This is a genomic window from Streptomyces angustmyceticus (genome assembly GCF_040701845.1).
Classification (GTDB): Bacteria; Actinomycetota; Actinomycetes; order Streptomycetales; family Streptomycetaceae; genus Streptomyces; species Streptomyces angustmyceticus_A.
Genome location: NZ_JBFBHQ010000024.1, coordinates 1 through 56,134 on the forward strand (window position 1 = coordinate 1; position 56,134 = coordinate 56,134).

The 56,134-nt window shown below is 71.2% G+C and carries 57 protein-coding genes (1 of these 57 cut by a window edge); 19 read left to right on the top strand and 38 right to left on the bottom strand.

The genetic code is table 11. The annotated features are described in order from the left end of the window. The 3 genes from AB0411_RS30725 to rarD all read left to right on the top strand — a co-directional run. On the top strand, nt 1-735 hold a 735-nt coding region (locus tag AB0411_RS30725; protein ID WP_366420541.1), incomplete at its 5' end, for a thiamine pyrophosphate-dependent enzyme. A 177-nt stretch (nt 736-912) separates the two neighbouring features. Beyond that, nucleotides 913-1,779 carry an SDR family oxidoreductase gene (locus tag AB0411_RS30730; RefSeq protein WP_366420542.1) on the top strand — a complete coding sequence of 289 codons (867 nt, stop codon included), beginning with the start codon at nt 913-915 and terminating at the stop codon, nt 1,777-1,779. 177 nt (nt 1,780-1,956) lie between these two features. Further along, a complete protein-coding gene (gene rarD / locus AB0411_RS30735; RefSeq protein ID WP_366420543.1) occupies nt 1,957-3,009 on the top strand; it encodes an EamA family transporter RarD in 1,053 nt (350 codons plus the stop codon). Nucleotides 3,010-3,054: 45 nt separating this feature from the next. Here the strand turns inward: rarD and AB0411_RS30740 are convergent, their stop codons facing one another. From AB0411_RS30740 to AB0411_RS30765, 6 genes are all read right to left on the bottom strand, one after another. After that, a complete protein-coding gene (locus AB0411_RS30740; RefSeq protein WP_366420544.1) occupies nt 3,055-3,930 on the bottom strand; it encodes an ABC transporter permease in 876 nt (291 codons plus the stop codon). Further along, a complete protein-coding gene (locus tag AB0411_RS30745; RefSeq protein WP_366420545.1) occupies nt 3,917-5,029 on the bottom strand; it encodes an ABC transporter ATP-binding protein in 1,113 nt (370 codons plus the stop codon). The genes AB0411_RS30740 and AB0411_RS30745 overlap by 14 nt, the downstream gene beginning before the upstream one ends. 92 nt (nt 5,030-5,121) lie before the next feature. After that, on the bottom strand, nt 5,122-6,381 hold the full coding sequence (locus AB0411_RS30750; RefSeq protein ID WP_366420546.1) for a LolA family protein: 1,260 nt from the start codon (nt 6,379-6,381) through the stop codon (nt 5,122-5,124). Nucleotides 6,382-6,813: 432 nt separating this feature from the next. Then, a complete protein-coding gene (locus AB0411_RS30755; RefSeq protein ID WP_366420547.1) occupies nt 6,814-7,827 on the bottom strand; it encodes a polyprenyl synthetase family protein in 1,014 nt (337 codons plus the stop codon). A gap of 623 nt (nt 7,828-8,450) precedes the next feature. After that, on the bottom strand, nt 8,451-9,653 hold the full coding sequence (locus AB0411_RS30760; RefSeq protein ID WP_366420548.1) for an FAD-dependent oxidoreductase: 1,203 nt from the start codon (nt 9,651-9,653) through the stop codon (nt 8,451-8,453). After that, the gene (locus AB0411_RS30765; RefSeq protein WP_403152889.1) at nt 9,650-10,930 is read right to left on the bottom strand and encodes a carboxylate--amine ligase; all 1,281 of its coding nucleotides are present in this window, start codon (nt 10,928-10,930) and stop codon (nt 9,650-9,652) included. Before AB0411_RS30765 ends, AB0411_RS30760 begins: the two co-directional genes overlap by 4 nt. A gap of 288 nt (nt 10,931-11,218) precedes the next feature. On the opposite strand from AB0411_RS30765, the gene fahA reads away from it, so the two are divergent. After that, the gene (gene fahA, locus AB0411_RS30770) at nt 11,219-12,421 is read left to right on the top strand and encodes a fumarylacetoacetase (protein ID WP_366420550.1); all 1,203 of its coding nucleotides are present in this window, start codon (nt 11,219-11,221) and stop codon (nt 12,419-12,421) included. Between the two features lie 359 nt (nt 12,422-12,780). Further along, complete coding sequence (locus tag AB0411_RS30775; protein WP_366420551.1) at nt 12,781-13,260, top strand: hypothetical protein; 480 nt, start codon at nt 12,781-12,783, stop codon at nt 13,258-13,260. 85 nt (nt 13,261-13,345) lie between these two features. Here AB0411_RS30775 and nuoN read toward each other — a convergent pair whose 3' ends face one another. The 14 genes from nuoN to AB0411_RS30845 are packed head-to-tail and all read right to left on the bottom strand — an operon-like array spanning nt 13,346 to nt 29,529. Next, a complete protein-coding gene (nuoN, locus tag AB0411_RS30780) occupies nt 13,346-14,998 on the bottom strand; it encodes an NADH-quinone oxidoreductase subunit NuoN (RefSeq protein WP_366420552.1) in 1,653 nt (550 codons plus the stop codon). Then, the gene (locus AB0411_RS30785; RefSeq protein ID WP_366420553.1) at nt 14,995-16,653 is read right to left on the bottom strand and encodes an NADH-quinone oxidoreductase subunit M; all 1,659 of its coding nucleotides are present in this window, start codon (nt 16,651-16,653) and stop codon (nt 14,995-14,997) included. The genes nuoN and AB0411_RS30785 overlap by 4 nt, the downstream gene beginning before the upstream one ends. A gap of 3 nt (nt 16,654-16,656) precedes the next feature. Continuing rightward, nucleotides 16,657-18,540: an NADH-quinone oxidoreductase subunit L gene (nuoL, locus tag AB0411_RS30790; RefSeq protein WP_366420554.1), complete on the bottom strand. Its 1,884-nt coding sequence runs from the start codon at nt 18,538-18,540 to the stop codon at nt 16,657-16,659. Nucleotides 18,541-18,553: 13 nt separating this feature from the next. Beyond that, a complete protein-coding gene (nuoK, locus tag AB0411_RS30795; protein ID WP_018090964.1) occupies nt 18,554-18,853 on the bottom strand; it encodes an NADH-quinone oxidoreductase subunit NuoK in 300 nt (99 codons plus the stop codon). Beyond that, nucleotides 18,850-19,719 (bottom strand): NADH-quinone oxidoreductase subunit J, encoded by an 870-nt coding sequence (locus AB0411_RS30800; protein WP_366420555.1) that lies wholly within the window; start codon nt 19,717-19,719, stop codon nt 18,850-18,852. Before AB0411_RS30800 ends, nuoK begins: the two co-directional genes overlap by 4 nt. Next, the gene (gene nuoI, locus AB0411_RS30805) at nt 19,716-20,306 is read right to left on the bottom strand and encodes an NADH-quinone oxidoreductase subunit NuoI (protein ID WP_366420556.1); all 591 of its coding nucleotides are present in this window, start codon (nt 20,304-20,306) and stop codon (nt 19,716-19,718) included. Before nuoI ends, AB0411_RS30800 begins: the two co-directional genes overlap by 4 nt. Then, a complete protein-coding gene (gene nuoH / locus AB0411_RS30810; protein ID WP_403152898.1) occupies nt 20,299-21,687 on the bottom strand; it encodes an NADH-quinone oxidoreductase subunit NuoH in 1,389 nt (462 codons plus the stop codon). Before nuoH ends, nuoI begins: the two co-directional genes overlap by 8 nt. Beyond that, a complete protein-coding gene (locus AB0411_RS30815) occupies nt 21,684-24,191 on the bottom strand; it encodes an NADH-quinone oxidoreductase subunit G (RefSeq protein WP_366420557.1) in 2,508 nt (835 codons plus the stop codon). The genes nuoH and AB0411_RS30815 overlap by 4 nt, the downstream gene beginning before the upstream one ends. Continuing rightward, a complete protein-coding gene (gene nuoF / locus AB0411_RS30820; protein WP_366420558.1) occupies nt 24,188-25,570 on the bottom strand; it encodes an NADH-quinone oxidoreductase subunit NuoF in 1,383 nt (460 codons plus the stop codon). The genes AB0411_RS30815 and nuoF overlap by 4 nt, the downstream gene beginning before the upstream one ends. Then, nucleotides 25,570-26,433, bottom strand: a complete 864-nt coding sequence (gene nuoE, locus AB0411_RS30825; protein WP_366420627.1) for an NADH-quinone oxidoreductase subunit NuoE — start codon at nt 26,431-26,433, stop codon at nt 25,570-25,572. Before nuoE ends, nuoF begins: the two co-directional genes overlap by 1 nt. A 35-nt stretch (nt 26,434-26,468) precedes the next feature. After that, the gene (locus AB0411_RS30830) at nt 26,469-27,845 is read right to left on the bottom strand and encodes an NADH-quinone oxidoreductase subunit D (RefSeq protein ID WP_366420559.1); all 1,377 of its coding nucleotides are present in this window, start codon (nt 27,843-27,845) and stop codon (nt 26,469-26,471) included. Next, nucleotides 27,845-28,609, bottom strand: coding sequence for an NADH-quinone oxidoreductase subunit C (locus AB0411_RS30835; protein WP_366420560.1), 765 nt, complete (start codon nt 28,607-28,609; stop codon nt 27,845-27,847). The genes AB0411_RS30830 and AB0411_RS30835 overlap by 1 nt, the downstream gene beginning before the upstream one ends. Then, entirely contained in the window at nt 28,606-29,160 is a 555-nt protein-coding gene (locus AB0411_RS30840) for a NuoB/complex I 20 kDa subunit family protein (RefSeq protein WP_030074638.1), read from the bottom strand. The genes AB0411_RS30835 and AB0411_RS30840 overlap by 4 nt, the downstream gene beginning before the upstream one ends. Nucleotides 29,161-29,169: 9 nt before the next feature. After that, nucleotides 29,170-29,529 (bottom strand): NADH-quinone oxidoreductase subunit A, encoded by a 360-nt coding sequence (locus AB0411_RS30845; RefSeq protein ID WP_006604811.1) that lies wholly within the window; start codon nt 29,527-29,529, stop codon nt 29,170-29,172. Nucleotides 29,530-30,255: 726 nt separating this feature from the next. Between AB0411_RS30845 and AB0411_RS30850 the strand changes: the two genes are divergently transcribed. Then, on the top strand, nt 30,256-31,053 hold the full coding sequence (locus AB0411_RS30850; protein ID WP_366420561.1) for a C40 family peptidase: 798 nt from the start codon (nt 30,256-30,258) through the stop codon (nt 31,051-31,053). A gap of 261 nt (nt 31,054-31,314) precedes the next feature. Beyond that, on the top strand, nt 31,315-32,148 hold the full coding sequence (locus AB0411_RS30855; RefSeq protein WP_366420562.1) for an ATP nucleotide 3'-pyrophosphokinase: 834 nt from the start codon (nt 31,315-31,317) through the stop codon (nt 32,146-32,148). 270 nt (nt 32,149-32,418) lie between these two features. Here the strand turns inward: AB0411_RS30855 and AB0411_RS30860 are convergent, their stop codons facing one another. Together AB0411_RS30860 and AB0411_RS30865 are read right to left on the bottom strand one after the other, a co-directional pair. Continuing rightward, nucleotides 32,419-32,874, bottom strand: a complete 456-nt coding sequence (locus AB0411_RS30860; protein WP_366420563.1) for a carboxymuconolactone decarboxylase family protein — start codon at nt 32,872-32,874, stop codon at nt 32,419-32,421. Nucleotides 32,875-33,021: 147 nt separating this feature from the next. Next, entirely contained in the window at nt 33,022-34,530 is a 1,509-nt protein-coding gene (locus AB0411_RS30865; protein WP_366420564.1) for a geranylgeranyl reductase family protein, read from the bottom strand. Between AB0411_RS30865 and AB0411_RS30870 the strand changes: the two genes are divergently transcribed. Beyond that, complete coding sequence (locus AB0411_RS30870) at nt 34,441-34,974, top strand: GNAT family N-acetyltransferase (protein ID WP_366420565.1); 534 nt, start codon at nt 34,441-34,443, stop codon at nt 34,972-34,974. The two genes, AB0411_RS30865 and AB0411_RS30870, sit on opposite strands and share 90 nt — an antisense overlap. A gap of 120 nt (nt 34,975-35,094) precedes the next feature. Here the strand turns inward: AB0411_RS30870 and AB0411_RS30875 are convergent, their stop codons facing one another. From AB0411_RS30875 to mqnC, 3 genes are all read right to left on the bottom strand, one after another. Then, on the bottom strand, nt 35,095-35,796 hold the full coding sequence (locus tag AB0411_RS30875; protein ID WP_366420566.1) for a demethylmenaquinone methyltransferase: 702 nt from the start codon (nt 35,794-35,796) through the stop codon (nt 35,095-35,097). A gap of 64 nt (nt 35,797-35,860) precedes the next feature. Then, nucleotides 35,861-36,427 (bottom strand): imidazolonepropionase-like domain-containing protein, encoded by a 567-nt coding sequence (locus tag AB0411_RS30880; RefSeq protein WP_366420567.1) that lies wholly within the window; start codon nt 36,425-36,427, stop codon nt 35,861-35,863. A gap of 7 nt (nt 36,428-36,434) precedes the next feature. Next, nucleotides 36,435-37,634 carry a cyclic dehypoxanthinyl futalosine synthase gene (mqnC, locus tag AB0411_RS30885; protein ID WP_366420568.1) on the bottom strand — a complete coding sequence of 400 codons (1,200 nt, stop codon included), beginning with the start codon at nt 37,632-37,634 and terminating at the stop codon, nt 36,435-36,437. A 227-nt stretch (nt 37,635-37,861) separates the two neighbouring features. On the opposite strand from mqnC, the gene AB0411_RS30890 reads away from it, so the two are divergent. From AB0411_RS30890 to AB0411_RS30900, 3 genes are read left to right on the top strand one after another with little or no spacing between them, the layout of a single operon-like run. Further along, nucleotides 37,862-38,050 carry a ribbon-helix-helix domain-containing protein gene (locus tag AB0411_RS30890; RefSeq protein WP_366420569.1) on the top strand — a complete coding sequence of 63 codons (189 nt, stop codon included), beginning with the start codon at nt 37,862-37,864 and terminating at the stop codon, nt 38,048-38,050. After that, complete coding sequence (locus AB0411_RS30895) at nt 38,040-38,384, top strand: VOC family protein (RefSeq protein WP_366420570.1); 345 nt, start codon at nt 38,040-38,042, stop codon at nt 38,382-38,384. Before AB0411_RS30890 ends, AB0411_RS30895 begins: the two co-directional genes overlap by 11 nt. Nucleotides 38,385-38,404: 20 nt before the next feature. Continuing rightward, nucleotides 38,405-39,262, top strand: a complete 858-nt coding sequence (locus AB0411_RS30900) for a class I SAM-dependent methyltransferase (RefSeq protein ID WP_366420571.1) — start codon at nt 38,405-38,407, stop codon at nt 39,260-39,262. Nucleotides 39,263-39,400: 138 nt separating this feature from the next. On the opposite strand, the gene AB0411_RS30905 is transcribed toward AB0411_RS30900, so the two are convergent. Continuing rightward, on the bottom strand, nt 39,401-40,300 hold the full coding sequence (locus tag AB0411_RS30905) for a menaquinone biosynthetic enzyme MqnA/MqnD family protein (RefSeq protein ID WP_366420572.1): 900 nt from the start codon (nt 40,298-40,300) through the stop codon (nt 39,401-39,403). A gap of 249 nt (nt 40,301-40,549) precedes the next feature. On the opposite strand from AB0411_RS30905, the gene AB0411_RS30910 reads away from it, so the two are divergent. The 3 genes from AB0411_RS30910 to AB0411_RS30920 all read left to right on the top strand — a co-directional run bounded on the left by AB0411_RS30910 (nt 40,550) and on the right by AB0411_RS30920 (nt 41,602). Beyond that, a complete protein-coding gene (locus tag AB0411_RS30910) occupies nt 40,550-40,753 on the top strand; it encodes a cold-shock protein (protein WP_003984261.1) in 204 nt (67 codons plus the stop codon). Nucleotides 40,754-41,135: 382 nt separating this feature from the next. Beyond that, a complete protein-coding gene (locus AB0411_RS30915; RefSeq protein WP_366420573.1) occupies nt 41,136-41,273 on the top strand; it encodes a hypothetical protein in 138 nt (45 codons plus the stop codon). A gap of 17 nt (nt 41,274-41,290) precedes the next feature. Then, nucleotides 41,291-41,602: a hypothetical protein gene (locus tag AB0411_RS30920; RefSeq protein WP_366420574.1), complete on the top strand. Its 312-nt coding sequence runs from the start codon at nt 41,291-41,293 to the stop codon at nt 41,600-41,602. Between the two features lie 46 nt (nt 41,603-41,648). On the opposite strand, the gene AB0411_RS30925 is transcribed toward AB0411_RS30920, so the two are convergent. After that, on the bottom strand, nt 41,649-41,867 hold the full coding sequence (locus AB0411_RS30925; RefSeq protein ID WP_366420575.1) for a DUF397 domain-containing protein: 219 nt from the start codon (nt 41,865-41,867) through the stop codon (nt 41,649-41,651). Beyond that, nucleotides 41,845-42,699 (bottom strand): helix-turn-helix domain-containing protein, encoded by an 855-nt coding sequence (locus tag AB0411_RS30930; RefSeq protein WP_366420576.1) that lies wholly within the window; start codon nt 42,697-42,699, stop codon nt 41,845-41,847. Before AB0411_RS30930 ends, AB0411_RS30925 begins: the two co-directional genes overlap by 23 nt. Nucleotides 42,700-42,815: 116 nt before the next feature. Here AB0411_RS30930 and AB0411_RS30935 point away from each other — a divergent pair, with 116 nt between their 5' ends. Both AB0411_RS30935 and AB0411_RS30940 read left to right on the top strand, forming a co-directional pair. Continuing rightward, complete coding sequence (locus AB0411_RS30935) at nt 42,816-43,025, top strand: hypothetical protein (protein WP_366420628.1); 210 nt, start codon at nt 42,816-42,818, stop codon at nt 43,023-43,025. Nucleotides 43,026-43,081: 56 nt separating this feature from the next. After that, a complete protein-coding gene (locus AB0411_RS30940; protein ID WP_366420577.1) occupies nt 43,082-43,402 on the top strand; it encodes an ATP-binding protein in 321 nt (106 codons plus the stop codon). Between the two features lie 110 nt (nt 43,403-43,512). Here the strand turns inward: AB0411_RS30940 and AB0411_RS30945 are convergent, their stop codons facing one another. Further along, the gene (locus AB0411_RS30945; RefSeq protein WP_403153030.1) at nt 43,513-45,462 is read right to left on the bottom strand and encodes an AMP-dependent synthetase/ligase; all 1,950 of its coding nucleotides are present in this window, start codon (nt 45,460-45,462) and stop codon (nt 43,513-43,515) included. 838 nt (nt 45,463-46,300) lie between these two features. After that, nucleotides 46,301-47,005 (bottom strand): TetR/AcrR family transcriptional regulator, encoded by a 705-nt coding sequence (locus AB0411_RS30950; protein ID WP_366420578.1) that lies wholly within the window; start codon nt 47,003-47,005, stop codon nt 46,301-46,303. Nucleotides 47,006-47,165: 160 nt separating this feature from the next. Here AB0411_RS30950 and AB0411_RS30955 point away from each other — a divergent pair, with 160 nt between their 5' ends. Then, complete coding sequence (locus AB0411_RS30955; protein ID WP_366420579.1) at nt 47,166-48,044, top strand: alpha/beta fold hydrolase; 879 nt, start codon at nt 47,166-47,168, stop codon at nt 48,042-48,044. A 124-nt stretch (nt 48,045-48,168) separates the two neighbouring features. Here the strand turns inward: AB0411_RS30955 and AB0411_RS30960 are convergent, their stop codons facing one another. The 5 genes from AB0411_RS30960 to AB0411_RS30980 form a co-directional block, all read right to left on the bottom strand. Continuing rightward, entirely contained in the window at nt 48,169-49,533 is a 1,365-nt protein-coding gene (locus tag AB0411_RS30960; protein ID WP_366420580.1) for a dicarboxylate/amino acid:cation symporter, read from the bottom strand. A 433-nt stretch (nt 49,534-49,966) separates the two neighbouring features. Further along, on the bottom strand, nt 49,967-50,257 hold the full coding sequence (locus AB0411_RS30965; RefSeq protein ID WP_366420581.1) for a DUF4229 domain-containing protein: 291 nt from the start codon (nt 50,255-50,257) through the stop codon (nt 49,967-49,969). Nucleotides 50,258-50,391: 134 nt separating this feature from the next. Next, nucleotides 50,392-50,916 (bottom strand): GNAT family N-acetyltransferase, encoded by a 525-nt coding sequence (locus AB0411_RS30970; protein WP_366420582.1) that lies wholly within the window; start codon nt 50,914-50,916, stop codon nt 50,392-50,394. Between the two features lie 44 nt (nt 50,917-50,960). Continuing rightward, entirely contained in the window at nt 50,961-52,124 is a 1,164-nt protein-coding gene (mqnE, locus tag AB0411_RS30975) for an aminofutalosine synthase MqnE (protein ID WP_366420630.1), read from the bottom strand. 159 nt (nt 52,125-52,283) lie between these two features. Next, nucleotides 52,284-52,742: an Lrp/AsnC family transcriptional regulator gene (locus tag AB0411_RS30980; RefSeq protein ID WP_086716013.1), complete on the bottom strand. Its 459-nt coding sequence runs from the start codon at nt 52,740-52,742 to the stop codon at nt 52,284-52,286. Nucleotides 52,743-52,863: 121 nt separating this feature from the next. Here AB0411_RS30980 and AB0411_RS30985 point away from each other — a divergent pair, with 121 nt between their 5' ends. Continuing rightward, the gene (locus AB0411_RS30985; protein WP_260639410.1) at nt 52,864-52,998 is read left to right on the top strand and encodes a hypothetical protein; all 135 of its coding nucleotides are present in this window, start codon (nt 52,864-52,866) and stop codon (nt 52,996-52,998) included. Here AB0411_RS30985 and AB0411_RS30990 read toward each other — a convergent pair. Further along, nucleotides 52,995-53,723 carry a UbiX family flavin prenyltransferase gene (locus AB0411_RS30990; RefSeq protein ID WP_366420583.1) on the bottom strand — a complete coding sequence of 243 codons (729 nt, stop codon included), beginning with the start codon at nt 53,721-53,723 and terminating at the stop codon, nt 52,995-52,997. The genes AB0411_RS30985 and AB0411_RS30990 overlap by 4 nt on opposite strands. Nucleotides 53,724-53,839: 116 nt before the next feature. On the opposite strand from AB0411_RS30990, the gene AB0411_RS30995 reads away from it, so the two are divergent. Then, nucleotides 53,840-54,436: a rhomboid family intramembrane serine protease gene (locus AB0411_RS30995; protein WP_366420584.1), complete on the top strand. Its 597-nt coding sequence runs from the start codon at nt 53,840-53,842 to the stop codon at nt 54,434-54,436. 31 nt (nt 54,437-54,467) lie between these two features. Here AB0411_RS30995 and mqnP read toward each other — a convergent pair whose 3' ends face one another. Both mqnP and AB0411_RS31005 read right to left on the bottom strand, forming a co-directional pair. Then, entirely contained in the window at nt 54,468-55,370 is a 903-nt protein-coding gene (mqnP, locus tag AB0411_RS31000) for a menaquinone biosynthesis prenyltransferase MqnP (protein WP_366420585.1), read from the bottom strand. Then, nucleotides 55,367-56,134: the 3' portion of a menaquinone biosynthesis decarboxylase gene (locus AB0411_RS31005; RefSeq protein WP_366420586.1), read on the bottom strand. 687 nt of this gene lie beyond the right edge of the window; 768 of the gene's 1,455 nt are visible here — the last part of the coding sequence; the start codon falls outside the window, past its right edge; it ends in the stop codon at nt 55,367-55,369. Before AB0411_RS31005 ends, mqnP begins: the two co-directional genes overlap by 4 nt.

Sequence of the window (56,134 nt, forward strand, 5' to 3'; positions counted from 1 at the left end):
ATCGGCGGCAACCACCTCATCCACGCCCTGCGACGCAACGTCAACCTCAAGATCCTGCTGTTCAACAACCGGATCTACGGCCTGACCAAGGGCCAGTACAGCCCCACCTCCGAGGTCGGCAAGATCACCAAGTCCACCCCCATGGGCTCACTGGACGCCCCCTTCAACCCCGTCTCCCTCGCGCTGGGCGCCGAGGCGTCCTTCGTCGCCCGCACCGTCGACTCCGACCGCAAACACCTCACCTCGGTCCTGCGCGAGGCCGCCGCCCACCCCGGCACCGCCCTGGTCGAGATCTACCAGAACTGCAACATCTTCAACGACGGCGCCTTCGAAGTCCTCAAGGACAAGGACCAGGCCGAGGAAGCCGTCATCCGCCTGGAACACGGACAGCCGATCCGCTTCGGCGCCCTGGCCCCCGACGGCTTCGGCTCCAAGGGCGTCGTCCGCGACCCGGCCACCGGCGACCTCAAGGTCATCGACGTACGGGAGGAGGGCACGGGCGGTGTGCTGGTGCACGACGCGCACAATCCCTCGCCCACCACGGCCTTCGCCCTCTCCCGGCTCGCCGACGCCGACACCCTGCACCACACCCCCATCGGCGTCCTGCGCAACGTCGACCGGCCCGTCTACGACACCCTCATGTCCGACCAACTCGACGACGCCATCCAGCAGAAGGGCAAGGGCGACCTCGCCTCCCTCCTGACCGGCAACGACACCTGGACCGTCGTCGGCTGACCGGTCCGGTCCGGCCCCGCGGGTGCCCCTGGGAGCGTCTTACGGCGCTCGCGGGGGCACCCGTTCGCGTGGGCCACGAGCGCGTCACGATGTTCCATACGAATGTCATAGACGACCGTTTAATACAGGCGTACAGTCGGGTCCCGTCAGCCAGCGGACGTTCACAGGGGGTCACTCATGAGCATCGTCGTCACCGGCGCCACCGGGGCACTCGGCCGGCTCGTCGTCGAGGAACTGCTGAAGCGCACCGCACCCGGCGAGATCGTCGCGGTCGCCCGGGACCGGGCCAAGGCCGCCGGCCTCGCGGCCCGCGGCGTCGAGATCAAGATCGCGGACTACAGCAGGCCGGAGTCGCTCCAGGGCGTGTTCCGGGCCGGTGACCGGGCGCTGCTCATCTCCGGGAACGAGGCCGGACAGCGCCTCGACCAGCACCGCGCCGTCATCGACGCCGCACGGGAGGCGGGCGTCGCGCTGCTGGCGTACACGAGCGTGCTGGGCGGGCCGTCCGCCACGTTCTCCCTCGCCGAGGAGCACCTCGCCACCGAGCAGGCACTGCTCGCCTCCGGAGTGCCGTACTGCCTGCTGCGCAACGGCTGGTACCACGAGAACTACACAGGGGCGCTCGCCGGCGCCCTGCGGACCGGTGCCGTCGTCGGCAGCGCCGGCGGGGGCCGGGTGGCCACCGCCGCGCGCCGGGACTACGCGGAGGCCGCCGCCGTCGTCCTCACCACCGGCGGCCAGGAGAACACGGTGTACGAGCTGAGCGGCGACACCGCCTGGACGATGGCCGAGTACGCGGCCGAGGTGTCCCGGCAGACCGGCCGGGAGATCCCGTACCGCGACCTGCCGCAGGAGCAGTACGTGGCGCTGATGACCGAGGCGGGGGTGCCGGCGCTGGGCGCGCGGATGGTCGCCGAGGCGGACGCCGGGATCGCCCGGGGCGAGCTCGCCGCGACGCCCGGCGAGCTGTCCCGGCTGATCGGCCGCCCGACCACGCCGATCGCCGAGGCCATCACGGAGGCGCTGAAGGAGCTGCCGGTCTGACGGGGCCGCCGGGACCTGGCAGCCCCGCCCCTCCACCGCTCCCGCCCCGGGCCGGCCCGGGTCCGCCGGTGCAGCATTTCACCGGCATGTCATGACCGTATTCCGATACAGGCATGACAGAAGGGCTCGGCGCCGTTACTTTCGCAGTGGCGGCGAAGCATCCTCAGGAGGTCCCCCTTGCAGCCTCGAAGCGATCAGCGTGTCGGTCTCGCCTACGGCGTTGCCGCCTACACCATGTGGGGCCTGCTGCCGCTCTATTGGCATCTGCTGGGCGCCGCCTCCGCGTCCGAGATCCTGGCCCATCGCATGGCGTGGTCGCTGCCCGTCGCCGTCATCATCCTGGCCGCGCTGCGCCGCTGGTCGTGGATCGGCCCGTTGCTGCGGCAGCCCAAGAGGCTCGGGCTGATCCTGATCTGCGCCGTGGTCATCTCGACGAACTGGTTTCTGTACATCTGGGCGGTCAACGCCGGACACGTCCTGGAGGCCTCGCTCGGCTACTTCATCAACCCGCTGGTCAGCATCGCCTTCGGCGTGCTGTTCCTGCGCGAGCGGCTGCGGCCGCTGCAGTGGGTCGCGGTGGGGATCGGCGTCCTGGCCGTGGTCGTGATGACCGCCGCCTACGGCAAGGTGCCCTGGATCGCGCTCGTGCTGGCCTTCTCGTTCGCGACGTACGGGCTGGTCAAGAAGAGCGTCAAGCTCGACGGGATCGAGGGCTTCAGCGCCGAGACGGCCATGCAGGTGCTGCCCGCTGTGGGGTTCCTGGTGTTCCTCGCGCTGCGCGGCGAGTGCAGCTTCACCACCGACGGGGTGGGCCAGGCGCTGCTGCTGTCGGGCTGCGGTGTCGCGACGGCGGTGCCGCTGATCTGTTTCGGCGCCTCGGCCATGCGACTGCCGCTGACGATGATCGGGATGCTGCAGTATCTGGCGCCGAGCTTCCAGTTCGTGCTGGGGCTCACCGTCTTCCACGAGCAGATGCCGGCGGAGCGCTGGGCCGGGTTCGCGCTGGTGTGGGCGGCCCTGTCGGTACTGACCTGGGACGCGCTGCGGAACGCCCGGCGGGGGCGGGTGGCACTGGCCGCCGCCGCGGCCCAGGCGGGCGAGGCGGCCGCGGCGGGAGCGGTGCAGGCGGCCGCGGCGGACCGGGCGACCTCAGCGGCAACGGCGCCGGCGGCGGCGCAGCTCACCGACGCACCGGCCGAGACCTCGCAGCCTCCTCGCTCCACCCCGTGACGCCGAGGCCCCCGGGTCTCCCCCGCCGGCACCGCGGCCCCGGTCTCACGCGGTGACGTCCCTGGTCGTGAAGCGCGCCCAGGCCGCCGAGCCGAAGACCAGGGCGTACAGCGCCTGCAGGCCGACGTTCTTCTGCAACTGGTCCCAGTAGACGGGGTCGCGGAGCAGGTCCGCGAACGACAGCCAGTAGTGCGAGAAGAGGTAGGGCTGGAGGGCGTGCAACTGCGGGAGGTTGTCCAGGATCTGCACGGTGATCAGCAGGCCGACCGTGGTCGCCATGGCCGCGATTCCGCTGGTGGTGAGCGCGGAGACGAACAGGCCGACGGCGGCCACCCCGACGAGGGACAGCGCCACCGCGACCGCGATGGCCAGCGCCCGCAGCAGTCCCTCGGCGAAGGTGACGGAGGTGCCCGAGAGCAGGGTGACCTCGCCCACCGGGAAGAGCAGGGCGCCGGTCAGCAAGGCGGAGAGCGCCACGACCAGGGTGCCCACCAGGCAGAACGTCAGTGTCGCGGCGTATTTGACCAGCAGGAGGCGGGTGCGGCCCGCCGGGGCCACCAGGAGATAGCGCAGCGTCCCGCCGTGCGCCTCACCGGCGAGGGAGTCGCCGGCGATCACGCCGACGGACATCGGGAGAAAGAACGGCAGCGTCACCGCGAGCGAGGTGAAGACCAGGAAGAGCCCGTTGTGGGTGATCTGGGAGAGGAACGCCGGTCCTCCCTGGCCACCGCCGCCGTCCGGCCCGCCGCCGTCGCCCGTCTCGATCTTGACGGCGATGCCGACCAGGACGGGTACGCCCGCGAGCACCGCCAGCAGCGCGAGGGTGCGCCAGCGCCGGAACGTCATCGTGATCTCGCTGCGCAGCAGGCCCAGCGACCACAGCGGTCGGGGCGTGCGCGGCAGCGCCTCAGCCTGCGACATCGAAGCCCTCCCCGGTCAGCTGCACAAAGATGTCCTCCAGGGACGCCCGCTCGGTGCCGAAACCGCGCACCCGCACACCGGCGTGCACCAGCGCGGCGTTGAGATCCGCGAGATCGGGCGGCGCCCCGCCGCCGGATGTGCCCATCGCCGCGTCCGCGGACGGGAGTTCGCCCGTCACCCGGTCGTCGGCGGCCTGGAGGCCGATCAGGCCGTGCTCCTTCAGGACCCGGACCGTTTCGGCGGTGTCGGGGGTGGTCACCGTCAGCCGGCCGTGGCCGCGCGAGTCGAGGACCGTGGCGGAGAGGGCGGCGACCGTCCCCTGGGTGATCAGCCGGCCGCGGGCCATCACCGCGGCGTGGGTGCAGACCTGCTCGATCTCGTCGAGGAGATGGGAGGAGAGGAAGACGGTGGTGCCGTCCGCCGCGAGTGCGCGGATCAGCGCACGGATCTCCCGCATGCCCTGGGGGTCCAGGCCGTTGGTCGGCTCGTCGAGGACCAGCAGCTCACGGGGCTGGAGCAGGGCCGCGGCCAGACCGAGGCGCTGCTTCATACCGAGGGAGTAGGCGCGGGCCTTCTTGCCGGCCGCGGCCGCCAGGCCCACCCGCTCCAGCGCACGCCCGACCCGTGCGGTGCGGGTACGGGGGTCGGCGTACGGGTCGGCGGCGTCGAACCGCCGGAGGTTGTCCCGCCCGCTGAGGAAGCCGTAGAGGGCCGGCCCCTCGATGAGGGCCCCGACCTTGGGGAGCACCCGGCGGCCCGCGGCGGGCATCGGCTGCCCGAGCACCCGGGCGCTGCCGGCGCTCGCTTCGATCAGGCCCATCAGCATGCGGATGGTGGTGGTCTTGCCGGAGCCGTTGGGGCCGAGGAAGCCGAAGATGCTGCCGCGCGGGACGGCCAGATCGAGGTCGTCGACGGCGAGCTGACCGCCGCGGTAGGCCTTGGTCAGCCCTCGCGTCTCGATCGCCAGGTCCCCGGCCGGCCCCGGGCCCGGTCCGTCATCGGCCGGCTGGGGCCCCGGCCCGTCGTCGGGCGCCCCGGGGCCCGGCACCTCGTCGGGCGACCGGGTGCCTTCGGGACCCGGGGCGGGCGGCTGTGGCATCGGCTCCCCCGACGTCGTACGGATGGCCCACGGGCCGCGCCGTGCCACCCGCTGAGGGGTGGCACGGCGGTCCCGCTTCGTGCGAGGGCCCGTTACTTGGCGGCGTTGGCCGCGTCGATCAGGGCCTGCTTGTCGACGGCGCCGACATAGACCGTGCCCTTGTCCGTGACCAGGGCATTGACCAGGCGGGTGCTGAAGATCCGGCCGGAGCCGAAGGAGCCGTGCGCCTTCTCGCCGATGCTGTCCAGGAACTTGGCCGCGTCGCCGCCGGCGCCCTGCTCCTTGCCGGAGGGCAGGCCGGAGCCGTCGCCCTTGATCGTGGCGATGGACGTCCAGCCCTTGCCGAGGACGTTCAGTCCGCCCATGTCCTTGGTGACGTCCTGCGCGTCCTTGTGGGACGGGAGGCTCTTGCCGTGCCGGCGCTGCGCCTCCGCCTTGTCGGCGTCGACGACCTTGGCGCCCTTGGGCGGGGTGAAGGAGAACGTGCTCGCGGCGGGCTTGGCGAAGTCGACGTTCGTGTAGCCGACGTCGATGGCGGCCGCGCCACCGCTCTTGGGGGTCAGGGTGAACTTCAGCGGCACGCCGTTCTCGGCGTCCACCGCGACCCGGATCGAGCCGACCGTCGAGGCGGCCTGCTTGGGCTTGATCAGCAGCTGGTAGGCGTCCCGCCCGGCGACCTTGGCGGTGCCGTCGACGGTCACCGAGGTGGTGTCGCCGGCCGCCTTCAGGGCCTGCTGTGCGAGGTCCTGCGGGGTGGCGTTCTTCAGGTCCTCGGGGAGGCCCTCGGCCGAGCGGTGCCGCGTGCCGTGCTTCCCGGCGTCGAGGCCGGTGCTGTGCAGCGCGGTGTTGCTGCCGCTGTCGTAGGCCCAGAGCTCGTTGCCGTTGTGGACCAGGCTGTACTCGGCGGCCTTGTCGACGATCGACACCCGCTGCTTCTCGGGGCCGTCGGCCGCGACGCGCAGCGTGTGCGCACCGGACGCCAGCTCCATCAGCTTGCTCTGGGGCGCCGCGGAGGCACCGTCGCCGCCCTCCCCGCCGGCACCGGCCTGACCGCCGCCGAAGCCGCCCGCCGCGCCGCCCGGCAGGGACGGCAGACCGAGGTCGGTGGTGACCCGGACCGTGCCGGAAAGCTGCTGGACATCCGACTTGGCGACCTTGGCTATGAGGTCCTGCGCCGAGATCTTCGGCAGGTCCGGAGAACCGGAACCGGCGAACGCCGGGACCAGCCCGATCGTGGCCGCCGCCACTCCCGCCACCGCGACCGGCACGGCGTAGCGCACCGCCTTACGGCGCCGCGGGGAGCGCCCCCCGTCCCAACCGTCGGTGACCTGTGTCGGTTCGTTCCGTGGCATCTGCCCTACCTCCGTCGTATGCGGCGGTTGCTGCGCTGTCCACTCGTCCACCCCTGGGCTCATTGTGACCCGCCGCCGCGCTCTGGTGTTCTCCATCTCACCAAATCGCCGGGCGGATAACGTCAACCAGCGGGAGCAACTCGTCCTACTGCTGAGGTATGACACACGGTCACCTCAGGTCGGAGTCCGTACCCCCGGAGTCGGACAGTTCCCTAGGGGATGCGGCGAACGCTCTGGGGGTTGCGGAGCCGGGCAGCCCGTCGACACGGGGAAAAGGCCCTCGGGGACAGGACGCTCGGGGGCAGGGCTCTCGGGGACGCGGGGCAGAACTCCGGGCGATGCGGGCCGGGAAGGAAGCTCCCGGGAACGCGGGGCACGGCACCGCGCGGGGGCACAGCCCGCCCGGCGCGGCCTCGGCCCGCCACAGGGGCCTCAGCCCGCCCGGTGCACCACCGCGTCGCAGAGCCCCTCCAGGGCCGACTTGGCCGTGCAGGACGGCAGCGGGGCCAGCATCGCGCGGGCCTCCTGCGCATAGCGCACGGTGTCGCGGCGGGCCTCTTCGAGCGCCGGGTGGGCGCGCAGGCCGGCCAGTGCCTCGGCGTGCCGGGCGTCGTCCGTGAGGTCGCCGGCCAGCAGCTCGACCAGGGCGCGGTCCTCGGGCGTACCGGCGCTGCTCTCGGCGCGGGCCCGCAGATGCAGCACGGGCAGGGTCGGAATGCCCTCCCGCAGGTCGGTGCCGGGCGTCTTGCCCGATTCGTGCGAATCGCTGGCGATGTCCAGCACGTCGTCGGCCAGCTGGAAGGCCGTGCCCAGCCGCTCGCCGTACTGGGTGAGGATGTTGACCGTCGACTCCTCGGCGCCCGACATCATCGCGCCGAACCGGCAGGCGACGGCGACCAGCGAACCGGTCTTGCCGGCGAGGACGTCCAGGTAGTGGTCGATGGGGTCGCGGCCGTCGCGCGGGCCCGCGGTCTCCAGGATCTGGCCGGTCACCAGGCGTTCGAACGCCTCGGCCTGGATCCGGACCGCCTCCGGCCCGAGGTCGGCGAGGATGTGCGAGGCGCGGGCGAACAGGAAGTCGCCGGTCAGCACCGCGACGGAGTTGCCCCAGCGGGCGTTGGCGCTGGCCACACCGCGGCGCACATCGGCCTCGTCCATCACGTCGTCGTGGTACAGCGTCGCCAGGTGCGTCAGCTCCACGACGACCGCGGAGGGCACCACGCCCGGGCTGTAGGGGTCGCCGAACTGGGCGGCCAGCGTCACCAGCAGCGGCCGGAACCGCTTGCCACCCGCGCGCACGAGGTGCTGCGCGGCTTCGGTGATGAACGGCACGTCGCTCTTCGTGGCCTCCAGCAGGCCCTCCTCGACAGCCGCCAACCCGGCCTGGACATCGGCCTCAAGAGCCTGGTCCCGCACGCTCAGCCCGAAGGGCCCGACGACGGTCACGAGGGGTACTCCTGTCTGCTGACGATCAAACTGAATGTCGATCTGTCGCTGTCTCCACCATTGGCCAGCGTATCCGGTCGCAGTTCGATCACCGTGAGCGCCCGCCCCCCGACCCACCCGGAAGCACAGCGACCCCGGCCGGCAGGTCCCGGACCGCCTGTTGACGCGAGTGTGGCGCGGGGGCGTGGGACCCGGCAACGACAAGAGTATTTCTGGCCGCGTTCCGGTCCGGCAAGGGCCGCGCTGCCCGGGCTGCTGGGCAGGGCGGGCAGCGCAGGGCGGGCCGTGCGGTCCAGCGCGGGGCAGGGAGAACGGCGCAGTACGGCGCCCGGTAAGGAGGACAGTGCGGTCCAGCGCAGGCCCGCGCAGCTCAGGGCACGAAACGGCACGCCGCAATTCGCCGTCCCGGGCATCCACCGACCCGTGCGACCACCGACCAGAGCGCCGAGCGCCCCCGGCCCGGGCCACCGGCCGCCCGGCTCCCCCGCCCATGTCATGAACCGGCGCCCCCGGCCCCCGCACCGCCCCGCCGAATTCACCCCGGGCCGAGCCGACTTCCCCATGAGACAGGGACCGGGCCGGCGCCCCTCACCGCCGCCCCCGCCGCCCCCGCCGCGCCCGCCTCACCCGTACGACCGGGCCACCGCCCGTGCCAGCCGCGGCGAGGCGAACTCCGTGCCGCACACGAAGCGCATCACCGGCCCGAACGAGGCGGCCGCCGGCAACCCCGTGAAGTACAGCCCCGGTACGGAGGAGCCGAAGCCGGCGCCCAGCAGCGGCCCGCCGGCCCGCGTCACGATCTCGGTGCGCAGCCCCTGGCCCAGGAAGTCCAGTGCCGCCAGGTCCATCCGGTAGCCCGTCGCGGCCAGCACATGGTCGGCGGCGAGTTCCCCGCCCTGCCCGTCCGCCCCGCGCAGCGCCAGCACGGGACGGCCGTCACGGACCGTGGCCCGTACGATCCGCCGCCCCTGGGTGACCTGGACCCGGCCGTGGAAACGCTCCCGCAGCCACCACGCCCCCAGCGGGCCGAGCACCCGGCGCACCAGGTAGCGCCGGGCGGGCACCGGCAGCCGCCGGAAGGCGCCGGCGTAGTACGTCAGCGCATGCAGCGACCAGGCGTTGCCGAACGGCGACGGCGGCCGCAGGCGGGGCTGGCGGTCCGGCGGCGCGCCGAAGCCCACGGCGCCCTGACGGCGCGCCACGACCCGGACCGACGCCGCGCCCGCCTCGGCGAGCAGCACCGCGCTCTCCAGCGCCGACTGCCCGGCGCCGATCACGACCACCGCGCGGCCGGCCAGCGCGGACAGGTCGTGGTGCTGCGAACTGTGCGAGACCGGCCCCGTGGCGGACGGCCCGTCCGGGATCGCCGCGGCCAGCTCCGGCGGCAGCTGCGCCAGCCCGCTCAGGCCGGTGGCCACGACCACGGCCCGCGCGCCGACCTGCTCCCCGCTGTCCAGCTTCAGCTCGAAGCCGCCGTTCCGCCGGTCGACCGAGACCACCCTGACCTGCTCCAGATCGGGGACCGTCCGCTGCTGCACCCACTGCCCGTACCGGATGAACACCTCGACGGGGACGATGTCCCAGTCCGAGGCGTAGGGCCCCTCCCCCGTCTCCGCGCAGAAGTCGCCGAGGGTGTGGCCGGGCTGCGGGACGTCGATGTGGGAGGCCGCGGGCGTCGACTTGAGCAGCATGCCCGCGGGCATCTGCGTGCGCCAGCTCGCCATCGGCGCCCCGAAGACCCGCACCGGCAGGCCGCGCGCCCGTAGGTGCGCGGCCGTCGACACGCCGTACGGCCCGGCCCCGATGACCGCTACCGGAGTGCTCACTTCGGTCCCTCCCCTTGCCTGGGTGATGCCTCGGTACCCGCCCGGCGGCCCGCCCGCCGCAGCTGCAGCAGATGTCTGGCGCCCGGCCCGACGGACCGCGCCAGCATCGTGAAGAACGGCAGCGGGTCGTCGCCCGCGAACCACGCCAGCTCGGTGCCGGAGGCCCGCTCCGGCGCGTGCGGGGGTCGGGTGCCGCCGCGCCGGTAGGCGAGCACGGCGGGCAGATCGACGTTCTCGACGACGAAGCGGCGCCCGGCCCGCTGCGGCCCCTCCGGGACGGTGCGCCCGGTGAGTGCCAGATGCTGGGCGCGGACGACGTCCACGCCGGCCGCGTTCTCGAAGAGCCGAAACTGAGCCCCCATACGGGGATTGAAATCCAGCAGCTTGTACCGGCCGTCGCGGCGGTCGAACCGCCAGTCCAGATCGGCGATGCCGGTGAAGCCGATGCGGTGGACGAACTCCGCCGACATTTTGGCGAGTTCCGGATTGTCGACCACATACGCGCAGGCCGTCATGCCGGCGTGCGGCGGCCAGGAGCGCACCTTGACGCCGGTGAACAGCGCCAGCGGCGCACGGTCCGCGCCGAAGCAGGCGTGCACGATCCAGTCCTCGGCCTGCTCCCGCGGCAGGTACTCCTGCAGGATCACGCCGGGCCGCGGGCCCCAGTCCCGGGCCAGGTCCAGCAGCTGCGCCGGCCCTCCTATACGGGTCGTGCCCGTGACGGCGGGCCGCTCGCGCCGGACGAACGCCTCGCGGTTCTTGGCCACCACCGGGAAGCGGGCCCGCCCGGCGTACGCCTCGATGTCCGCGTACGAGCCGGGGAAGACGGCGGCCGGCGAGGGCACCCCGTGGGCCGCGCACAGTTCGTGCAGCCCCTGTTTGCTGGCCAGCCGCCGCGGCAGGCCGGGGGCGGCCCGGGGAAAGAGGAACGCCCCGGCGAGCGCCTCGGCGTGCTCGGCTATCAGCACGGCGGCCTCTTCGTCGGTGGGGAGCAGCAGCGTCGGGCGCCCGATCCGCCGGCCGATCCGCAACAGCCCCGTCACCAGCCGGTCCGGCTCCTCCCGCCCGGTGGTCGGCCAGACGAAGCGGCCGCGGAGGTAGCGCGAGAGGGCCGCCGGTGTGAAGCGGTCCTCCGTCACGGCGTACATGGGCACCCCGAGCCGGCCCAGACTGCGGATCGCCCCCACACCGCCATGGTGCAGGGGGTACGCCCCGATCTTCACGATCAACGCCGGAACGCTCCGGTCGACCGCGAGCCGTGTGCCACTGCGAGCCACGTGTCCCCCCAACGGAACAGTCCCACCCCCGGGCCCGTGCCAGGAAAGGAAGCTAGGCCCGAATTGCGCAGTGCAGCAAGGCTTTTCAGGACATTGCCGATGCTTGGGGGCGCATCGCGCGGCGCGCCCGCCGTCCAAATCCGTACGCTCCCGCGCCCTCGCGCCCCCAGGACCGTCCCGCCGGTCACCGCCCGGCCGTACGCTGATCAACGGCACCGCTGGCCCGCGGGCCACCAGGCCCGGCCGGCCCGGCCGCCCACCGGCGACGACGAACGCGAGGAGCTGTCCATGCCCGAGCAGAGCCCGTTCGACCTGGCAGAAGGCGACCCCTTCGGCCCGCACAACCTGCCCTACGGCGTCTTCAGCACCGCCGACGCGCCCGACCGGCGCCGCCTCGGTGTCCGCTACGGCGACCGGGTCCTCGATCTGAGCGCACTGCCGAGCGCACTGCCCGCCGCCATCCACCCGCACGCCGAACTGCTCGCGGCCCCGACCCTCAACCCGCTGATGGCCGCCGGCCGGCCCGTCTGGCAGCAGATCCGGGCGGCCGTCCGCACGGCCGTCACCGACCCGGCGCACCGCGACGAGGTGGCACCGCTGTTCCATCCGCTCGCCGAGGTCACGCTGCACCTCCCCTTCGAGGTCGCCGACTACGTCGACTTCTACGCCAGCGAGCACCACGCCACCAACGTCGGCCGGATCTTCCGCCCGGACGCCGCGGCGCTGACCCCCAACTGGAAGCACCTGCCGATCGGGTACCACGGCCGGGCGGGCACCGTCGTCGCCAGCGGCACCCCGGTCGTCCGTCCGCGGGGCCAGCGCAAGGCCCCCGCGGACGAGGCGCCGACCTTCGGCCCCTCCCTCCGCCTCGACATCGAGGCGGAGGTCGGCTTCGTCGTCGGCACGCCCTCCACGCTGCACGAGCCCGTCCCGCAGGAGGCCTTCCGCGACCACGTCTTCGGCGTCTGCCTCCTCAACGACTGGTCCGCGCGCGACATCCAGGCCTGGGAGTACGTGCCGCTCGGCCCCTTCCTGGGCAAGTCCTTCGCCACCTCCGTCTCCGCCTGGATCACCCCGCTCGACGCCCTCGACGAGGCCCGGACCGCGCCGCCCGCCCGGGACGTCCCGCTGCTGCCCTACCTCGACGACGCGGACGCCGAGCCGGGCGGCATCGACCTCCGCATCGAGGTGCGCATCAACGGCGAGACCGTCTCCCGGCCGCCGTTCTCCGCCATGTACTGGACGGCCGCCCAGCAGCTCGCCCATATGACCGTCAACGGCGCCTCGCTGCGCACCGGCGACCTGTTCGCCTCCGGCACCGTCTCCGGGCCCGACCCCGACCAGCTCGGCTGCCTGCTGGAGCTCACCCAGGGCAAGGGCCCCTACCTCCAGGACGGCGACGAGGTCACCCTCACCGCCTGGGCGCCCGGCCCCGACGGCGCCCGGATCGGCCTGGGCGAGGTCACCGGCCGCGTCCTGCCCGCGGTGTGACCGAGCCGCCGCTCCCCCTAACGGAGGAGCTGCGGCAGCTCGCCCTCGGCCCGGCCCGCGGCCGGCCGGTGCACCGCACCGCGCACCTGCGGTACGGGCCGGCCGGCGCGGCGCCGGCCGATCGGGAGGAGGCCGGGCGGATCGCCCCGGAGGGCCGGGACCGGGATCGCCTGCCGCCTCGGGCCGCGCCGGGCCGGCATGCCCCACCTCGCCCCGTTCGCCCCCTCTTGTCCTCTCCTACGTCACAGCCCCACACCAAGTCCGTACCGGGGCCGCCGCAATCCGGACGACGGTCCGGACGGCCGCCCGGGGCCGCTGCTAGCCTCACGGGTCCCTGTCCCACAACGGAGGAGACGTACGTGCGCAAGGCAGCGCAGATCGCCGGGGCGGCCGCCATCGCCGCGATGCTGCTCAGCGGTTGCGGAAGCAGCGGCGACACCGGCACCGGCAACGACAGCAAGCCGAGCAAGTCGCCGGACGCGCCGTCGACTCCCGACAAGCCCGCGGGCGCCGGAGCGGTCGAGGGCGCCTGGAAGGCCGGTTCGGCCGGCAGCCCCCAGGTCCTCGTGATCAGCAAGGGCACCGTCGCCTTCAGCAACGGGCACAAGGCCGCCTGTCTGGGCAAGGTCCAGGAGATGGCCGGGATGACCATGGCCGCACTCAAGTGCACCGACGGGGACACCACCCGCACCATGGGCACCCTGAAGGCCGGCGCGGACGGCAAGACCCTCACCGTCGACTGGAAGAACGGCCCCACCGAGAAGTACACCAAGTCCAGCGACGGCAGCGTGAAGATCCCCGACATGCCGCAGCTGCCCAGCGGCGTGCCCACGAACTGACCGCCGGCCGCACGGCGAACGGCCGCCGCCCGGAACCCCCCGAGGGCTCCGGACGGCGGCCGTTGTCATGGCGCGCCGCGGGTTCTCAGCGCACGAAGACCCCGGCCTGGCCGGCCAGGTCGAGGAAGTACTGCGGCGCCAGGCCGAGCACCAGCGTGGCCGTGACGCCGATGGCGATGGCCGTGGTCGTCAGCGGGCTGGGCACCGCGACGGTCGGGCCGTCCGCCTTGGGCTCGTTGAAGAACATCAGCACGATGACGCGGATGTAGAAGAACGCGGCGATGGCCGACGAGAGCACACCGATGACCACCAGCCAGCCCGCGCCGCTCTGCGCCGCCGCCTTGAACACCGCGAACTTTCCGGCGAACCCGGAGGTCAGCGGGATGCCGGCGAAGGCCAGCAGGAAGACCGCGAAGACCGCGGCCACCAGCGGCGAACGCCGTCCCAGCCCGGCCCACTTGGACAGCGCGGTGGCCTCGCCGCCCGCGTCCCGCACCAGGGTGACCACGGCGAAGGCGCCGAGCGTCACGAAGGAGTAGGCGCCGAGGTAGAAGAGCACCGAGGAGATGCCCTCCTTGCTGGTGGCGATGACACCGGCGAGGATGAAGCCGGCATGGGCGATGGAGGAGTAGGCCAGCAGCCGCTTGATGTCGGTCTGGGTGATGGCGACGATCGCGCCGCCCAGCATCGTGATGATCGCGACGCCCCACATCACCGGCTGCCAGTCCCAGCGCAGGCCCGGCAGGACGACGTACAGCAGCCGCAGCAGCGCACCGAAGGCCGCGACCTTGGTGGCGGCCGCCATGAAGCCGGTGACCGGGGTCGGGGCGCCTTGGTAGACGTCCGGGGTCCACATGTGGAACGGCACCGCGCCGACCTTGAACAGCAGCCCCATCAGCACCAGCGCCGCGCCGATCAGCAGCAGCGCGTCGTTGCCCATCGTGCCCGCCAGCGCCGGATCGATCTGCTTGGCGCCGTCGGAGACCACCTCGGCGATCCCGGCATAGCCGACCGTGCCCGCGTAGCCGTACAGCAGGGCCACGCCGAACAGCAGGAACGCCGACGAGAAGGCGCCGAGGAGGAAGTACTTCACCGCGGCCTCCTGCGACAGCAGCCGCTGGCGGCGGGCCAGCGCACACAGGATGTACAGCGGGAGGGAGAAGACCTCCAGCGCGATGAAGAGTGTCAGCAGGTCGTTGGCCGCCGGGAAGACCAGCATCCCGCCGACCGCGAAGAGCAGGATCGGGAAGACCTCGGTGGTGGTGAACCCGGCCTTGACCGCGGCCTGTTCGGCGGCGCCGCCGGGGACGGCGGCGGCCTGGGCGGCGAAGGAGTCCACCCGGTTGCCGTGCGCCGCCGGGTCGAGCCGGCGCTCGGCGAAGGTGAACACGGCGACCAGGGACACCAGCAGGATCGTGCCCTGCAGGAACAGGGCCGGGCCGTCGACGGCGAGGGCGCCCATGGCGGCGATGTGCGCCTTGGACGAGCCGAAGCCGCCGGCCGCCAGGCCGACCACCGCGGCGAACGCGGCGGCCAGCGCCACCACCGTCAGCAGCAGTTGGGAGACGTAGCGGCTGCGGCGCGGCACGAACCCCTCGATGAGGATGCCGAGCACCGCCGCGCCGAGGACGATCAGCGTCGGCGACAGCTGGGTGTACTCGATGTGCGGCGCCGGGATCTTGCCCGGTGCGCCGTCCGCCACCGTCCACAGGCTGTGGACACTTGCCACGGAACTCACTTCGCGGCCTCCACGTCTTGATCATGCACGGCATGGCCGCCCCGGCCTCCACCGGGCACGGCGTCCACCTGCACAGGGGGCTTGGGGTCCTTCTTGTCCACGACGGACAGGGTGTGGTCGACCGCCGGGTTGACGAGGTCGGTGAGCGGCTTCGGGTACACCCCGAGGAAGAGCAGGAGCACGATCAGCGGGGCGACCACCACCAGCTCCCGCGCCCGGAGGTCCGGCATGCTCCTCACCTCGGCCTTCACCGGCCCGGTCATCGTCCGCTGGTAGAGGACGAGGACGTACAGCGCGGCGAGGACGATGCCGAGGGTGGCGACGATGCCGATCACCGGATAGCGGCTGAACGTGCCGACCAGGACCAGGAATTCACTGACGAACGGCGCAAGGCCGGGCAGCGAGAGGGTGGCGAGGCCGCCGATGAGGAACGTGCCGGCGAGGACCGGGGCGACCTTCTGGACGCCGCCGAAGTCCCCGATCAGGCGCGAGCCGCGGCGGCTGATCAGGAAGCCGGCCACCAGCATCAGCGCGGCGGTCGAGATGCCGTGGTTGACCATGTAGAGCGTCGCGCCGCCCTGGCCCTGGGAGGTCATCGCGAAGATGCCCATGATGATGAAGCCGAAGTGGGAGATCGAGGCGTAGGCGATCAGACGCTTGATGTCCCGCTGGGCGACCGCCAGCAGCGCGCCGTACAGCACGCTGATCAGCGCGAGGACGAGGATGACCGGGGTGGCCCAGCTGCTGGCCTCGGGGAAGAGCTGGAGGCAGAAGCGGAGCATCGCGAACGTGCCGACCTTGTCGACCACCGCGGTGATCAGCACCGCGACCGGCGACGTCGACTCGCCCATGGCGCCCGGCAGCCAGGTGTGCAGCGGCCACAGCGGCGCCTTCACCGCGAAGGCGAAGAAGAAGCCGAGGAAGAGCAGTCGTTCGGTGCCGGTGCCGATGTCCAGCTTGCCGGCCGCCCGCGCCTCGACGATCTGCTGCAGCGAGAAGGTGCCGGTGCCGAGCTGGTCGGCGGTGACGGCGTACAGCCCGATCACCGCGGCCAGCATGATCAGCCCGCCGACGAGGTTGTAGAGCAGGAACTTCACCGCGGCGTACGACCGCCGGCTCGCGGCCTGCTCCTCGCCGTCCCCGCCCGCCCGGTCCCCGAAGCCGCCGATGAGGAAGTACATCGGGATCAGCATGGCTTCGAAGAAGAGGTAGAAGAGGAAGACGTCGGTGGCCTCGAACGAGAGGACCACCATCGCCTCGACGGCCAGGATCAGCGCGAAGAAGCCCTGGGTGGGCCGCCAGCGCCGGTTGGGCGTGGCCTCCTCCAGGGGGTCGGCGTCGTGCCAGCCGGCCAGGATGACGAAGGGGATCAGCAGGGTGGTCAGCGCGATCAGGGCGACCGCGATGCCGTCCACCCCGAGTTCGTAGCGGACGCCGAAGTCGCTGATCCAGGCGTGCGACTCGGTGAGCTGGAAGGGGCCCTTGGCGCCCGGGTCGAAGCGGAACGCGACCAGCAGCGCCAGCGCGAAGGTGGCCAGCGAGAACAGCAGCGCGAGCCACTTGGCCGCGGTGCGCTTGGCGGCGGGCAGCGCGGCGGTGGCGATCGCACCGACCGCCGGTACCACGGCCACCGCCGTCAGCAGGGGAAACGACATGGCTCAGACACCCCTCATCAGCAGGGTCGCGGCGACGAGGACGGCGGCCCCGCCCAGCATCTGGACCGCGTACGAACGGACGAACCCGGTCTGCAACCGGCGCAGCAGGCCGGAGAGTCCGCCCATGGAGGCCGCCGTGCCGTTGACCGCGCCGTCCACGAGTGACCGGTCGACCTGGACGAGCGTGTCGGTGAGGTGTTCACCGCCGCGCACGAAGACGACGTGGTTGAAGTCGTCCTGGAGCAGGTCGCGGCGGGCGGCCCGGGTCAGCAGCGAGCCCCGCGGGGCCAGCGCCGGAACGGGCTTGCGGCCGTACATCAGCCAGGCGACCCCGACGCCGAGGAGCAGCACCACGATCGTCGAGGCGGTGACCGTGGTGGCGCTGACCGGGGAGTGGCCGTGCGCGAACGAGGTGACCGGCTCCAGCCACTTCACAAAGGCCTCGTTGACGCTGAACAGCCCGCCCGCGAAGACCGATCCGACGGCCAGCACGACCATCGGGAGCGTCATGACCTTCGGCGACTCGTGCGGATGCACCTCGTCGGGGTTCCAGCGCTTCTCGCCGAAGAACGTCATCAGCATCACCCGCGTCATGTAGAACGCGGTGATCGCCGCGCCCAGCAGGGCCGCGCCGCCGAGGATCCAGCCCTCGGTGCCGCCCTTGGCGAACGCCGCCTCGATGATCTTGTCCTTGGAGAAGAAGCCGGACAGTCCCGGGAAGCCGATGATCGCCAGATAGCCGAGGCCGAAGGTGAGGAAGGTGACCGGCATGTACGTCCGCAGACCGCCGTAACGGCGCATGTCCACCTCGTCGTTCATGCCGTGCATCACGGAACCGGCGCCGAGGAAGAGGCCCGCCTTGAAGAAGCCGTGGGTGACCAGGTGCATGATCGCGAAGGCGTAGCCGATCGGGCCGAGGCCGGCCGCGAGGATCATGTAGCCGATCTGCGACATCGTCGAGCCGGCCAGCGCCTTCTTGATGTCGTCCTTGGCGCAACCGACGATCGCACCGAAGAGGAGGGTGACCGCACCGACCACGACGACCGCCAGCTGGGCGGTCGGCGCGGCGTTGAAGACCGCCCCGGAGCGGGTGATCAGATACACCCCGGCGGTGACCATCGTGGCGGCGTGGATCAGGGCCGAGACCGGGGTCGGGCCCTCCATCGCGTCGCCGAGCCAGGACTGCAGCGGCACCTGCGCCGACTTGCCGCAGGCGGCCAGCAGCAGCATCAGCCCGATGGCGGTCAGCTTGCCCTCGGATGTGTCGCCGGCGGCGGCGAGCACCGGGCCGAAGGCGAAGGTCCCGAACGTCGTGAACATCAGCATGATCGCGATGGACAGGCCCATGTCGCCGACGCGGTTGACCAGGAACGCCTTCTTGGCGGCGGTGGCCGCGCTCGGCTTGTGCTGCCAGAAGCCGATCAGGAGGTACGAGGCGAGGCCGACGCCCTCCCAGCCGACGTACAGCAGGAGGTAGTTGTCGGCGAGGACGAGCAGCAGCATCGCCGCGAGGAAGAGGTTGAGGTAGCCGAAGAAGCGGCGGCGCCGCTCGTCGTGCTCCATATAGCCGATCGAGTAGATGTGGATCAGCGATCCGACACCGGTGATCAGCAGGACGAAGGTCATCGACAACTGGTCGAGCTGGAAGGCGATGTCGGCCCGGAAGCCGCCGACCGGAATCCAGGTGAACAGGTGCTGGTGCAGGGCACGGTCCTCGGCGCCCCGGCCGAGCATGTCGGCGAAGAGCGCCACCCCGACGGCGAACGACGCCACCGAGAACAGCGTGCCGATCAGGTGGCCGGTGCGGTCGAGTCGTTTGCCGCCGCACAACAGCAGGGCCGCACCGACCAGCGGTGCCGCGACGAGCAGCGCGATCAAGTTCTCCACTTTGTGCGACCCCTTACAGCTTCATCAGGCTGGCGTCGTCGACCGAGGCCGTATGACGGGTGCGGAAGATCGACACGATGATCGCCAGGCCCACCACGACCTCGGCCGCGGCGACGACCATCGTGAAGAAGGCGATGATCTGGCCGTCGAGATTGCCGTGCATCCGCGAGAAGGTGACGAAGGCGAGATTGCAGGCGTTGAGCATCAGCTCGATGCACATGAACACCACGATGGCGTTCCGCCTGATCAGCACCCCGGCCGCGCCGATGGTGAACAGCAGGGCGGCGAGATAGAGGTAGTAGACCGGGTTCATTTCTTGGCCCCCTCCTTGTGCTCCTTCGGCGCCACGCCACCGGACGACGAGGACCGGGGCTCATCGGAACCCCGGCCCAGCCAGTCCTCGGAGCGCTCCTCCAGCGCCTTCAGCTCGGCGAGCGACTCGCCGGAGACGTCGCGGACCTGGCCGCGCTCCCTCAGCGTCGGGCTGACGCTGAGGTCGGACGTGGTGCCGTCGGGCAGCAGGCCCGGGATGTCGACGGCGTTGTGCCGGGCGTAGACGCCCGGGGCGGGCAGCGGCGGCACCTGCTTGCCCTCGCGGACCCGCGCCTCGGACTGCTCGCGCTGGGACTTGGCGCGCTCGGTGCGCTCCCGGTGGGTGAGCACCATCGCGCCGACGGCCGCCGTGATCAGCAGGGCGCCGGTGATCTCGAAGGCGAAGACGTACTTGGTGAAGATGAGCGCGGCCAGGCCCTGCACATTGCCGCCGGCGTTGGCCTCGCCCAGGCCGTTGAACTCCTTGAGCGAGGCGTTGGCGATGCCGGCGATCAGCAGGATGCCGAAGCCGAGGCCCAGTCCGGCGGCGAGCCAGCGCTGGCCCTTGAGCGTCTCCTTGAGGGAGTCCGCCGCGGTGACGCCCACCAGCATCACCACGAACAGGAACAGCATCATGATCGCGCCGGTATAGACGACGATCTGGACGACGCCGAGGAAGTACGCGCCGTTGGCCAGGTAGAAGACCGCCAGGACGATCATGGTCCCGGCGAGCGAAAGGGCGCTGTGCACGGCCCGCTTCATCAGGATCGTGCACAGCGCGCCGCTCACGGCGACGATGCCCAGGATCCAGAACTGCACGGCCTCTCCGGTGGAGGTCGTGGAGGCCGCGGCGGCGAGGCCGGTCATGCGTCCGCCTCCTTCTCCTGGGCGGTCCCGCCGGCCTTCTCGCCCTTGGAGACCGCGACCTGACGGACGGTCCCCGGGGCGGCCTCGGTCACCAGGCCCTGGTAGTAGTCCTTCTCCGTCATGCCCGGGTGGATCGCGTGCGGCGAGTCGACCATGGTGTCCGTCAGGCCCGCGAGCAGCTCCTCCTTGGTGTAGATGAGCGATTCGCGGGACCGGTCGGCGAGTTCGTACTCGTTGGTCATCGTCAGCGCGCGGGTGGGGCAGGCCTCCACGCACAGGCCGCACAGGATGCAGCGCAGGTAGTTGATCTGGTAGACGCGGCCGTAGCGCTCACCCGGGGAGTAGCGCTCCTCCTCGGTGTTGTCCGCGCCCTCGACGTAGATCGCGTCCGCCGGGCAGGCCCAGGCGCACAGCTCGCAGCCGATGCACTTCTCCAGCCCGTCCGGATGGCGGTTGAGCTGGTGCCGGCCGTGGAAACGCGGCGCCGTCGGCTTCTTCTCCTCCGGGTACTGCTCGGTCAGCCGCTTCTTGAACATGGCCTTGAAGGTCACGCCGAAGCCGGCCACGGGGTTTTGGAACTCAGGCACCGTCGCCCCCCTTTCCGTCGTTTCCGATTCCGTCACCGACAGTGTCCGACCCACCACTGACAATCAGCTCGCGCTCGCGGCGCGGCCGGCGCCGCGGCGCCGGCGGCAGGCTCTGTCCGGGCAGCGGCGGCACGGGGAAGCCGCCGGCCATCGGGTCGAAGGCCCCGTCGCCGTCCGTCTCCTCCTCCCGCTCGCCGCGCCGGAAGAAGTCCACGAGGAGGGAGACCAGCAGCAGCGCGACGGCGCCGCCGGCGACGTAGAGCACGATCTGGGAGAAGTCGTAGCCCTCGTTCTTCAGCGCCCGGACGGTGGCGACCAGCATCAGCCAGACCAGCGAGACCGGGATGAGGACCTTCCAGCCCAGCTTCATGAACTGGTCGTAGCGCACCCGGGGCAGGGTGCCGCGCAGCCAGATGAAGAAGAACAGCAGCAGCTGCACCTTGACCGTGAACCAGAGCAGCGGCCACCAGCCGTGGTTCGCGCCCTCCCAGAAGGTGGAGATCGGCCAGGGCGCCTTCCACCCGCCCAGGAAGAGCGTGATCGCGACCGCCGAGACGGTGACCATGTTGATGTACTCGGCGAGCATGAACATCGCGAACTTGATGGAGGAGTACTCGGTGTTGAAGCCGCCGACGAGGTCGCCCTCGGACTCCGGCATGTCGAACGGCGCCCGGTTGGTCTCGCCCACCATCGCGACGATGTAGATGATGAAGGACACCGGCAGCAGCAGGACGTACCACCTGTTCTGCTGCGACTCCACGATGGTCGACGTCGACATCGACCCGGAGTAGAGGAACACCGCCGCGAACGACATGCCCATCGCGATCTCGTACGAGATCATCTGCGCGCACGAGCGCAGCCCGCCGAGCAGCGGATAGGTGGAGCCGGACGACCAGCCCGCCAGCACGATCCCGTAGATGCCGACGGAGGCCGTGGCCAGGATGTAGAGGATGCCGATCGGCAGGTCGGTGAGCTGCATCGGGGTGCGGACCCCGAAGATCGAGATCTCGTTGCCGGCCGGGCCGAAGGGGATCACCGCGATCGCCATGAAGGCCGGGATGGCCGCCACGACCGGCGCGAGGATGTAGACCACCTTGTCGGCCCGCTTGACGACCAGGTCCTCCTTCAGCATCAGCTTGACGCCGTCGGCGAGGGACTGCAGCATCCCCCAGGGGCCGTGCCGGTTGGGGCCGATGCGCAACTGCATCCAGGCGACGACCTTGCGCTCCCAGACGATGGAGAACAACACCGTCAGCATCAGGAACGCGAAGCAGAAGACCGCCTTGACGACGACCAGCCACCACGGGTCGCGGCCGAACATCGACAGGTCCTCCTGCGCCAGCGCACCGCCGGCCGCAGCGAATTGACCGAGCTGCATCATGCGTCCACCTCCTCGGCCGGCTCCGGCGTGCCCGGGACGGCGGAGATCTTCACCAGGTCACCGGGTTGCGCCCCGGTGTCGGCGGCGACTCCACCGCCCGTCGAGTTGAGCGGCAGCCACACCACCCGGTCGGGCATCGGCGTGACCCGCAGCGGCAGGCGGACCGCGCCGGCCGGTCCGGTGACCGCCAGCAGGTCGCCGTCCTTGACCCCGGTCTCCTGCGCGGTGGTCTGCGACAGCCGGGCGAGGGCGGCGTGCCGGGTGCCGGCCAGCGCCTCGTCGCCTTCCTGGAGCAGACCCTGGTCCAGCAGGAGCCGGTGTCCGGCGAGGACGGCCTCGCCGGGCTCGGGGCGGGGCAGCGGGCGCCCCGTCTCCAGGGGCTCGCCCGCACGGGGGCCGTCCCAGCCGCCGAGCCGGTCCAGTTCGCGGCGTACGGAGCGGATGTCCGGCAGCGCCAGATGGACGTCGAGGGCGTCGGCGAGCATGTGCAGCACCCGGGAGTCCGGCAGCAGGTGCCGGCGGGTCATCTGGTCCGGTTTGAGCGCGGCCTCGAACAGCCGCGCCCGGCCCTCCCAGTTGAGGAAGGTGCCGGCCTTCTCCACCACGGCCGCCACCGGCAGGACCACGTCCGCCCGCTCGGTGACCTGCGAGGGCCGCAGCTCCAGGCTGACCAGGAAGCCGACCTCGTCCAGGGCGGCCAGCGCGCGGGCCGGGTCCGGCAGGTCGGCCACCTCGACGCCCGCCACCAGCAGGGCGCCGATCTCGCCGGTCGCCGCGGCCTCGATGATCTGGCCGGTGTCCCGGCCGTGCCGCTGCGGCAGCGCGGCCACGCCCCAGGCGGCCGCGACCTCGTCGCGGGCGCGCGGGTCGGTGGCCGGCCGGCCGCCGGGCAGCAGGCCGGGCAGGGCGCCCGCTTCGAGGGCGCCGCGTTCGCCCGCCCGGCGCGGGATCCACACCAGCCGGGCGCCGGTGGCACGGGCGGCGCGGACGGCGGAGGTCAGGGCGCCGGGCACGGCCGCCAGCCGCTCGCCGACGACGATCACCGCGCCGTCGGCCCGGAGCGCCTCGGCCGCGGCCTGCCCCTCACCGTCCAGGCCGACGCCGCCCGCAAGCGCGTCCAGCCATTCGGTCTCGGTGCCGGGCGCGGCCGGCAGCAGCGTGCCGCCGGCCTTGATCAGCCCGCGGGAGGCGTGTCCGGCCAGCCCGAAGGTGCGCTGGCCGCTCCTGCGGTGCGCCTTGCGCAGCCGCAGGAAGACGCCGGGCGCCTCCTCCTCGGCCTCGATCCCGGCCAGCAGGACGGCCGGTGCCTGCTCCAGCGCGGTGTACGTGACCCCGCTGCCGTCCAGATCCCTGCCGCGCCCGGCGACCCGGGACGCCAGGAAGTCGGCCTCCTCGGCGCTGTGCACCCGCGCCCGGAAGTCGATGTCGTTGGTGTCCAGCGCGATCCGGGCGAACTTGGCGTAGGCGTAGGCGTCCTCGACGGTCAGCCGGCCGCCGGTGAGGACACCGGTGCGTCCCCTGGCGGCGGACAGCCCGCGGGCCGCGGCCGCCAGGGCCTCGGGCCAGCTCGCCGGCTCCAGCTCGCCGGACTCCGCGTTGCGCACGAGGGGCTGCTCCAGCCGGTCGCGCTGCTGCGCGTAGCGGAAGGCGAACCGTCCCTTGTCGCAGATCCACTCCTCGTTGACCTCGGGGTCGTTCGCCGCCAGCCGCCGCATGACCTTGCCGCGCCGGTGGTCGGTGCGCGTCGCGCAGCCGCCCGCGCAGTGCTCGCACACCGACGGCGAGGAGACCAGGTCGAAGGGGCGGGAGCGGAAGCGGTACGCGGCGGAGGTGAGCGCGCCGACGGGGCAGATCTGGATGGTGTTGCCGGAGAAGTACGACTGGAAGGGGTCGCCCTCTCCGGTGCCGACCTGCTGGAGGGCGCCGCGCTCGACCAGCTCGATCATCGGGTCGCCGGCGATCTGGTTGCTGAAGCGGGTGCAGCGCGCGCACAGCACGCACCGCTCGCGGTCCAGCAGCACCTGGGTGGAGATCGGCACCGGCTTGGCGAACGTGCGCTTCTTGCCCTCGAAGCGCGACTCCGGGTCGCCGACCTGCATCGCCTGGTTCTGCAGCGGGCACTCGCCGCCCTTGTCGCAGACCGGGCAGTCCAGCGGGTGGTTGATCAGCAGCAGCTCCATCACCCCGCGCTGGGCCTTCTCGGCCACCGGCGAGGTGAGCTGCGACTTGACGACCATGCCGTCGGTGCAGGTGATGGTGCAGGAGGCCATCGGCTTGCGCTGGCCCTCGACCTCGACGATGCACTGCCGGCAGGCGCCCGCCGGGTCCAGCAGCGGGTGGTCGCAAAAGCGCGGGATCTCGATTCCGAGGAGCTCGGCGGCACGGATGACCAGCGTCCCCTTGGGGACGGAGATCTCGATGCCGTCGATCGTCAGGGTGACGAGGTCCTCCGGCGGGATCGCCGCCTCGCCGCCCCCCGAGGGAGCACTTGTGGTGACGGTCATGCGTTCACCCCCAGGTGAGCGTCGTTGTCGGCCCAGAGGGTCGACTTGGCCGGGTCGAAGGGGCAGCCCTTGCCGGTGATGTGCTGCTCGTACTCCTCGCGGAAGTACTTCAGCGAGGAGAAGATCGGCGAGGCGGCGCCGTCGCCGAGGGCGCAGAAGGACTTGCCGTTGATGTTGTCGGCGATGTCGTTCAGCTTGTCGAGGTCGTCCGGGCGGCCCTTGCCGGCCTCGATGTCGCGCAGCAACTGCACCAGCCAGTAGGTCCCTTCGCGGCAGGGCGTGCACTTGCCGCAGGACTCGTGCGCGTAGAACTCGGTCCAGCGGGTGACCGCCCGCACCACGCAGGTGGTCTCGTCGAAGCACTGCAGCGCCTTGGTGCCGAGCATCGATCCGGCCGCGCCGACGCCCTCGTAGTCGAGGGGGACGTCGAGGTGCTCGTCGGTGAACATCGGTGTCGAGGAGCCGCCCGGCGTCCAGAACTTCAGCCGGTGGCCGCGGCGCATGCCGCCGCTCATGTCCAGCAGCTGGCGCAGGGTGACGCCCAACGGGGCCTCGTACTGGCCGGGGCCGGCGACGTGGCCGCTGAGCGAGTAGAGCGTGAAGCCCGGGGACTTCTCGCTGCCCATGGACCGGAACCAGTCCTTGCCCCGGTTCATGATGGCGGGAACCGAGGCGATGGACTCGACGTTGTTCACCACGGTGGGGCAGGCGTACAGGCCCGCCACCGCGGGGAAGGGGGGACGCAGCCGGGGCTGTCCGCGACGCCCTTCCAGCGAGTCCAGCAGAGCGGTCTCCTCACCGCAGATGTACGCGCCGGCGCCCGCGTGCACGATCACGTCCAGGTCGAGACCCGAGCCGAGGATGTTCCTCCCGAGGAAGCCCGCCGCGTAGGCCTCGCGCACGGCTTCGTGCAGCCGGCGCAGGACCGGCACGACCTCGCCGCGCAGATAGATGAAGGCGTGGTGCGAGCGGATCGCATGGCAGGCGATCACGATCCCCTCGATGAGGGAGTGCGGGTTCGCGAAGAGGAGCGGGATGTCCTTGCAGGTACCGGGCTCCGACTCGTCGGCGTTGACGACGAGGTAGTGCGGTTTGCCGTCGCCCTGCGGGATGAACTGCCACTTCATCCCGGTCGGGAAGCCCGCGCCGCCGCGGCCGCGCAGCCCGGAGTCCTTGATGTACGCGATGACGTCGTCCGGGGGCATGGCGAGCGCCTTGCGCAGGCCCTCGTAGCCCTCGTGCCGGCGGTAGGTCTCCAGCGTCCAGGGTTCGGGCTGGTCCCAGAAGGCGGACAGGACGGGCGTCAGGAGCTTCTCGGGGTTGGTCTCCCCGCCGGCCTCCGGCCGGGAGGCGCCCCCGTGTTCGGCTGCCACTGTCATCACTCCCCCTCCTCTGCTGCGGGTCCGGCAGGGTGCTGGTCGTCGGAGGCCGAGGTCTGCTGCGGTGCGTCGTGGGAGCTGGGGTGCCCGGCGGGCGGCTCCTCGGCGGGGTGGCCGGACGGGGGTTCGCCGCCGGCGCGGTCGGCGCCGCCGTCGGTGGTGGCGCGCGGCGCGATGACGTGGTCGGCGCCGCGGCCGGGGGCGGCTTCGCCCTTGGCGAGCCGCAGGCCGATCAGCGAGGCGGGGCCCGCTCCGCCGGTGGCCTCGACGGCGCCCGGCCGCTCGTCCGGGAAGCCGGCGAGCATCCGGGCCGTCTCCTTGAAGGTGCACAGCGGCGCGCCCCGGGTGGGCCGCACGCTCCGGCCGGCCCGCAGGTCGTCGACGAGCTGCCGGGCGGACTGCGGCGTCTGGTTGTCGAAGAACTCCCAGTTGACCATCACCACCGGGGCGAAGTCGCAGGCCGCGTTGCACTCGATGTGCTCGAGGGTGACGGCGCCGTCCTCGGTGGTCTCGCCGTTGCCGACGCCGAGGTGCTCCTTGAGGTCCTCGAAGATGGCGTCGCCGCCCATCACCGCGCACAGCGTGTTGGTGCAGACCCCGACCTGGTAGTCCCCGCTCGCCTTGCGGCGGTACATGGAGTAGAAGGTCGAGACCGCGGTGACCTCGGCGGTGGTGAGGTCGAGCATCTCGGCGCAGAAGCGGATGCCGGTGCGGGTGACGTGCCCTTCCTCGGCCTGGACGAGGTGCAGCAGCGGCAGCAGCGCCGAGCGCGCGCCGGGGTAGCGGGCGATCACCTCCTTGGCGTCCGCCTCCAGCCGGGCCCGTACGTCCACCGGGTAGTCGGGGGCGGGGAGCGCGGGCATCCCCAGCTGCACGTCATGGTTTGCCGGAGTGGCGTTCACCGGTCGACGCCTCCCATCACGGGGTCGATGGACGCGACGGCGACGATGACGTCGGCGACCTGGCCGCCCTCGCACATCGCCGCCATGGCCTGGAGGTTGGTGAAGGACGGGTCGCGGAAGTGCACCCGGTAGGGACGGGTGCCGCCGTCGCTGACCGCATGCACGCCCAGCTCGCCCTTGGGCGACTCGACGGCCGCGTACGTCTGTCCGGGCGGGACCCGGAAGCCCTCGGTCACCAGCTTGAAGTGGTGGATCAGGGCCTCCATCGAGGTGCCCATGATCTTCTTGATGTGGTCGAGGGAGTTGCCCAGGCCGTCCGGCCCGAGGGCCAGCTGGGCGGGCCAGGCGATCTTCTTGTCCGCGACCATCACCGGGCCGGGCTCCAGCCGGTCCAGGCACTGCTCGACGATCCGCAGCGACTGGCGCATCTCCTCCAGCCGGATGAGGAACCGGCCGTAGGAGTCGCAGGTGTCGGCGGTCGGCACCTCGAAGTCGTAGGTCTCGTAACCGCAGTACGGCTGCGTCTTGCGCAGGTCGTGCGGCAGTCCGGCGGAGCGCACGATGGGCCCCGTGGCGCCGGTGGCCATGCAGCCGGCCAGGTCGAGGTAGCCGATGCCTTCCATGCGGCCCTTGAAGACCGGGTTGCCGGTGGCGAGCTTGTCGTACTCGCCGATGTTCTTGCGCATCTTCTTCACGAACTCGCGCACCTGGTCGACCGCCCCCGGGGGAAGGTCCTGGGCGAGGCCGCCGGGCCGGATGTAGGCGTGGTTCATCCGCAGGCCGGTGATCAGCTCGTAGAGGTCGAGGATGAGCTCGCGGTCGCGGAAGCCGTAGATCATGATCGTGGTGGCGCCCAGCTCCATACCGCCGGTGGCGATCGCCACGAGGTGCGAGCTCATCCGGTTGAGCTCCATCAGCAGCACGCGGATGACGGAGGCCCGGTCGGGGACCTGGTCGGTGATCCCGAGGAGCTTCTCCACGGCCAGGCAGTAGGCCGTCTCGTTGAAGAAGGGCGTCAGGTAGTCCATGCGCGTGACGAAGGTGGTGCCCTGCGTCCAGGTCCGGAATTCGAGGTTCTTCTCGATGCCGGTGTGCAGGTAGCCGATGCCGCAGCGGGCCTCGGTGACGGTCTCGCCGTCGATCTCCAGGATCAGCCGGAGCACGCCGTGGGTGGAGGGGTGCTGCGGCCCCATGTTGACGATGATCCGCTCGTCGTCGGACTTCACGGCGGCGGCCGCGATCTCGTCCCAGTCGCCGCCGGAGACGTTGTAGACCGTGCCCTCGGTGGTCTCCCGGGCCAGGGACTCCGCGGTGTCGAAGTCGCTGGAGGTGCGGTGGCCGTTCGAGGAGTGGGAGTGCGGTGCAGTAGTCATCAGCTGTACGACCTCCGCTGGTCGGGAGCCGGAATCTGGGCGCCCTTGTACTCGACGGGAATGCCGCCGAGCGGGTAGTCCTTACGCTGCGGGAAGCCCTGCCAGTCGTCGGGCATCATGATCCGCGTCAGCGCCGGATGGCCGTCGAAAACGATTCCGAAGAAGTCGTAGGTCTCGCGCTCGTGCCAGTCGTTGGTCGGGTAGACCGCCACCAGCGAGGGCACGTGCGGGTCGGCGTCCGGGACGGAGACCTCCAGCCGGATCAGCCGGTTGTGGGTGATCGAGCGCAGGTGGTAGACGGCGTGCAGCTCGCGGCCCTTGTCGCCGGGGAAGTGCACTCCGCTCACGCCCGTGCACAGCTCGAAGCGCAGCGCCGGGTCGTCGCGCAGGATGCGGGCGACGGCCGGCAGGGCGCCGCGCTCGATGTGGAAGGTCAGCTCCGCGCGGTCGACGACGGTCTTCTCGATGACGTTCTCGGGGACCAGGCCCTGTTCGTCGAGGGCGCCCTCCAGCTCGTCGGCGATCTCGTCGAACTGCCCGTAGCCGTCTTCACCACGCGGTCCGCCGTACGGCCGCTGGGTCGCGCCGGGCAGCCGGACGGTCCGTACGAGGCCGCCGTAGCCGCTGGTGTCGCCGCCGTTGTCGGCGCCGAACATGCCGCGGCGGGTGGCGATCGCCTCGCCGGCGTCGTCGCGCTGCGCGGGGACGGCCTCGTCCGTGCCGTTGCGGTCGTCCGGCTCGCCGGGCTTCTTCTGCTCGCTCACCGCAGCAGCCCCTTCATCTCGATCAGCGGGAGTGCCTTGAGCGCCGCTTCCTCCGCCTCGCGGGCGGCCTGCTGCTGATTGACTCCGAGCTTGGTGTTCTGGATCTTCTGGTGCAGCTTGAGAATGGCGTCCATGAGCATCTCGGGACGCGGCGGGCAGCCCGGCAGATAGATGTCGACGGGCACGATGTGGTCGACGCCCTGCACGATCGCGTAGTTGTTGAACATGCCGCCCGACGAGGCGCAAACCCCCATGGAGATCACCCACTTCGGGTCCGGCATCTGGTCGTAGACCTGCCGCAGCACGGGCGCCATCTTCTGGCTCACCCGGCCGGCCACGATCATCAGGTCGGCCTGCCGCGGTGAGCCGCGGAAGACCTCCATGCCGAAGCGGGCCAGGTCGTAGCGCCCGGCGCCGGTCGTCATCATCTCGATGGCGCAGCAGGCCAGCCCGAAGGTCGCGGGGAAGACCGATGATTTGCGCACCCATCCCGCGGCCTGCTCGACAGTGGTCAGCAAAAAGCCGCTCGGCAGCTTCTCCTCAAGTCCCATGTGTGACCCCTAGTCCCATTCCAGGCCGCCACGACGCCAGACATAGGCGTAGGCGACGAAGACGGTGAGCGCGAAGAGGAGCATCTCGACGAGCCCGAACAGCCCCAGGGCGTCGAAGGTGACGGCCCAGGGGTAGAGGAAGACGATCTCGATGTCGAAGACGATGAAGAGCATCGCCGTCAGGTAGTACTTGATCGGGAAGCGACCGCCACCGGACGGATGTGGCGTCGGCTCGATTCCGCACTCGTACGCCTCGAGCTTGGCCCGGTTGTAGCGCCTGGGCCCGACGAGGGTGGCCATCACGACGGAGAAGATCGCAAAGCCTGCCCCGAGGGCTCCCAGTACGAGGATGGGCGCGTAAGCGTTCACCGTCCTCGCTCCCTTCAGTCGACGATGACTGGATGGCGGTCCGCTCGGGCCCTCCGGCCGCCTCATGGAGATCGTGCACATGTGAGGCAGTTCACAAGCCCGAACCGCCAGCATCTTATGCCCGCTGGTCTGTGATCTGCGACACGGGAGTGAACAACGTCTTTGTGATCTCCACCACCCGGCGAAGGATCATGAAGTCGGATGAGCGGTGATCTTCATACGTGAAGCGCGCGAGTGATCACGAGAGGTGACATTCACGCGGGTTACCGCTGGTCAGGGCAGGGTAGTCACTATCAAGTGAGTGCCGCGGCGGGCAAATTGGCGCTGGACGGCGCCAACTGCTATACGGCGTCGGCCCGTCGGCGTGACCCGCTCGTGACCTGACCGTGATCATCGGTACGTGCATCGGTTCACGAGCGCGCGACCGGCGTCAGGTCACAGGAACATAACGGACACTCAAGAGTGACCTATCCCACGCTATTTCCAGCACTAAGTGCTTGACGTCCGGGAAGCCTTGGCGTGGCGGATGCGGAAGTGATAGGCCCCCACCGCCCCCGCATCGAGCAGCAAATGCCATGCGTAGGAACATGATCGCGAAATTCGGACATCCCGTCGCCGACTCGCTGGGCGACCCAAAAGTCCGATTTATTCGCCGCGTACACGTCAAGTGTGGCGCACTGCACCTTTCTTGGCAGCAACCTGTGGCTCCTGATAGCCGTTATTGCCATGTCCCCGAACGCACTCATACCCAGCCACCGGAAGCCCCGCCGTTCCGCGTCCTCGCGGGCCCTGCGTGCGGGCGTGACCGGTGGCTTCCTCACCCTCGCGGTGACCGGCGCCACCGTGCCGGCCAACGCCGCGCAGAAGCCCGTCTCCGAAACCCAGGAGATGCCGACCATCACGACGGCGCTGGCCACCAGCGCCGCGAAGAGCGCCGACAGCGCCGAGCAGGTCGCGTTCAACTACGAGCGCCAGGCACTCCAGGACAGTGCCTTCTCCAAGGCCGCCAAGGCCGCCGAGAAGCACAAGGCCGAGGCCGTGAAGAAGGCCAAGGCCGAGGCGAAGAAGAAGGCCGAGGAAGCCCGCAAGGCCAAGGAGGCCGCGCAGGCCCGTGCCTCGCGCTCCTCCGAGCGTTCGACCCTGTCCGCCCCGTCGTCGTCCAGCGCCACCGGCAGCACGGCCACCCTCGTCTCCTTCCTGAAGGCGCAGCTGGGCAAGGCCTACGTGCTGGGCTCCAGCGGCCCCTCGTCCTACGACTGCTCCGGCCTGACCCAGGCCGCGTTCAACCAGATCGGCATCGACCTGCCGCGGGTCTCGCAGGACCAGTCCACCGCCGGCACCCAGGTCGGCCTGGACAACCTCCAGGTCGGCGACATCCTGTACTGGGGCAGCGCGGGCAGCGCCTACCACGTCGGCGTCTACGTCGGCGGCGGCAAGTTCATCGGCGCCCAGAACTCCAGCACCGGCATCGTCGAGCGCCCGCTCGACTACGACATGCCGACCGGCGCGGTGCGCGTCCTCTAGGACCGCCGCACCCTCCGTGCCCCACGAGGACCGTCTCTCCTGCCGCTCGGGAGAGGCGGTCCTTCGGCGTGCGGACCCGGCCGCCGCGCCCGGAGGCGGCTGATTCGCGCCGTACAGCGCCATGATCAAGCCACGTACGGGGCCGAAGGCCGTCCGGAGAGCTACCGATGAACGGCGCGCGCCGTTGCACCTCTCGCCCAATGCCGCACATGTGCCACGTGGCGCCGTGCGGCTTCCGCAGAGAGAGGGACCCGCGCTCCGATGAACACCCCTCGTGCCGCACGCCTCGTCACCCGGGCCGCGACGGCCGCCGCACTCGCCACCGCGCTCGGCATGGGCGCCCTCCCCGCCGCGACCGCCGCGGCCCCGTCCGCCGCGCCGGTCTCCGTCCGCACCGCCGGCACCGACCGCGACGGCGGCTGGCACCAGCACGGCCTGCGGCTGAAGGCCGCGGACAACAAGAAGGTGGACGCCTACGTCCGCCGCGCCCACAAGGCCGAGCGCGCCATCAGCCCCGAGGTGCGCGCGGTCGCCCGGATCAGCCATGCCGAGCTGATCGGGTTCGACCAGCGGCTGAAGTCCCCGGACTCGCTCAAGCGCAAGGTCGCCACCTGGATGCGGGAGACCCCGGGCCAGTCGGTGGAGACCTCGCTCGGCATGATCAACGACGCGGTCCGCTTCACCCTCCAGTGGCCCGCCGGCACCTACAGCCAGGGCGTGCGCACCGCGGCCGGGCTGCTGTCCGCCTGGGGCAACGACTCCACCCGGTGGGCCAACACCTGGCACCGGACGGCCGGTTACAAGGCCGTCAACTCCGCCTGGCGCGCACCCCGCTCCCACCAGCTCTTCGAGGTCCAGTTCCACACCCCCGAGAGCAAGGCGGCCCAGCTGGAGACGCACAAGCTCTACGAGGAGCAGCGGCTGCCCGGCACCCCGCCGCAGCGGGTGCGGGAGCTCCAGGACCAGCAGAACGCGATCTTCGCGGCGGTGCCGGTGCCGCCGGGCGCCGAGCGGCTGACCGCCCCGGCCCGCCGGCTGCCGTCCCCCGACCCGGCGCGCCGCCTCCCCGTCCCGGCCCCGCACCCGGCAGGCTGACGGGCAGGTGCCCCGTGGGCGGGCGGTCCCGTCGCCCGCCCACGGCGCACCCGGTGCGGGGCAGGCCCCACGGGAGGGCGGCGGCGACGGCGGCCCTCCGGAAGGCCGACGGGCCGCCGGACAGGCCCCTGGGCCGCCGAGGACTCCCCGGGCCCGCACAGGCCCCTCCCGGGCCTCCTCGCGGCCCCTCACGCCCCCATCGCTGCCCATAAGCCGCAACCCGCCCCAACGGGCCGCACGGGGCCGCAACGGGCCGCAACGGGGCGCCGGTTACCAGCCCGCCCCCGCCGGCTGCCTGGTGGTCGCGTTGAGCCGGTTGAAGAGGTTGGTGATCCCGATCGCCAGGACGAGCGCCGACAACTGCCGCTCGTCGAAGTGGTCGGCGGCGTCGTCCCAGACGGGGTCCGGCACCGGGTCGGAGCTGTCGGCGAGCCGGGTGACGGCCTCGGTGAGGGCCAGCGCGGCGCGCTCGGCGTCCGAGAAGTACGGCGCCTCCCGCCAGGCCGCGACGGCGAACAGCTTCTCGTCGCTCACGCCCGACTTCCTGGCGCTCTTCACTCCCCCGTCGACACAGAAGCTGCAGCCGTTGATCTGGCTCGCGCGCAGATGCACCAGCTCCAGCGTCTCCTCGGGCACGCCGCCCCGACGGGTCGCCCCGACCACGTCCAGGAGAGGCTGCATGGCCTCGGGGAGGACCACCGCGGGGTTCTTCATTCGTGCGTCCATCACTGTCTCCTCGGGAATCTCGTCGTCACCGCACTGACGGATCCCGGCCGGAGAATGTGACGGGGCGGCCCGGGATTTTCCCGGGCCGCCCCGCACGGCACTCGTCGGCGGCCGGCACCAGGCCCCGGACCGGGCCGGCCGCGCGCGTCAGGCCTTCGGCGCGACCTTGCTCAGGCCGTTGATGATGCGGTCCATCGCGTCGCCGCCCGTGGGGTCGGTGAGGTTGGCGAGCATCTTGAGGGTGAAGCGCATCAGCAGCGGGTGGGTCAGACCGCGCTGGGTGGCGATCTTCATGACCTTGGGGTTGCCGATGAGCTTCACGAAGGCGCGGCCCAGGGAGTAGTAGCCGCCGTAGGTGTCCTTGAGGATCTTCGGGTAGCGCTGCAGGGCCAGTTCGCGCTGCGCGTACGTGGCGCGGGCGTGCGCCTGCACGATGACCTCGGCGGCGATCGCGCCGGACTCCATGGCGTAGGCGATGCCCTCGCCGTTGAACGGGTTGACCAGGCCGCCCGCGTCGCCGACCAGCAGCAGGCCCTTGGTGTAGTGCGGCTGGCGGTTGAAGGCCATGGGGAGCGCGGCGCCGCGGATCGGGCCGGTCATGTTCTCCGGGGTGTAGCCCCAGTCGGCGGGCATCGAGGCGCACCACGCCTTGAGGATCTCCCGCCAGTCCAGCTCCTTGAAGGCGGAGCTGGAGTTGAGGATGCCCAGGCCGACGTTGCTGGTCCCGTCGCCCATGCCGAAGATCCAGCCGTAGCCGGGCAGCAGCCGGTCCTGGGCGCCGCGGCGGTCCCACAGCTCCAGCCAGGACTCCAGGTAGTCGTCGTCGTGCCGGGGCGAGGTGAAGTACGTGCGCACGGCCACGCCCATGGGGCGGTCCTCGCGCCGGTGCAGGCCCATGGCCAGCGAGAGCCGGGTGGAGTTGCCGTCGGCGGCGACGACCAGCGGGGCGTGGAAGGTGACCGGGGTCTTCTCCTCGCCGAGCTTGGCGTGCACACCGGTGATGTGGCCGGTCAGCTCGTGGACGATCGGCGCCCCCACGTTGCAGCGCTCGTACAGCCGCGCGCCCGCCTTCTGCGCCTGCCGGGCCAGCTGCTCGTCGAAGTCGTCGCGCTTACGGACCAGCCCGTAGTCGGGGTAGGAGGCCAGTTCCGGCCAGTCGAGCTGGAGGCGGGAGCCGCCGCCGATGATCCGCAGGCCCTTGTTGCGCAGCCAGCCCGCTTCCTCGGAGATGTCGATCCCCATCGCGACCAGCTGCTTGGTGGCGCGCGGGGTCAGCCCGTCGCCGCAGACCTTCTCGCGCGGGAACGCGGTCTTCTCCAGAAGGAGCACGTCCAGACCGGACTTGGCGAGGTGGTAGGCGGTCGCCGAGCCGGCGGGCCCGGCCCCGACGACGATCACATCCGCGCTGTGCTCCGAGCGGGCGCTGGTCACGGAATCGGTCACGGACGCGGACTCGGTCACGGTGCTGTCTCCCGGAAGTCGATAAAGGGAATTCTGGGTGCCGACCGGCACCGGGCACGTGCAGTCTATGGGGGCTGTGGTGATCAGAACCTGAAGGGTTGTGCCGTGAAGTCTGTGAACACCCCGCCCGCACACCGACCGCTCCCCGCCGTCGAACTCCGGGTCCCCACCGAGGAGGACGCGCTGAACTGGCACCGGGTCTTCGACGACCCGGACGTCATGGAGTTCCACGGCGGCGCACCGGCCGAGCTCTCCGTCTACGAGGAACTCACCGCGCGCCAGCGCAGGCACCACGCGGAGCGGGGCTTTTGCCTGTACACGCTGGTGGATCCGGCGGACGGCTCGGTCCTCGGCTTCACCGGCGCCCAGCCGTGGCCGTGGGACTGGGGCCCGGCGGGCGAGATCGAGATCGGCTGGCGGCTCGGCCGCGCCTCCTGGGGCAAGGGCTACGCCACGGCAGCGGCACAGGCGGCGCTGGAGTCCGTCCGCGCGGCGGGCGTGCGCCATGTGGTGGCCATGGTGGACGCGCGCAACGAGCGGTCGATCGCGGTGACCCGGCGGCTGGGCATGCGGCGGGCGGAGACACTGATCACGCCGAAGGGGAAGCGGACGGCGTACTGCCACCGGCTGGATGTGTGAGCGTCCCGCCGCACGAAGGGGCCGGGGCGCGGAACGTCGCGCACCGGCCGCTCCTGCCGTCCGGTCACCGCGGCCGGACGACCGCCCGGCCCGGGAGGGCCGTCGGGCCCCGGCCGCCCGTCAGCCCCCGGCCGGCTTGCGCCCGCGGTGCAGGGCGACGATGCCGCCGGTCAGATTGCGCCAGGCCACCTCGGTCCAGCCCACGCCCTGCAGCCGGGCGGCGAGTTCGGGCTGGTTCGGCCAGGTGCGGATGGACTCGGCGAGATAGACGTAGGCGTCCGGGTTGCTGCTGACCGCACGGGCGACCGGCGGCAGCGCGCGCATCAGGTACTCGGTGTAGACGGTCCGGAACGGCGCCCAGGTCGGCTCGCTGAACTCGCAGATCACCACCCGGCCGCCGGGCTTGGTGACCCGGTACAGCTCGGCCAGCGCGGCATCGGTGTCCTGGATGTTGCGCAGCCCGAACGAGATGGTGACGGCGTCGAACACCCCGTCGGCGAACGGCAGCCGGGTGCCGTCGCCGGCGGTGAACGGCAGCCACGGGTGCCGCTTCTTGCCCTCCCGCAGCATGCCGACGGAGAAGTCGCACGGCACGACGTACGCACCGGTGCGCGCGAACGGCAGCGAGGAGGTGCCCGTACCGGCCGCGAGGTCGAGCACCCGCTCGGCGGGCCGGGCGGCCACCGCGCGGTCCACCTCCTTGCGCCACAGCCGCGCCTGCCCCAGGGAGAGCACGTCGTTGGTGAGGTCGTACCGCGCCGCCACGTCGTCGAACATCGCGGCGACTTCGTGCGGCTGCTTGTCCAGGGATGCTCGGGTCACCCGGCCATTGTCCACCGTGCCGGGGCCGGCACCCGCACCGGGCACGGCCCGGGCGCGGGCGGCGTCAGCGGCGGCGGAAGACGAGCCGGCCGTGCAGGGCGGTGGCCAGGCAGCTGCCGTCCTCGGCGAAGACCGCGAAGTGGGCGGGGCCGCCGACCGCCAGGGCGCGGGGGACACGCCCTGCCGGCTCCGGCAGGCCGGAGCGTTCCACGGCCGTACGGACCGCGGGGCGGTGGAAGGGCCCGGTCAGCGCCGTGGTCCCGGTGGCCATCAGCCGTTGCAGGCCGCGCCGGGCGCTGCCGCCCCAGCGGGTCTCGGTCATGTCGAGGGCGGCGAGCGCCTCGCCGGTGAGCGGCTCGCTGCCGAGGGCGTCCGCCTCGCGCGGGTCGGGGTGGTAGGCGGCCTCCAGCAGGGCGGCGCCGTCGGGTTCGTAGCGGCCGGGCGTCAGCACGCCGTCCCACTCCCGGACCCGGGCCCGCGCGCCGTACTCCGCGAACAGCGCGTCGTAGGGTCCGACGGCGGCGATGCGGCCGCCGTCGACGACGACCGCGTACCCGGCTTCGTCCGGACCGCCGTGCTCCGGATCGTCGACGACCAGGCGGACCGCCCGCACCCGGTGGATCGTCAGCACGGCAGACTCAGTTGGCCTCGACGAGCTTCAGCTCCGGATGCGCCGTGCCGCCCTCGATCGCCGTGGACGACAGGTGCGAGACGACCTTGTCGTCGACCGGGTCGTTGGCCGGGTCGTCGTGCACGAGCAGGTGCTCGTAGGTGGTGGCGCGCTGCGCCGGGACCCGGCCCGCCTTGCGGATCAGGTCGATGATCTCCGTGCGGTTGGAGCGGTGCTTGGCGCCCGCGGAGGAGACGACGTTCTCCTCCAGCATGATCGAGCCCAGGTCGTCCGCGCCGTAGTGCAGCGACAGCTGGCCGATCTCCTTGCCGGTGGTCAGCCACGAGCCCTGGATGTGCGCGACGTTGTCGAGGAAGATCCGGCCGATGGCGATCATGCGCAGGTACTCGAAGAGGGTGGCCTGCGTCTGGCCCTTCAGGTGGTTGTTCTCCGGCTGGTAGGTGTACGGGATGAAGGCGCGGAAGCCGCCCGTACGATCCTGGACGTCGCGGATCATCCGCAGGTGCTCGATCCGTTCGGCGTTGGTCTCGCCGGTGCCCATGAGCATGGTGGAGGTGGACTCGACACCCAGCTCGTGGGCCGCCTCCATGATCTCCAGCCAGCGCTCGCCGGACTCCTTCAGCGGCGCGATGGCCTTCCGGGGGCGGGCCGGCAGCAGCTCGGCGCCGGCGCCGGCGAAGGAGTCCAGACCGGCGGCGTGGATGCGCTGGATCGCCTCCTCCACCGACACCTTGGAGATCCGCGCCATGTGCTCGACCTCGGAGGCACCGAGGGAGTGGATGACCAGCTGCGGGAACGCCTTCTTGATGGCGGAGAAGTGCTCTTCGTAGTACTCGACGCCGTAGTCGGGGTGGTGGCCGCCCTGGAACATGATCTGGGTGCCGCCGAGTTCGACGGTCTCCGCGCAGCGGCGCAGGATGTCGTCGAGGTCGCGGGTCCAGCCCTTGGCGGTGTCCTTGGGCGCGGCGTAGAAGGCGCAGAACCGGCAGGCCGTCACGCAGACGTTGGTGTAGTTGATGTTGCGCTCGATGATGTACGTCGCGATGTGCTCGGTGCCGGCGTAGCGGCGGCGGCGCACGGCGTCGGCGGCCTGTCCCAGCGCGTGCAGCGGAGCGGAGCGGTACAGGTCGAGCGCTTCCTCCGGCGTGATGCGGCCGCCCTGCGCGGCGCGGTCGAGTACGGACTGGAGGTCGGCGTTCTCGGTCACCGGGGCGTCCCTTTCGCAGGCGGGCATCACGAACTGAACCAGCGTACGTCAGGGGTCCGACGGCCACGCCGCCGGTCAGCGGGCACCCCGCACCGGGAACCCGGCAGCCGCACCACCGCCCGCCCGGGGCCCGCCCGAGGTCCGGGGATCAACAGCCGATCAACAGCCGCCGACGGATCCCCGGCGCCTCCCTCGACAGTCAATTGCTAGCATGCTAGCTTTCTAGCGTGGGTGATGAGGAAGTCAAGCAGTTCAACGTCTATCTGCCGGTCGCACTGATCAAGCAGGTCAAGTACCACGCCGTCGACTCGGGCAGGTCTTTGTCGGCGTTGGTCGCCGACGCGCTGCGCGCCTACCTCGACGATCCCGGCGAGCACGTTCCGACGACCGGAAAGGGGAGCGGAGATGGCGACTGAGGGCATCGAGGCCGTCTTCTTGGAGACTCACAACTGGGGCGCGTCGGCGAGGTTCTTCCAGGCCCTGGGCTTCGAGCTGGACTTCGCGACCGACCACAACTCCGGCCTGCTCCGCAACGGCGAAGGCGCGTACGTCTTCATCGCCGAGGTACCCGAGGACCGCAAGCCCCAGATGCAGGCCGTTCTGAAGGTGCCGGACGCGGAGGCGTTCCGCCCCGGTCCGCACGTCGAGGTGGTCACGCCGTTCGAGGACACCCACTTCGGGACCAGGCAGGCGACCGTCCGTGACCCCGACGGGCGCCTGTGGAGCCTCCAGGCTCCCGCCGGGAACTGACCGGGAGGAAGGGCGGCACCGTGACGGACGAGACCACCGGGGCACCGGACAACACCGCCGTACGCTGCGCGCTCTGGCGGGCGATGCACGTCCGGGTCGATGCGGCGCCCCACGTGCTGGAGGACGAGGTCGGCCTGCGGTTGGTGGCCCCCGATGCCGACTGGCCGCGCCGCCCGGACATGGATCCCGAGGCCACCAGCGCCTTCCGGGCGGCCATGGTGGCCCGCGCCCGCTTCGTCGAGGACCTGGTCGTCCAGCAGGCCGGACGCGGCGTCGCCCAGTACGTCGTCCTGGGGGCCGGTCTGGACACCTTCGCCCAGCGCAGGCCGGAGATCGCCGCCCGTCTGCGGCTCTTCGAGATCGACCAGCCGCGGACGCAGGCCTTCAAGCGCCGGCGCCTGGTGGAGCTCGGCTACGGCATCCCCGAGTGGCTCCACCTGGTTCCGGTCGACTTCGAGGCGGGCGAGTCGTGGTGGGAGCACCTCACCGCCGCGGGATTCGATCCGCACCGTCCGGCAGTGATCGTCTCCACGGGCGTGAGCATGTACCTCTCCGAGGAAGCGACCGCGGCCACCCTGCGCCGGGTCGCCGCCCTCGCGCCGGGCTCGACACTCGCCATGACCTTCCTGCTGCCGGCGGACCTCGTCGACGCCTCCGACCGGCCCGGCCTCCGGGCGAGCACGGACGGAGCGCAAGCCTCCGGAACACCGTTCGTCAGCTTCTACGCCCCGCAGGACATGCTGGCGCTGGCCCGCGAAGCCGGCCTCCAGGACGCCCGGCACGTTGCGGGAGGCGTGCTCGCCGCGCGCTATTTCGCCGACCGCACCGACGGACTCCGCCCGTCCAGCGGGGAAGACTTCCTCCTGGCAACCGTCTGACCTGCGGTGCCGCCCTCGCGCCCGGCCGGTCGGCGCCAGGGCGGCACGGGGACACCGGTTGCCCCGCGGCCACCGCCGGCCAGGTCCTCGGCCCGGGGCGGGGCAGCCAGGACAGCCGGCACCCCTGCCCGCCGCCGGCTAACCGGCCGGCCGCTCCAGCAGCGACACCCGCACATCGGCCGGGAACCCGGTCGTCGGCCCGACCCGCCGGGCGAACTCCGCGACCCCGCCCAGCTGCTGCGGACCGAAGCGGAAGTCGAGCGTGGTGAAGTACCGCTCCAGGACCGGCTCGTCGAAGGTCTCCCAGCGGGCCGCCTGTTCGGCGACCTTGGTGACCTCCTCCAGCGACAGGTCGCGCGAGGCGAGGAACGCCTCGTGCACCTTCTGCACCACCTCCGGCTCGCGCTCCAGGTACTCGCGCCGGGTCGCCCAGACGGCGAAGACGAACGGCAGACCCGTCCAGTCCTTCCACATCTGGCCGAGGTCGTGCACCTCCAGGCCCAGCCGCGGCCCGTCGTGCAGATTGGCGCGCAGCGCGGCGTCGCCGATCAGCACCGCCGCGTCGGCCTCCTGCATCATCACGCCGAGGTCCGGGGGGCACGTGTAGTAGTCCGGCCGCACGCCGACCTTCTCCGCCAGCAGCAGCTGGGCCAGCCGTACGGACGTGCGCGAGGTCGAGCCGAGGGCGACCCGGGCACCGTCGAGCTGGTCCAGCGGCTTCTGCGAGACGATCACGCACGACATCACCGGGCCGTCGCAGCCGACGGCGAGGTCGGGGAAGGCGACGAGGTCGTCGGCGGCGCGCAGGAATTCGACGAGGGTGATCGGCGCGATGTCGAGCTCCCCGCGGACCAGCTGCTCGCTGAGCTTCTCCGGCGTGTCCTTGGTGAGATCCAGATCGAGCAGGGTGCCCGTACGGGCGAGGCCCCAGTACAGGGGCATGCAGTTCAGGAACTGGATGTGGCCCACTCGCGGCCGGCTGCGACGGCGCTCGGCGCCGGCTCCCGCGGGTGCGTCTCCGAAGGTTGAATTGTCCACATGCGGAGGCTAGACCTGTCTCCCTTGGCGCAGCGCGGCGGGGCGGGGTCCGGACGTTAGTGCGGTCGGTTAAACGTGATCTTTGGCTCTTCCGCCTCAGGAGCAGCACATGCTACGCTCAGCGCAAGTTGCAGTTTGGTTTCCCTTGCAGTACAGAGCCTGCGGAGCATGTGACCCCGCAGGCTCTTGTAGTTTCAGACTTCTTTGCAGGTTCTGGAGCAGGGCAACCCTTTGGCCCAAGGAGGGCTTATGGCTACCGGAACCGTCAAGTGGTTCAACGCTGAAAAGGGCTTCGGCTTCATCGCCCAGGACGGCGGCGGCCCGGATGTCTTCGTCCACTACTCGGCGATCAACGCCTCTGGCTTCCGCTCCCTGGAGGAGAACCAGCAGGTGAACTTCGACGTCACGCAGGGCCCGAAGGGTCCGCAGGCGGAGAACGTTACGCCGGTCTAAGTTGCCCGGCCCGGAATTTCTTCCAGGTCGCCCCTAAGCAGTACCCAAGGAGCCCCGCTCCGCCACTTCGGTGGCGAGCGGGGCTCCTGCCTTTTGATTCCGGCGATTCAAATGACGACTACATGAATTTTTGCCGTCGCCCGCCCCGGCGCACCCGAATGGCGGGCGCAATACGGAATTCCTGCGGCATTCGGCGCACGGTTCGGCGTGTCCACGCCCGGGAACTTTTCCCGCCGCGGCGGCTGCGAGGAATGCCGGCGCAGGCCGTGCCGGCCACCACCGCGGGGCCGGGCTCGGGCCGCGCCGGCGGGCGGCCGCCCCCCGGCGAAGCGATCACGGAAAGTGCTCACATGACAACATGGAGCGGCCTATCTTGGGCAAGATGAGCGAGGACATGCCCCCGCAGAAGCCCTGCCCCGACTGTGGCGGCAGGGGCACCGTGGAGTGGGAGACGCCGACGGGCGATGCGGTCACCACGCAGTGTTCCGGGTGCGGCGGCACCGGAACCGTCCTGGCGTAGAGGAGGCGGAGACAGGCATGGCGGCCTTCAACAGGAACGGCAGGCCGGTCGGCCTGGACGCGCAGTACGTCGGCCGGCTGCCGTGTTCCACCTGCGGCATACGGTCGATGAAACTCCCCGGCCAGCAGGGCGGGTTGTGCATCCCCTGCTACGCGGACGAGTGCACCACCACGGGCCGCCGGGCGGCGACGGCCGGCGCGTGGGTGGCGGCCAGTTTCGTGGGCGACCCCTGCCTCGCGTGCGGGTCGCGGTCCGTCGACGCCAACGGGTGGGCGTTCTGGTGCAACTCGTGCGAGATGCAGACGGCGGTGGCCCTGCCCCCGCGGTAGAGCCCGCGCACGACAGGCAGGGCCGGTGATGTCATTGCGCCGGGCGTCAGTTGACGAGCGAGCCGGTCTTCAGGGCCGTGACGAATCCGCACCAGGCGTCGGCGGGGATCAAGAGCGCAGGGCCCTGGGGGGCTTTGGAGTCCCGCACCGGGACGACGCCGGGGACGCCGTCGGCGATCTCGACGCAGTCGGCCCCGTCGCCATTGCTGTAGCTGCTCTTGCGCCATTGGGCAGAGTTCAGGTCAAGCCTGCTGCTGCGCTTCATCTCTGTAACCCCTTGCCGCTTCCTCGACGATGGCCAGGGACGCCTCGGGCGGCAGTGCGGCGGCCCTGAGCAGATCGTACGACTTCCGATAGGACGTCACGAGCGGCGGATAGTCGATGGCCTGACCGCTGAACTCCCCTTCCGTCCAGACCAGGGGCGGCGCGTCCGGGAAGGCCATGACCTTGGCCATGCCCATCATCAGCGGATGGGCGACGGTCGTTTCCGGAAGAATCTGCAGAACGCTCCGGGTGGACCGGACCACTTCAAGGATGTGCTCCAACTGCTCGGCCATGTGCCCGGCCGGGAGCAGTGGCCTGCGGACCAACTCCTCCCGCAGGATCGCCCAGTACGAGGGGCGCCCCTCCCGGACCCAGATGTCCGCGCGCTTGATGCGCGCGCGGACCTTCACCTCGATTTCCTCGGGCTCCTCCCATGGCTTCGCGGTCCGGCTGAGCTCGCGGACGTACGCCTCGGTCTGCAGCAGGCCGGGGATGACGGCAGGCGCCCAGTCCTCGATCGAGATCGCAGCCTTCTCCATGTCGGGGATGTCGGCGAAGTACTGCGGATGCCCGGCGCTGCGTGCCTTGCGCGCATCTTCACAGCGGCGTGTGAAAAAGCCGTCCGTGCCGAGCTTCTCGTCGACGTGCCGGGCCAGGTCCTCCGGCATCCGCCGCTCGCCGCGCTCGATCTGGCTGAGGAACGAGATGCCGCGATAGCTCCCCTCTGCCAACTGTTCGAGGGTCAGGCCCGCCGCTTCTCTCTGGTAGCGCAACTCGGCTCCGTAGAAGGCCGGAACGCTCGCCGAGGCATCGGGGTCTTTACGAGGGGGCATAACTCACCGCCAGTATCCGCAAGTTGCGCTGCGCAACCCGATTCCCTTCCACGCTACGCCGCGTGACGGCACGCTGTGAGCACTTCGTCACCATGCGCACAGGAAGGCGTACGACCATGCACAGCCATCTCCACGACGAGGTGCAGGACTGCACCGAGCTGCTGCGCGGCGCGCTCAGGGACAACGGGATCACGCTGCCGTCACTCGGGGTGGATCTGCCGGGCTTCGCCGGCACGTATGCGGCGCCGCTCGTCGCGCTCGGTAACTGCAATACGGCGACCGCCCGCAAGCTGGCCGAGGCGCTCCGCAAAGCCGCCACGCGGTGAGGGCGTCCTGCGAGGCGCTGACGTTACGGCTGCTCGCGGTGCCCAAAGAGGTTCCGGTGCTCCGGCAGCGCGTGCGCGAGCATCTGGGCGGGCCGTGCGCGGAGGTCCAGCTCTGTGTCAGCGAAATGCTCGGCAATGTGATCCGGCATGTCGGGGAGGGCACCCCGGTCGTCGTCCGGGTCTGCGGCGGGGCCGGCGGCCGCGTCCGGGTGGAGGTCACCGATTCCGACGCGCGGGCGCTGCCCGTACTGCTGCGGGCGGGCGGCGACGACGAATACGGGCGGGGCCTGGCGCTGCTGGATGCCGTCTCGCTGCGGTGGGGCGTGCGGCGGGGAGAGGGCCACAAGACCGTGTGGTGCGATCTCGGCGAGGCATAGCCCGGCGGGATCGCCGCGGGCGCACACGTCGGACCCCGTGCCACCTCCCCCACAGAGGTGACACGGGGTTCCAGTTTGACGCGCCGGGGGCTCCGGCTCCAGAGCGGGGGTCACCTGCTTTCGTAAAGGCCCGCTATCTCTTTGGCGAAGTCACGGGCGACCGCGGCGCGGCGGAGCTTCAGGGACGGGGTGAGATGCCCCGTTTCCGCGGTGAAGTCCACCGGGAGGACCGCGAACCGGCGGATGGATTCGGCGCGGGAGACCAGTTCGTTGGCGTCGTCGACGGCCCGCTGGAGGTCGGCGAGCAGGCGCTCGTCGTGGACCAGTCGCTCCAGCGGCAGATTCTGCTTCTTGTTCATCTGGCACCAGTGGGCCAGGCCGTCCGGCTCCAGAGTGATCAAGGCGGTGACATAGGGGCGGTTGTCGCCGACGACCAGGCACTGGCCGACGAGGGGGTGCGAGCGGAGGCGGTCCTCCAGGGGAGCGGGGGCGACGTTCTTGCCGCCCGTGGTCACGATGATCTCCTTCTTGCGGCCGGTGATGGTGAGGTAGCCGTCGGCGTCGAGCGCACCGAGGTCGCCGGTGGCCAGCCAGCCCTGGTCGGTGACGGGGCGGGCCGCGCCGAGGGCGGCGTCCCAGTAGCCGGAGAAGACATGGCCGCCGTGGACCAGGATTTCGCCGTCGTCGGCGATGTGGACGGCGGTGCCGGGCAGCGGCCAGCCGACCGTGCCGATGCGGGGGCGCAGGGGCGGGGTGACGGTCGTCGCGGCCGTCGTCTCCGTCAGGCCGTAGCCCTCGTAGATCTCGATGCCGGCGCCGGTGTAGAACGCGGCGAGGCGGTGGCCGAGGGGCGAGCCGCCGCTGAGGATGTAGCGGACCCTGCCGCCGAGGGCGGCGCGGATACGGCGGTAGACCAGCGGGTCGTAAAGCTTGCGGGCGGCCTTGAGGGCGACGCCGGGGCCGGGGCCCTTCCCGTGCTCCCTGGCTTCCACCGCCTCGCCGTAGGAGCGGGCGATGCGGGCCGCGCGGTCGAAGGAGGCGGCGCGGCCCATCTTCTCCGCCGTGGCGCGGCCGGTGTTGTAGACCTTCTCCAGGACGTAGGGGATGCCGAGGAGGAACGTCGGCCGGAAGCCCGCCAGGTCGGCGAGCAGGTCGTCGGTCTGGATGCTGGGGGCGTGGCCGAGGCGGACCCGGGCGCGCAGGCAGCCGACGGCGACCATCCGGCCGAAGACGTGCGAGAGCGGCAGGAAGAGAAGGGTGGCGGCGGGCTCCTCGCTGACCGACTTGAAGACGGGGTGGAGGAGCTCGACGGCGTTGTCGACCTCGGCGAAGAAGTTGGCGTGGGTGAGGGCGCAGCCCTTGGGGCGGCCCGTGGTGCCGGAGGTGTAGATGAGGGTGGCGAGGTCGTAGGGGCCGGTGGCGGCACGGCGCTCGTCCACCGCCGCGTCCGGCAGGACACGGCCCTCGGCGACGAGTTGGGCGACGGCACCGGTGTTGAACTGCCAGAGGTGGTCGAGGCCCGGAAGCTCGGCGCGCACGCCGCTGATCAGACGGGTCTCCTCGACGTTCTCCACGACGCAGGCGCGGGCGCCGGAGTCGTGCAGGATCCACTGCGCCTGGCGGGCGGAGGACGTGGGGTAGATCGGGACGGTGACCAGTCCCGCCGCCCAGGCGGCGAAGTCGACGAGGGTCCACTCGTAGGTCGTCCGGGCCATGATCGCGAGCCGGTCGCCGGGGCGGAGGCCGGCCGCGATCAGACCCTTGGCGACCGCGCGCACCTCGACGGCGAATTCCGCCGCGGTGATCTCGCGCCAGGTACCACTGGGCTGTTTGCGCGCCAGGACGATGTCGGCGGGGGCCTCGGCGGCGTTGTGGAAGGGGAGGTCGCCGAGCGAACCGCGGAGCACGGGCGGGGCCAGCGGCGGGACGTAGACCTCGCGGACCGTGCCGTCGATCAGGGTCTTCTGCGGCTCCACGAGGACGGGCGCGGGGTGCGCGGCGGCGGGGGCATCGGCCGGGTCGGCGGGTGGGGCGGTGGCGGCACTTTCCTGGTGGGACACGAGCGGGGCCTCGTTTCTCCTGTGGAGCGCGGGAGTGCGGGAGTGCGGGAGTGAGGTGGGGGGGAGGAAGGGGACGGGATCCGGGGTGGGGACGGGGCTGCGGGGGCACGAGGGTGTGGCGCTCCGTCTCCCGGGCCGTATCCGCGCTGTGGGGAGGGAAGGAGCAGGCGGCGGGGAGTGAGCGGCGAGGGGAAGGCGCCGGGATGTGGCCGCACCGTGGGACCGCGGCGACCACGTGCTCGCGGGCCTCAGAGCCCCGGGCGGAGCACGGCGGTACGCGGGGACCGTAAAAGCGCCGGTCTCCGCCGGGCGGCGGCGGGCGATGCCCGTGCGCGGCCGATCCGTGGCGCCGAACTACCGGCCGTCATCGCGGCGTCGGCGTCGGCGGGGCCGGATGCCCGCCGGAGCAGGGCGAGTTGCGGCAGGGCGGGGGCGGCGAGGGCGACCGCTGGCGGAAGGCTCGCCCCCGGCGGGGGAATCCGTGGAACACATCCTCGACCCAGCTCCTGACCGAACAGTAACCTTACTTCGAGGTAAAGCTACGCGAGGAGCGGGAGTTGGCCAATGCCCGTTCACGCCCTTCCTTGTGGCGATTCCGTGCCCGGCCGCCCCGCCGCCCGCCCCTTCGTCCGGCTCCTCCCCCACCGTCCCGTTCCGGCCGCCCGGCCTCCGCGCGCCACGGCCAGGAGCAGCAGGCCGAGCGCCCACTACTGCCGGGCGCCCGCTCCTGCGGATCGCCCGCCACTGCCGGGCGTCCACCACTTGGGCGCCATCGCCCGGCCGCGCCCGTCAGCTCTGAGAGGCGGGGTCTTGTCGCCGCGTCACCCCGGCGCCCGCGTCAGCGCCTGACGCCCGACGCGCTCTCCTGCCCGACGAGCCCGCCCGGCGCCCACCGTCCGCCCTCCGTCAGCCGGCCGAGGCCCGCCCAGACGAAGTTCATCATCGTGGCCGCGGTGTCCTTCGCCGACGGATGCTCGCGCGCGCCCGAAGTTCCGTCGTCCGCACGGACGTTGACCCACTCGGCCAGCGACTCCGCCGCGCCGACCAGGGCGTGGGCGAGCCCGGCGACCTCCCGTTCGGCGAGTTCGCCGACGCAGCCGGCCTCCTTTGCGGCCGCACCGATCAGCTCCGTCACGAAGGCGACGATCCCGGCCCGCATCACGGCCACTTCGCGCGCGAACGGCTCTCCATGCGTCCGGGCCTGCTGATGGAGCACGGCCCAGCCGTACGGGTGCGCGGCGGTGTGCGCGAAGAAGCCCTTCAGGCCGCTCCACAGCTGCCGGTCGGCCGTCGCCCCCGGCTCGACGGCCGCGGTCACGGCCGCCACCAGCGCCTCCGACTCCCGCCGGATCACCGCACTGAACAGGTCTTCCTTCGAATTCAGGTAGAGATAGACCAGCGGTTTGGAGACTCCGGCCGCCTCGGCGATCTCGTCCATCGACGCCGCCGCATAACCACGCCGTGCGAACGTCAGCACCGCGGCGTCCAGCATCTGCTGCTCCCGGACAGCGCGCGGCACCCGCTTGCTCTTCACAGCTCCCACCCTGAATGTCCCTCCGTCCCGCCCCTTTACTGCAAAGTAAGTTTACGATCTTCGCTTCCCCGCCCGCCTCCCTTGACGGCGTTCCCGCCATCACGAGACGATACGTCTCGTTACGTCATGACGCAGGGCCCCTGCGCCCACTCCCCTGGAGGTCAGCCCCATGCAGCAGTTCATCGATGCCGCTCCCGGAATCCGCCTGTGGACCGAGCAGCGCGGCGCCGCCGATGCGGCCCCCCTGTTGCTGGTCATGGGCGCCCGGGCGAGCGGCGTCGCCTGGCCGGAGCCGCTGGTCGACGCGCTCGCCGCGCACCACCGGGTCATCCGCTACGACCACCGCGACACCGGCCGTTCGAGCTGGCCCTTCGAGGAGCGGCCGTACCGGATCCCCGATCTCGCCGATGACGTGATCGCGGTCCTCGACGGGCTGGGCATCGACCGGGCTCATATCGTCGGCATGTCATTGGGCGGCATGCTTGCCCAGTTGGTGCTCGCCGACCACCCCGACCGACTGCTCAGCGCCACTCTCATCGGCACCAGCGCCCTCAGCAGCACCCCGTACACCCGCCCCGACGGCACTACGGTCCCCGTCGAGGAGCTGCCGGGCATCTCGCCCGAGGTCCTGGAGCTGTGGGCCCGCCCGGTCGAGGATCACGGTCCGACGGCCGACATGCAGCGCCGGATCGAACACTGGCGGGTACTCGCCGGTGACCAACTTCCTTTCGACATCGACTCTTTCCGTGCTCTTGAGCGGCGCGTCATCGAGCACACCGGGCACGACCGGACGAGCACCGCGCACGGCCGTGCGGAGCACGACGGAATGCTCCGCACGGACCGGCTCGCCGAGAACGAGGTGCCGACCCTCGTGATCTGCGCACCCGCCGAGCCGGTCTTCCCGCCGCCGCACCCCCAGCACCTCGCGCAGTGCGTCCGCGGTGCCCGTGTCGTCGAGATCCCGGGGATGGCGCATGCACTGCCGCCCGCCGTACTGGAGCCGCTCGCCACGGCGATCCTGCGCCACACGGGAACCGTGAAGGACTGAGTGGACTTGGGGACGGCGGGCTGGAAGAGCCGGCAAGAAGAGCGCGGACGCGGAGGTGCCCCGCCCTTGCGCACAAGGACGGGGCACCTCTCCAGGCGGCGCGGGTGCGCCGCGCGCGGGTCTCTCAGGCGGCGACCGGCGCCGGCACGGCCGCGCCCTGCCCGCCCGCGCCCTCGGGGGCGGCCCCGTCGAGCGTGATGCTGGTGGCGGCGTCGTACGCGTCGCGGTCCAGGATCTTCTCCCTGGCGGACACCAGGATCGGGATGACGGCCTGGCCGGCCACGTTGGTGGCCGTGCGCATCATGTCCAGGATCGGGTCGATGGCCATCAGCAGGCCGACGCCCTCCAGGGGCAGGCCCAGCGTGGACAGGGTCAGCGTCAGCATCACGGTCGCGCCGGTCAGGCCCGCGGTGGCGGCGGAGCCGATGACGGAGACGAAGGCGATCAGGACGTAGTCGCCGATGCCGAGCGGGACGTCGAAGATCTGGGCGATGAAGATCGCGGCGATCGCCGGGTAGATCGAGGCGCAGCCGTCCATCTTGGTCGTCGAGCCGAACGGCACCGCGAAGGAGGCGTACTCGCGCGGCACGCCGAGGCGCTCGGTGACCTGCTGGGTGACCGGCATGGTGCCGACCGACGAGCGGGAGACGAAGGCCAGCTGGATGGCGGGCCAGGCCCCGCGGAAGAACTGCAGCGGGTTGACCTTGGCGACGGTCGACAGCAGCAGCGGGTAGACGCCGAAGAGGACCAGCGCGCAGCCGACGTAGATGTCGACGGTGAAGGTGGCGTACTTGCCGATCAGGTTCCAGCCGTACGTCGCGATGGCGTTGCCGATGAGGCCGACGGTGCCGATCGGGGCGAGGCGGATGACCCACCACAGCGCCTTCTGGAGCAGTTCGAGGACCGAGCGGCTGATCGCGAGGACCGGCTCGGCCTTCTCGCCGAGCTGGAGGGCGGCGATACCGGCCACGGCCGCCATGAAGACGATCTGCAGGACGTTGAGCTCGGTGAACGGCGTGATGATGTCGGTGGGGACGATGCCGGTCAGGAAGTCGATCCAGGAGCCCGCGTGGTCGGGGAGCTTGCCGTCCTTGGGGGTGAGGCCGGTGCCCGCGCCCGGGTTGGTGAGCAGGCCGATCGCCAGGCCGATCGCGACGGCGATCAGCGAGGTGGCCATGAACCACAGCAGGGTGCGGCTGGCGAGCCGGGCGGCGTTGTTGACCTGCCGCAGGTTGGTGATCGACACCAGGATCGCGAAGAAGACCAGCGGGGCCACGGCGAGCTTCAGCAGCTGGACGAAGAGGTCGCCGACGTGCTGGAGCGTGGTGGTGAGCCAGCCGAGGTCACCGCTCTTGGCGAGCCAGCCGAGCAGCACGCCCAGGGCGAGGCCGGCCAGGATCTGCGCCCAGAACGGGACCTTGGGTATGCGGGAGGACTTGGGGGCCCGGGGAGCCGGTGAGGACTCGGCGGACTCGGCAGACGTGGACAACGGACACACTCCGGGGACAGGTGAGACGTCGGGGACGGCGAAAAGAAGCGCCGGGAAGATGAGCGGCTGCGAAGCAGACGCGAAGGGGGCCTCTCCCGCCCGGAGGGGTCGGGGAGACGATCTCCGGCCGCAGAGGAGCTGAGGTCAGCGGCGGCAACAGGCCGCGGACATACAGCGGCAGAGATCGACGTGCAGGCGCGCCACGAGCGAAGTGCTCATGGGGGACGAGGGCGCGGCTGCTGTCTTCATGACACGAACATTAACACTTGAACTTTGAGGAACCCAAAGAAAATCTTTGGGTTCCTCGGAGTCCGGCACACCGGACCGTCCGTCAGAAACACGACGGGCGCCCGGCCATGGAGGGGAATCCATGGCGCCGGGCGCCCGTCGTGACGAAGCTGCTGTGAGGCGTCTTACATAAAGGTCCAGGCCTTTACTGGACCCCGTCCTCCTGGCCGGCGCTGGCCGCGAGACGCTCGCGCTGCCGGTCGACCTTGGCGACGATCTGCTCGGACATCGCGTCCCGCTGCTTGCGCAGCAGCACGAAGCTGAGCGGCGCGGAGATCACGATGGCGAGCAGCAGCATCCACACGGTGTTGGAGGCGCCGATGGCGAGCGGGATGACGTGCACATACGACAGCGCCCACACCACGGCGAACGAGGCGACGAAGAGGCCGATGCGAAGGGCGGTGTAGCGGAGCGTGGCGAAGTTGTGGCTACTCACGGATGGGACCTTCTCCTCAACGGCAACCTAAAGGGTCTGCATCCAGTCAAGCACAGCGCTTCGGGCGATCTTCGTGGCCCCTGCCGCGGAGCGGCACGCGGGAGGGAGAGCGGCCGCCGGCCCTCCGCCTCCGGTCAGCCCAGCTCCAGCCACATGGTGATGTCGTCGCGGAAGTCGTCGTCGGCCAGCTTGATCGCGCCGGGGACGCGGCCGACCTCCTGGTAGCCGCAGGACTCGTAGAAGCGGTGGACGCCCGTGCCGCCGCGGCAGGTGAGACGGAGCGCGGAGACGCCCTCGAAGGTGCGGGCGGCCTCGGCGACCGCGGCCATCAGCCGGCGACCCGTGCCCCGGCCCTGGAGGGAGGGGTGGACCATGACCGTGTAGACCCACACCCAGTGCGTCATCAGCCGGTGGCCGTTGAAGGTGAGGAACGCGGTGGCCAGCACCCGGCCGTCCGCGTCCCGGCCGACCACCAGGCGCGTACGGCCCTCGGCCATCGCCGTCAGATGCGTCAGCAGATCCGGACGGACCTGCGCGGGAGACACCGGCGGGAGGAAGCCGACCGCGCCCCCGGCATTGGAGACATCGGCCCACAACGCGCATATCCCGTCACGGAGTCCGGGGGTGACGGAAGGGTCCAGGTCGAAACGCACGTCCATGACCCGGACCCTAACTCCCGCCGCCGGCAGCGCTTCCGCGCAGGTCAGACCCGCATCGGCTGCGGGGACTCGCGGCGGTCCGGGTCGGGGCCCGGGTACTCGCGGATGGCCTCGTAGCGGGTGTTGCGCTCGACGGGGCGGAAGCCGGCGTCGCGGATCAGGTCGAGCAGGTCCTCACGGGTCAGCTTGTTCGGCGTGCCGTAGTTGTCCGCGTCGTGCGTGATCTTGTACTCGACGACCGAGCCGTCCATGTCGTCCGCACCGTGCTGCAGGGCGAGCTGGGTGGTCTGCAGGCCGTGCATCACCCAGAAGCACTTGACGTGCGGGACGTTGTCGAAGAGGAGGCGGGAGACCGCGAAGGTCTTCAGGGCCTCCGCGCCGGTCGCCATCGTCGTCCGCGCCTGGAGCTTGTTGCGGACCTTGCCGTCCTGCATGTCGACGAAGTCGTGCTGGTAGCGCAGCGGGATGAAGACCTGGAAGCCGCCGGTCTCGTCCTGGAGCTCACGCAGCCGCAGCACGTGGTCGACGCGGTGACGGGGCTCCTCGATGTGCCCGTAGAGCATCGTCGAGGGGGTCTTGAGACCCTTCTCGTGCGCGAGGCGGTGGATGCGCGACCAGTCCTCCCAGTGGGTGCGGTGGTCGACGATGTGCTGCCGGACCTCCCAGTCGAAGATCTCCGCGCCGCCGCCGGTCAGCGACTCCAGGCCGGCGTCGATCAGCTCGTCGAGGATCTCCGAGGCGGACAGGCCCGAGATGGTCTCGAAGTGGTGGATCTCGGTGGCGGTGAAGGCCTTGAGGGAGACGTTCGGCAGGGCCTTCTTCAGCTCGCTGAGCGAGCGCGGGTAGTAGCGCCACGGCAGGTTGGGGTGCAGGCCGTTGACGATGTGCAGCTCGGTGAGGTTGTCGTTCTCCATCGCCTTGGCGAGGCGGACGGCCTCCTCGATGCGCATCGTGTACGCGTCCTTCTCGCCCGGCTTGCGCTGGAAGGAGCAGTAGGCGCACGACGCGGTGCACACGTTCGTCATGTTGAGGTGGCGGTTGACGTTGAAGTGGACGACGTCGCCGTTCTTGCGGGTGCGCACCTCGTGGGCGAGCCCGCCCAGCCAGGCCAGGTCGTCGGACTCGTAGAGGGCGATACCGTCCTCGCGGGTCAGCCGCTCCCCGGCGTGGACCTTCGCCTCCAGCTCACGCTTGAGGCCCACATCCATCGACGCAGCCATCCGGTCGCCTCCCAGTCTCTGCCTACTCGGTGCCGTTCCTTCGGAGCCGGAAACGGGCTTCACCGAGCGTACTCCCCCGTATCAGAGGCGGACGGAGCCCCCTGGCGCGCCCGTCCGCCCCGGTGTGTCCCGCCGGCGCCCGGTGGCCTATTCGGCCTCTTCGGGCAGTTCGCCGACGCGGTTCTCCCACTTGGTGGAGAGCACGATCGTGGTGCGCGTACGGGAGACGCCCTTGGTGCCGGACAGCCGCCGGATGGTGCGCTCCAGCCCGTCGACGTCACCCACCCGCACCTTGAGCATGTACGAGTCGTCGCCGGCGATGAACCAGCAGTCCTCGATCTCCTCGAGGTCGCGCAGCCGCTGCGCGACGTCCTCGTGGTCGGTGGCGTCCGACAGCGAGATGCCCACCAGCGCCGTGACGCCGAGGCCGAGCGAGGCGGCGTCGACCGTCGCGCGGTAGCCGGTGATCACGCCGGCCGCTTCGAGGCGGTTGATCCGGTCCGTGACGCTGGGCCCGGAGAGGCCGACGAGCCGGCCGAGCTCCGCGTACGAGGCGCGCCCGTTCTCGCGAAGTGCCTGGATGAGCTGCCTATCCACCGCGTCCATGCCCTCAAGCCTTCCAATCTTTACGCATTTCCGAGTTCTGGATGTAGAATCTAAGGCATACAGGGCCTTGACCCTGTGAATCTTTCAGACGATCACAGACGATCTCACAGGAGCTGTCACCGTGTACTCGATCGAGATGGCCTACGCCCGCATGCGCGAGCTGCAGGACCAGGCCAATCGTTCACGTGCCCACCGGGCCGCCGCACCGCGGACCCGCCGCCTCTTCGGCCGCGCCGCCGCGGCCAAGAAGCGCTAGCGAGCGTCCGGGGCCTCCTCCGCTTCCTTGGAGCCGCCCCGCAACTCCCCTTCCCAACGCCGGTACAGCCCGTGCGGCACCTGCGCCGCATCGAGCACCCGGCCGGCGACGAAGTCCACCAGATCCTGGATGTGCGTCGCCCCCGCATAGAACGCCGGCGAGGCGGGCAGCACCACGGCGCCCGCCCCGTCCAGCGTCACCAGATGCTGCAGCGTCGGACCGTTCAACGGGGTCTCGCGCACCGTGACCACCAGCGGCCGCCGCTCCTTGAGCGTCACGCTCGCCACCCGCTGCAGCAGATCCTTCGACAGCCCGAGCGCCACCCCGGCCACACACGCCGTGCTCGCCGGCACGATCAGCATCCCCTTCACCGGATACGAACCCGACGAGGGCCCGGCCGCCAGATCCCCGGCCGGCCAGTACCGCACATCCGCCAGGTCCGCCTCGGTCACCGGGAACGTCGACGGCTTGCCATCGGCCCCGCGCGCCAGCCATTCCCGCAGGTCGGCGCGCCAATGAGCGTCCCGGAACGCAATGCCGGTCTCGTCCAGCAGGGTCAGCCGCGACGCCCGGCTGACGATCAGGTCCACCGCCTCCCCGGCGGCGAGCAGCCCGCGCACCACGGACGCGGCATACGGCGTCCCGGACGCGCCGGAGATCCCCACGACCCACGGACGGCGTCGGCCGGGGCCCTGCTTGCTGGTGTCGTTGTGCGGCGGCTCCACGCATCGAGCCTATCCGGCGGAACCACGGACCCCACCACGGCCGTTCTTACCTGTGCGCCCCTCGCGCGACCCCGCCGAGGGCCGCCCCACCGGGGGACGAGAAGGGACGGCCGGAGATGAGATCACGCGCGAAGCCCGCGCTCTGCCTGATGCTGGGCTGGGTCGCACTGCTCTGGCTGCTGGAGGGCGTGGACACCGCCACCGGCGGCGCCCTGGACACCTTCGGCATCCAGCCGCGCGAACCCGCCGAACTGCTCGACGTGGTGCCCGCCGCCTTCCTGCACTTCGGCTTCGCCCACCTCGCCGCGAACACCCTCCCGCTGCTGGTGCTCGGCTTCGTCGCCGCCCTGCGCAGCGGGATCGGCCGCCTGCTCGCGGTCGCCCTGCTGATCACCCTCGCCAGCGGGCTGGGCGTGTGGTTCACCGCCGCGCCCGACAGCAACACCGCGGGCGCCTCCGGCGTCGTCTTCGGCCTCTTCGGCTACCTCCTGGTGCGCGGCTTCACCGAACGCAGCCCCCTCGACATCGGCATCGGCCTGGTCATCGGCGCCCTCTACGGCTCCATCCTCTGGGGCGCCCTGCCCTCCGACAACGGCATCAGCTGGCAGGGCCACCTCTTCGGCCTGATAGGCGGGGTCGTGGCGGCCTTCGTCTTCCGGGAGCGCCCGCGCCGCAACCAGCTGTCCGGGGCCGGGGTCGGTCCTGTCGCCTGATCCCGCCCAGAGCCCTCAGGCCCTCAGGCCCTCAGACCGTCAGCCCCCGCACCAGCAGATCCAGCAGCGCGCAGACGAAGAGCGCAATGCCGATGAAGCCGTTGACCTGGAAGAAGGCCCGGTTCAGCCGGGTCAGGTCGTGCGGCTTCACGATCGTGTGCTCGTAGAGGAAGGCCGCCGCGACTATCACCAGTCCCAGCCAGAAGAACACGCCCGCGCCGGTCGCCAGCGCGTACCAGGCGAAGAGCGCCGTGGTCACGAGGTGGCAGCCGCGCGCGCCCCAGATCGCGGCCGGGATGCCGAAGCGGGCCGGGACCGACAGCACGCCGATCTCCCGGTCCGTCTCCACGTCCTGGCAGGCGTAGATCAGGTCGAAGCCGCCGATCCAGATCCCCACCGCGAGGCCGAGGATCACCGCCGCCCACGACCAGGACCCGGTGATCGCGAGCCAGGCGCCGATCGGGCCCATCGCCTGGGCGAGGCCGAGGATCGCCTGCGGGAAGTTGGTGAACCGCTTGCCGTACGGATAGACCACCATCGGGACCACCGCGAGCGGTGCCAGCGCCAGGCACAGGGAGTTCAGCAGCGCCGCCGCGCCCAGGAAGACGACGAGCGCGATCACCGCGCCCGTCCAGGCCGACTTCACCGACACCGCGCCGGTGACCAGTTCCCGGTGCGCGGTGCGCGGGTTACGGGCGTCGATCTCGCGGTCGATGATCCGGTTCGCGGCCATGGCGAACGTGCGCAGGCCGACCATGGCGATGGTGACGAGGAGGAGCCGGGCCCAGTGGACGTGCCGGTCCCACTCGTACATCGCGGTCAGGGAGGCGATGTAGGCGAAGGGCAGCGCGAAGACCGAGTGCTCGATCATCACCAGGCGCAGGAAGGCCTTGGTGCGGCCCGGCTGCGGGACCGCCGCGGATGCGCTGCTCATGAGAGGCCGTACTCCTTCCAGCGACGGTCGACCATCGCCGCCGTCCGCGGGTCGGACTCGACCATGTGGGGCCAGCCGCCGTCGCGGGTGTAGCCCTCCTCGGGCCACTTCTCCGTCGCGTCGATGCCGGCCTTGCCGCCCCAGAACTGCTGGTAGGAGGCGTGGTCGAGGTGGTCGACGGGGCCTTCGACGACGGTGAGGTCGCGGGCGTAGTCGGTGTTGCCGAGGGCCCGCCAGGAGACCTCGTGGAGGTTGTGCACATCGCAGTCCGCGTCCACGACCACGATCAGTTTGGTCAGCGACATCATGTGCGCGCCCCAGATGGCGTGCATGACCTTCTGCGCGTGCTTGGGGTACTTCTTGTCGATCGAGACGATCGCGCAGTTGTGGAAGCCGCCGGACTCCGGCAGGTGGTAGTCGACGATGTCCGGGACGATGATCTTGAGGAGCGGCAGGAAGAACCGCTCCGTCGCGCGGCCCAGCGGCCCGTCCTCCGTCGGCGGGCGGCCCACGACGATCGACTGGAGCAGCGGCCGCTTGCGCATCGTCACACAGTCGATGGTCAGCGCCGGGAACGGCTCCTGCGGCGTGTAGAAGCCGGTGTGGTCGCCGAACGGCCCCTCGGGCAGCATCTCGCCCGGCTCCAGCCAGCCCTCGATGACGACCTCGGCGTGCGCCGGCACCTGCAGCGGCACGGTCTTGCAGTCGACCATCTCGATCCGCTTGCCCTGGAGGAAGCCCGCGAAGAGGTACTCGTCGATGTC

Coding starts and splice junctions, on each gene's coding strand:
- AB0411_RS30930 (WP_366420576.1), bottom strand. CDS start 42,699: ATGCCCCCTCGTAAAGACCCCGATGCCTCGGCGAGCGTTCCGGCCTTC.
- AB0411_RS30970 (WP_366420582.1), bottom strand. CDS start 50,916: ATGGACGTGCGTTTCGACCTGGACCCTTCCGTCACCCCCGGACTCCGT.
- AB0411_RS30815 (WP_366420557.1), bottom strand. CDS start 24,191: ATGACCGTCACCACAAGTGCTCCCTCGGGGGGCGGCGAGGCGGCGATC.
- AB0411_RS30850 (WP_366420561.1), top strand. CDS start 30,256: ATGTCCCCGAACGCACTCATACCCAGCCACCGGAAGCCCCGCCGTTCC.
- mqnP (WP_366420585.1), bottom strand. CDS start 55,370: ATGAGCAGCGCATCCGCGGCGGTCCCGCAGCCGGGCCGCACCAAGGCC.
- AB0411_RS30915 (WP_366420573.1), top strand. CDS start 41,136: ATGAGCGAGGACATGCCCCCGCAGAAGCCCTGCCCCGACTGTGGCGGC.
- nuoF (WP_366420558.1), bottom strand. CDS start 25,570: ATGACAGTGGCAGCCGAACACGGGGGCGCCTCCCGGCCGGAGGCCGGC.
- fahA (WP_366420550.1), top strand. CDS start 11,219: ATGCCCGAGCAGAGCCCGTTCGACCTGGCAGAAGGCGACCCCTTCGGC.
- AB0411_RS30800 (WP_366420555.1), bottom strand. CDS start 19,719: ATGACCGGCCTCGCCGCCGCGGCCTCCACGACCTCCACCGGAGAGGCC.
- AB0411_RS30910 (WP_003984261.1), top strand. CDS start 40,550: ATGGCTACCGGAACCGTCAAGTGGTTCAACGCTGAAAAGGGCTTCGGC.
- mqnE (WP_366420630.1), bottom strand. CDS start 52,124: ATGGATGTGGGCCTCAAGCGTGAGCTGGAGGCGAAGGTCCACGCCGGG.
- AB0411_RS30955 (WP_366420579.1), top strand. CDS start 47,166: ATGCAGCAGTTCATCGATGCCGCTCCCGGAATCCGCCTGTGGACCGAG.
- AB0411_RS30740 (WP_366420544.1), bottom strand. CDS start 3,930: ATGTCGCAGGCTGAGGCGCTGCCGCGCACGCCCCGACCGCTGTGGTCG.
- AB0411_RS30840 (WP_030074638.1), bottom strand. CDS start 29,160: ATGGGACTTGAGGAGAAGCTGCCGAGCGGCTTTTTGCTGACCACTGTC.
- AB0411_RS30935 (WP_366420628.1), top strand. CDS start 42,816: ATGCACAGCCATCTCCACGACGAGGTGCAGGACTGCACCGAGCTGCTG.
- AB0411_RS30830 (WP_366420559.1), bottom strand. CDS start 27,845: ATGACTACTGCACCGCACTCCCACTCCTCGAACGGCCACCGCACCTCC.
- nuoE (WP_366420627.1), bottom strand. CDS start 26,433: ATGCCCGCGCTCCCCGCCCCCGACTACCCGGTGGACGTACGGGCCCGG.
- AB0411_RS30895 (WP_366420570.1), top strand. CDS start 38,040: ATGGCGACTGAGGGCATCGAGGCCGTCTTCTTGGAGACTCACAACTGG.
- nuoH (WP_403152898.1), bottom strand. CDS start 21,687: ATGATGCAGCTCGGTCAATTCGCTGCGGCCGGCGGTGCGCTGGCGCAG.
- AB0411_RS30730 (WP_366420542.1), top strand. CDS start 913: ATGAGCATCGTCGTCACCGGCGCCACCGGGGCACTCGGCCGGCTCGTC.
- AB0411_RS30750 (WP_366420546.1), bottom strand. CDS start 6,381: ATGCCACGGAACGAACCGACACAGGTCACCGACGGTTGGGACGGGGGG.
- nuoK (WP_018090964.1), bottom strand. CDS start 18,853: ATGAACCCGGTCTACTACCTCTATCTCGCCGCCCTGCTGTTCACCATC.
- AB0411_RS30995 (WP_366420584.1), top strand. CDS start 53,840: ATGAGATCACGCGCGAAGCCCGCGCTCTGCCTGATGCTGGGCTGGGTC.
- AB0411_RS30925 (WP_366420575.1), bottom strand. CDS start 41,867: ATGAAGCGCAGCAGCAGGCTTGACCTGAACTCTGCCCAATGGCGCAAG.
- AB0411_RS30745 (WP_366420545.1), bottom strand. CDS start 5,029: ATGCCACAGCCGCCCGCCCCGGGTCCCGAAGGCACCCGGTCGCCCGAC.
- AB0411_RS30980 (WP_086716013.1), bottom strand. CDS start 52,742: ATGGACGCGGTGGATAGGCAGCTCATCCAGGCACTTCGCGAGAACGGG.
- AB0411_RS30855 (WP_366420562.1), top strand. CDS start 31,315: ATGAACACCCCTCGTGCCGCACGCCTCGTCACCCGGGCCGCGACGGCC.
- AB0411_RS30860 (WP_366420563.1), bottom strand. CDS start 32,874: ATGGACGCACGAATGAAGAACCCCGCGGTGGTCCTCCCCGAGGCCATG.
- AB0411_RS30785 (WP_366420553.1), bottom strand. CDS start 16,653: ATGTCGTTTCCCCTGCTGACGGCGGTGGCCGTGGTACCGGCGGTCGGT.
- AB0411_RS30920 (WP_366420574.1), top strand. CDS start 41,291: ATGGCGGCCTTCAACAGGAACGGCAGGCCGGTCGGCCTGGACGCGCAG.